This window comes from Parabacteroides sp. D25 (genome assembly GCF_000307475.1).
Taxonomy (GTDB): Bacteria; Bacteroidota; Bacteroidia; order Bacteroidales; family Tannerellaceae; genus Parabacteroides; species Parabacteroides distasonis.
Map to the genome: position 1 here is coordinate 57,672 of NZ_JH976510.1, position 57,671 is coordinate 115,342.

Genomic DNA, 57,671 nt, shown 5'->3' on the forward strand with positions numbered 1-57,671 from the left:
GGCGATATCTTGGGATGGCAGGCGGAGCCATTATGCTTCTGGGCATCCCATACGGTCTCGATCCGTTGGCCCCATTCTTTGGTATCTTTATGGAAAGATATGCGGCATAGGGAATATTTTAGGCTATGGATGCTATCGGGCAACGGCTGGATGGGAGCGGAGCAATAATAGATCCAGTTCCCATCGGGCGAAAAGGTAGGGAAGGTCTCTAACTCATCCTTCCGGCTAGTCAATGGGGAGGTGATGAGTTGTTTCTTTCTGAAATCGGCGACCACTAGGTCGGAGGTTGTGTCATAGACTTCCAACCGCTTACTTCCTAACGAATGAAAAGCAGGGATGATAATATTCGTGGAAAAAACGGCGAACTGCCCCGATGGATGGAAATCGCCATAGACAGCCCCATTCGGCAGACTGTCGTTGCTCAATTTCAACTTCCTCAAATGTCCGTTACGGTTCAGCAGGGTGCCTCCTTGCTTTCCCCGTAAATGGAACATGGATAAACTTCCTTTCTTATTTCCGTAAATATGGCAGTTCATGCAAGAACCGTCGGTATCTTTGTTGTCGGCAATAACCCGTTCCTCGAAGGTATTGATCTCCCGCTCGCATAATTGGATCTTGTTCCATACCTCGTAGCCGGGTTCTATAAGCCGGTAGCTTATGTAACTATCCAGTTTCTCCGGAACTACTTGCCAGTAGAAAGAGGGGTAACGAAACCATTTACCCTTGATACGGGCGACTACGGTTATTTGCAGGCGGTTGCCCACTTCCTGCTCTAAAAGGCTTTCCCATAGGTTTAAAGGGAAAATAGCTTTCTTTCCGAAAGATAATTGTATCTCTTTTGATTTCCCTTTTAAGGTTACTTGCATAGCGTCCGCATCGTTTCTCAATAAGAAGTTGAGAGGGGCAATATTCGTGGGAATCATGATATCCGTATAATCGGGATACATGGGGATTGGGTCTGTGGTATCCTCTATTTGCTTCGGGGTAGGGGTACATCCTGCCAGCAAGCAGATTATCCAGACGAGGTAATAGGTTATGTTCTCTTTCATGATTCTTGCTTCTTTCATGGCTTACTCTCCTTTCCGGGCTCTGTGGTCGCAAAATGATAATAGAACCAATAGGTCTTGCCGTATTTCTCTTTCAAACTCGTGTCCTTTGCCTCATAAAGCCGGGTATAATCGGCGAATTCTTTCGCTATCTTTACCGGGATTTGGTATTTTATAAGCTCTTCCGCACGGATATTACCTTGGCGGGCGAGATGGATCAGCAGGGCCTCGGCGAAAATGGAACTAGAGACCTTACCCGGTACATAATCTTCTACAAAAGAACGGAGATCTTTAGAGAGTAAATGATAGCAGAGTAAGTATTCGTAAGCACGGAGATTGCCGGCGTTCGAGGCGACTAAGTTCCGTAAGGAAGTCACGGCATCGTTACCGGAACGTAGATGGTCTTGGGTCGGGATGTCTCTGCGTTTCTTCTCCAGCCACTCCTTTACTCGCGGGGTTTGCTGACCGGGTATTCTCTTTTCGGCCCAGCTTTTATGAAGGAGTGTCTTGTCTAATATACGTAGATATTTAAGAGCTGCCTCATCATCCCCATTGACCAGATTGATCTCAGCCAGCCGTTTGATCATACGGCTACCCGAATTGCGGGGAGAGAAGATCATACTTAGCATGGCGCAATGCTCGGCCATGGTCATATCTCCTAACGTAAACCATAACTCGTTAGCGAATAGGATAGAGAGAAAAGAAGCGGATGGGTTCACGGGGAGGATCAACCCATTCGTACCCGGTTGATTCCACGCTAGGAGGTTCCGGGAGAGAGATACGGGTGAGTTGATCTCGGACGGATGCGTGGCATTGTACAGGTTCCGGTAATAGGTCACCCAAAGGATTTGGCGGTCTGTCTCGAGATGTTTCCTCATCTTTTGTATATTTCCGAAATAATGTTCCACATCGAGGCTGAGTACATACTCCCGGTCGAGATCCGGCTTACTCCACCAAGTGGTAGCGGGATATTGGGTCGCTGGAAGAAGTAATATACCTGCCGCAAGCAGGGCACTTAGCTTTTGATGGTGCGCTATGATTCCGGCGGCCAGCATAAGGGCCAGACAGAGCCATGCCCCGTACCCGAAGCACCAATAGCAAAGAAGCATGGCGGGAATGCAGGTAAGAAGACGTTGCCCCTCAGTTTGGCTCCGGCTATATAACAGGAAAACACCTTCTGCTCCGATCAAGGAGAGAGTCGCGGATAACGGATAGGCGAGTCCGCAAGACCTTCCGGCCTCCCATAATACAAGTAGTATCATAAGAGGAAGGGCGTATCTCTTGCTGACGAATTGCCGGAATGTCTGATAGGTAAGCAGGGCAAATAAAGTTAAGACAACGCTTAGGATGAACGGGCCTCCCCCGATATAATAAAAGAATTGCGTGAGGAAATCGCCGGTGAGACAAGCCAGCCACGCTTCCTCCTGAAAATATCCACGGAGAAACTCGCCGCTGTACAAGAACAGCATCATTTGCTCTTTGTGGAACAAATGATAGGGGTACATCCAGAAGAAGAAAGCGAAGATCGCTATCGCCAGTACCGCTAGCGTGATCGACAGATCCTGTTTAATGATTCGCTTCATCCAGTTCCTTTCGTAGCTCTTCGGTCAAGGAGGTTTTTATCATCTTATAGAGGAATTTCCCGACCGTTTGGTTGATATGTTCTTTCATGAACGCATAATTAAAAGCTTGCGTCTCTACTCTCAAGGAATCCCATGTCTGCTTGATGCGGATGGAATCTTCCGGCGAGCAAGTCTTAAGCGCTGTCCATAGGGCATAGGATTCGCTATCGGTCTTTTGCTTCCGGTCTTTCCAATGCTGCAAGGCGTCGTTTTGCGGTGTACCGGAGGCCGAGCTGATGGAGTCTATCCGTACTGAGGTCACACCCGGTTCCGTTACGACCAGTAGCTCTTGGAACTTGAGACGCAAAAGGATGCGCATACGGAGGACTTTCATCTCTTCTCCCGTTCCTTGGAAAGTAAACCGTGCGTTCTCTATTCTCGTAGAATCGATATTTTCGATTGAGGCGTTTTCCATGGGTGCCAGATAAATCCATTCCCCATCCTGCTGTGCGGTGGGTAGGGTGCCTTCTATGATGTATTTGGAATCGTTAGATTGACAGGCAAATAGGCACAATAAAGTGAATACTCCTATAAATAGATATTTCATCGATCGTGTTCATTAGTAATTAGAGACTCAAAGTTTAGACTGCGTAAAGTTAGTATTTTTTCGGAAAAGGGAATGATGTTTTTTTGACAAAGGGTGATACTTAATTTACGTCGCTGTTGGGGAGGAATGGAAAAAAGGAGGACACTAATTCAGACATCCTCCCTTTTTATGAAATAAAGAACAATTAAGCGTTTAGGACTTTCTTGAAGCGACGGATAAATTCCTTGGCCTCATCCATCGTCAAGCAAAGCGGAGGAAGCAGACGGATCGTATGGGTTCCGGCTACACCCGTGAACACTTTCTCCTCAAAGAGAAGTTTGCTACGTACTTCCTTGATAGATTCCTCGAACTCGATACCGATCATCAAACCACGGCCCCGAATTTCCTTGATACCCGGAAGTTTATGAAGCTCATCCAATAAATAGGCACCCACTTTCGCCGCGTTATCAATCAAACGCTCGTCTTCCATAATATCGAGAACGGCGATAGCGGCCGCGCAAGCCAAATGGTTACCGCCGAAAGTAGTGCCGAGCATACCATAAACCGGCTTGAATTTCGGGCTGATCAATAACCCACCCATCGGGAAGCCATTGGCGATACCTTTCGCTACTGAGATCAAATCCGGCTTGATACCGGCATATTGATGCGCGAAGAATTTACCGCTTCTTCCATATCCGGACTGGATCTCATCCAAGATCAGACAGGCATCATAAGCCGTACACAAGTTGCGTAACTTACGCATAAAATCATCCGTTGGTAACTGGATGCCACCTACACCTTGGATACCTTCGATGATCACGGAAGATACATCCCCCTTCTTCAACTCTTCCTCTACGGCGGAAGCGTCGTTCAATGGAAGATAAGTAACCGCTAGATCCTCATTTACCGGAGCGATGATCTTTGGGTTATCCGTGACACGGACGGCGGCGGAGGTACGCCCATGAAAGGCGTGCTTGAATGCGATCACCCGCTTCTTGCCATTATGAAAAGAGGCCAGTTTTAACGCGTTCTCGTTCGCCTCCGCTCCGGAGTTGATCAAGAACAACGAATAATCATCGTAGCCGGAAGCCTTCCCTAGCTTATCCGCTAATTTTTGTTGCAAGCTATTGATAACCGAGTTCGAGTAAAAGCCTAATTTATTTACCTGCTCGGTAATCGCCTTTACGTAAGTAGGGTGGCTGTGACCCACCGAGATCACGGCATGGCCGCCATATAAGTCGAGGTACTCGTTTCCCTCGCTATCCCATACATGGCATCCTTTGCCTTGTACGATCTCTATATTAAATAATGGATATACGTCGAATAAATTCATCTTTATAGTATTTTTTAAAACGCAGAGGGTTTTAAGTGTAAGCCAACCGTCTCCTCCAACCCGAACAATAAGTTCATGTTGTGGACCGCTTGGCCGCTAGCGCCCTTCAATAAGTTATCGATCATAGAGATAATAAGAAGCTTATCATCTATTTTCTGTAAGTGGATCAAGCATTTATTCGTATTTACCACTTGTTTCAAATCCGGGTTCTTATCAGTGATAAACGTGAAGCTGTGATCATCATAATATTCCTCATAAATACGTCGGATCTCTACCAAGTCGATCTTGCAATCGATGTATGTCGTGGCGAATATACCACGGGAGAAATTACCGCGTACGGGGATGAAGTTGATCCGGCTTGAATAGCTCTTCTGCAACTGGCTCAAGCTCTGGTTGATCTCGGCCAAGTGCTGATGCGTAAAAGGCTTATAGATTGATATGTTGTCGTTGCGCCAGCTAAAGTGAGAGGTGGAAGAAGGCTTCACGCCCGCTCCCGTAGAACCCGTGATGGCATTGACATGCAAGTCGGAATTCAGCATCAAGTGCTTCGCCAACGGCAATACGCCCAATTGGATGCAAGTAGCGAAACAACCGGGGTTCGCTATATGCCGGGCGTTGCAAATTCGGCGGCGGTTTAATTCCGGCAGGCCGTACACGAAATCGTGCTCCGGGCCTTCGATCCGGTAGTCCATGCTCAGGTCGATAATCTTCACGTTCTCGGGAACCGTGTGGTTCTCCATGAACTTTTTCGTATCGCCATGAGCGGTACAGAAGAACAGAAGGTCGATGCTATCTAACGGCAACTCGCTGGTGAACACCAAATCCGTCTCGCCATAAAGACCACCATGCACGTCCGTGATCTTGTTACCGGCGTTACTGCTACTGTTTATAAATGTAAGCTCGGCATCAGGGTGGTTTAGGAGCAGGCGGATCAATTCACCCGCCGTGTAACCCGCTCCGCCTATAATTCCGCATTTAATCATATCTCTTCGTCTTTATGGTTCGTATAATAAACACGCAACGGAGTAGAAAGAACCTTGATGAAGCCCTTAGCGTCCTCGGCGGTCCAGCCTTTCTGCATCTCTCCGTACTCACCGAATTTCGTCTTTACCAAGTCGTCCTCAGATTCTACGCCAACGGTAGAGAAGGACAACGGACGAAGCTCCAGAATAGCCGTACCGTTCACGTTGCGCTGAGACTCTTGCAACATCGCCTCGATATCGCGCATCACCGGTTCCAGATATTGGCTCTCGTGCAAGAACATGCCGTACCAGTTCGCTACCTGATCCTTCCAGTATTGTTGCCATTTGCTCAACGTATATTTCTCTAGGAAGCGGTGCGCCCCGATAATCAACATAGGAGCGGCAGCCTCGAAACCGACCCGTCCCTTGATGCCGATGATCGTATCGCCCACGTGCATATCACGGCCGATACCGTAAGCGGCCCCGATCTCCTCGATCTTCTGGATAGCGGCGATCTTATCCTCGAACACCTCACCATTCACGGCATGAACCTCACCGTTCTTGAACTCGATGCGCAATTGCTCGCTGCCAGTCTTCTCCACCTGTTTCAAATATGCGCTCTCGGGCAATCCTTGCGCGGAATCAAGAATCTCGCCGCCGCAGATAGAGGTTCCCCAAAGACCTACGTTATAGGAATATTTCAACTTCGTGAAATCGGCCTCGAAACCGTGCTCCTTCAAGTAGTTGATCTCTTCCTCGCGGCTCAAGGCCATATCGCGGGTCAACGTGATAATCTCCACGTTCGGAGCCAATACCAAGAAAGTCATATCGAAACGGATCTGGTCGTTACCGGCTCCGGTAGAACCATGGGCGATAGCGTCGGCGCCAATCTCGTTTGCGTAGCGGGCGATCGCCAAGGCTTGGAAGATACGCTCGGAGCTTACGGAGATCGGATACGTACCATTACGCAGCACGTTTCCGAAAATCATGTACTTCAAGCTCTTCTCGTAATACTCTTTCGTAACGTCGATCGTCACGTATTTCGTGGCGCCTAGCTTATAGGCGTTCTCCTCGTTTTGTTTCAATTGTTCCTCGCTGAAACCACCTGTGTTAGCGCAAGCGGCGTATACCTCGTATCCTTTCTCTTTAGCCAGATACATGACCGTGAATGAGGTATCCAAACCTCCGCTGAACGCTACTACTACTTTCTTCTTCATCGTTTCTCTATTTTATGTTGTTTTTCTATCGTATTAATTTAGTCCTTTTTAGTCTGATTACGTGCCTCCCGCTCTCGTTGCGCACGATGCGGATCGGCCGGGTCGAACAGCATGGCTGTGCAGATGCAATACTTACGTTCGGTGCGTTCCAAGATATCGTGGTTCACGCAACCGTTGCAACCCCGCCAGAAAGCCTCATCGTCCGTCAAGTCGGAGAACGTAACCGGTACATATCCCAACTCGGTATTCATCTTCATCACGGCAGCGCCGGAGGTAAGGCTGAATATCTTCGCCTTCGGCCAGCGCATGCGGGCAAGCTGGAAGGTCATGTCTTTGATGCGTTTCGCTATACCCAAGCCCCGGAAATCCGGATGCACGATCAAGCCGGAGGTAGTCACGTACTGCTTGTTTCCCCATGACTCGATATAACTAAACCCGGCGAACTCGTTTCCCGCCAAGGCGATCACCGCTTTGCCCTCTTTCATCTTCTGGGCCACATACTCGTGCGTACGTTTGGCGATACCCGTGCCCCGGACTTTAGCGGCAGACTCGATCGTATCTAGGATCGTATCCACATATACCTCGTGAGAGGCATCAGCGATCATAACATCAATTTCTATTTCTTGTTCCATTTTATTGTTTATTCTTAGTTTTTTCCTTTTATATAAAATGTGATAAAGCGGCAATCACCTTCTCTTGGCTCACACCGTTGCGGGGGATTACCAAGATCGTATCGTCTCCGGCTATGGTGGCCAGTATCTCGCTGGGGGCATGGGAGTCTATGTCCGAGGCGATTCCCATGGCGTAACCCGGTCGTGTTTTCACCACCGCTAAGTTTCCGGAAAACTCGATATTCGGCTTTTTCTTGCCTTCAGGCTGTGCTTGTTTGCTTATACTCTCTTCGGGAAGGCGATATACATAATCTCCGTTTCCGTCGTGTACCTTGGCTACTTTCAGTTGCTTGATGTCGCGGGAAAGCGTAGCTTGCGTAACCGAGAATCCGCTATCTTCCAACTCTTTAAGCAGTTCTTCTTGATTACTTATCACCTTCGTTTGTATAATACCGCAAATGGCATCCAATCGTTCCTTCTTTGTACTCATGTTGTATATTTATGCAAAACAGGCTGCAAATATAAAGAGTATTGTTGAATAAATATACAATCAAGGGCTTTTTTTTCTGATATAAGTAGGGGGTAAGGGATTTTCCTGCTTAGCTTAGGTTTAATCACTGTAAGTGTTAGGCATTTCATCTATTTATATTCGTCTTCTATCAGCCATTGGATGATCATGCAACAGCTGTTAGAAGATCATCTACCAATTGGTGGATGATCATGCAACGGATGATAGATGATGAATGTCATTCAAAGGAAAGGCTAATACTTCCTATAGAAAGAACGAAAGGGTGTGGTCGTTTTGAACAAAATGGTAGTATCTTTGCGTTATTAAAAAGAGAGTATCAGGTTTAATTTCAAGTAAAAGGATATGAGAAAAATAGCAAGTTTATTCGTGGCCTTGCTTTTATTGGCAGGCTGTTCCAGCGTACCGTTGACAGGACGTAAGCAAGTGCTGTTGGTTTCGGACCAAGAGGTGTTATCGTCCAGCCTTACCCAGTATAACGATTATATAAAGACGGCGAAAAAATCGACGAACGTGAACAAGAGCGCTATGGTAACCCGGGTCGGAAAGAAGATAGCCGCCGCTACGGAGGACTATTTGCGGGCGAACGGGATGGCGGATGAGGTAAAAAACTTCTCTTGGGAGTTTAATTTGGTGAATGATCCGCAGGTGAACGCCTTCTGTATGCCAGGCGGCAAGATCGTGGTGTACGAGGGATTGCTGCCATTGGTTTCCTCGGACGATGAATTGGCGGTAGTCATCGGGCATGAGGTCGCCCATGCCGTAGCTAAACACAGCAATGAGCGTATGAGCCAGCAACTAATGGCCCAATACGGGGCGGCTATTTTAGGTGCGGCCGTAAGCAATAAGAGTGCGGCGGTACAGCAAGCGGCCAATACGGTATATGGTGTGGGAGCGCAGTATGGCGTAATGCTTCCTTTCTCCCGTAAGCACGAGTCGGAAGCGGATTATATGGGATTGGTATTCATGACTATGGCGGGATACAATCCGGACGTGGCAGTCAACTTCTGGCAAAAGATGTCCGCCGGAAAGAGTGGCTCTACGCCGGAATTTATGAGTACGCACCCCAGTGATGCCACTCGTATAGCGGAAATCCAAAAAGTCCTACCCGCAATCAAAACCAAATACAAAAAGTAGTTGGCAGTTGACAAGTGACAGTTATTTTATCACTTGTCTCAATTTTCAATTAAACAAGATTCCCATCTTGTTCATTAAGAAACAAGCATTCATATTCTGGGCTATTCCTTCTCTTAGTTGATAAGAGAAGGATAGCTCCTCGTCTTTTATATCCGCTTCGAAGCGGTAATTCTTTATTTGTTCCGGGAACTCTTCCTCCAAAGTACCCAACACTAAATCGTGGGTGGCGATGATGCCGCAAGCCTTATAAGCGACCAGCTGTTTCATAAGGGCAAGAGAGCCTTTCTGCTTGTCGATAGAATTTGTTCCCTTCAAGATCTCGTCCAAGATGATAAATAGCTTCTCCCCGTTTTGCAGCCTGTCGATAATCATTTTCAGCCGTTTCAACTCCGCGAAGAAATAAGACTCGTTGCTAGCCAAGGAATCCGAGGTACGTAAGCTGGTAACCATGTGGGCGGGATAAACCGTCAAGGAGGCGGCGCAGACCGGAGCGCCTACGCAAGCCAATAAGTAATTGACACCGATCGTCCGGAGGTATGTACTTTTTCCGGCCATATTCGCTCCGGTGATAATCAGGAACCAAGGACTTTTGCGGATATCGATATCGTTCTTTACGCAGACTTCCCGGTTCAAAAGAGGATGTCCCAAAGCCTTGCCTTCCATCTGGAAATAAGTGTCGGCAATCTCCGGATAGATGTATTCCGGATGGTTGAAAGCGAAACCACCCAACGAGTTCAGCGCGTCGAAACGAGCCAGCGCGTCGAACCAAAGCGGAAGTTTATCGGAGTAAGTCTGAATCCAGCGTTCCAAAAGGATGGCATGGCGTGTATCCCGCAAGTAGAAGAGATTGAAAATGATACCCGCCAAACTGAATCGTTGGTCTAATCCTCCGATATACGACGACAAGCGTTTGATAGCATGCGAGGCCAATTCCTTCTCATTCGCTAATTGCCCGCTGATCTCTTTCAGCTCTTCCGACTGGAAATTATCTTCTTCCACACATTGCATCAGCTTTGAGTACCGATTGAAAATAGACTCCATCTTATTGACGGTCGCGTAAAGCGCATTGATTTCCTTGGCTCGTCCGTAAGCGATCACTAACGTGATTAAGAAATAAATATTCAATAAACTCCCGCTGATCCAATCCAGCGAGTAAGCGATACCCAATACGATCCACAACACTGGGACCGCCCAGATCAATAGTTTCCACGGTAGGCTATCAACGAATTTATGCTTACGCTGAGTGAGTCGGTCCATAAAGTTGATATCGTTGTCTCTCGTATCTTGCGTGTCCTGCCGGATGATTCCCGTCACATAGAAATGCTGCCGTAAGGCGGATAAAGTCGCTAATTCCTTGACAGCCTCTTGCCGTTTGACGATCTCCTTCTTATCCGTCAAGGGATTCGAGAGCCAACCGGCCAGTCGTTCCCGCCCGAACCCGGTTACGGTACGATTGAGCGATTGAAACAAGGAGCGGTCTCCAAACACATCCAGATCCAAGCAGAAAGAGTGCTCGCCCGAGATCTTATCGGCCGCCCCGTCGAACGCACTGAAATCATAGTCCAGTCCTTTTAGCTCATCCTCGTTCAGTTTGATCAAGGTCTCGGCGTATACTTTTCGTGCGTACATTTTATTATGGTACCACATCAGGAGCGCGAACGGGATGATATAAGCGAAGGTGATCCCTGTCAGCCATTGCCAACTCTCATCCCTGAATATCCATAAGGAGAGGATCGCTCCCACCACTAAAGCCAACCGGATACTCCCCATCAAATGGATCTTCTTTTTCAAATTACCCAAGCGCCGTGTATAAGCGTCGATATTTTCTTTGTAATAACTATAGATTTCTTCCATAGCCGCGAATATAGGAAAAATGAACTAACCTCTTGAATTTTGGTTTATATATTATATTCATAGGTGAAATGACCATTATTCATGTAATTTGGGCGATAAAGCCAACTGCCGTTTCCCCTATATTCGCGGACACATTTATAATTTAAGATCATTTATGAAAAAAACGATTATATCCTTTCTCTTCCTTTTTGTTTGCGGTATGGCACATTCGCAAGTTTTAGCGAAAGGGCCGGAAGAGAGTTATAACGCGGATAGTATTCGTGCGATTTTGGATAAGTCACCTTATTTTACCTTATTCAAGGACAATTATTTTATTGGCGGTATCCCTATCGGCAACAAGCCTACGGCGAGAAACTCCGACGTTAAATTCCAGTTGAGCATCGCCCAACGTCTTACGAAAAGTAAACTCCCCTTCGATACCTATCTTTTCTTGCAATACACGCAAAAGGCTTTTTGGAATGTCTTTCAAGAGTCCTTGCCGATGCGCGACTTGAATTTTAATCCGGGTATCGGTTTGGGGCACCTTATCGTGCATAAGAATAAATATATCGGGAAAGGCTATTTGATGGTCGAGCACGAGTCGAACGGTAAAGATAGCATCTTCTCCCGAAGTTGGAACAAGATCACCCTAGCGGCGGCTGTCCTGTTGAATAAGAACTGGGAAGTTCAATTCAAGGGCTGGATACCGATCGTGGATGGCAAGGAAAATAAAGACATCCTTAAATATAATGGTATATTCCAAGTAGCCGCTAATTACCGGACAGACAACAGGCGCTTTAACTGCGGGGTTATCTTGACCAAACGAAAGACTTGGTTCAGCTTTAACACTCAGATCGAGTTGAGCTATAAGTTTAATAATAACGAGAACCAATATTTCTTCCTGCAATATTATAATGGTTACGGTGAGAACCTTTTGGAATACAATCAATACAAAAGCATGCTGCGGATCGGTTTCGTGATCAAGCCGCAAGATTTCAGTATTTACTAAAAAATATCCTTCTTGATAGATCTCATTGATCGGGCGATAGATGTAATATATGATACATTTCGTTTCTTTAGGAAACAATACATTTACAGACTTTGTTTTCTAATATATTGAACGTTTCCCGGATAATTAAAGAGATACGCCATGAAGGAAAAAATTGAACAATTAAAAGCTCTCAACCACAAAGCTGAGTTAGGGGGCGGAGAAGACCGCATCGCGAAGCAACATGCGGCAGGTAAACTAACCGCTAGAGAAAGAATCGAACTACTATTGGAAAAAGGTAGTTTCGTGGAAATCGACAAGTTCGTGACACATACGTGCCATGAGTTCGGTTTAGAAAAACAGCGTCCATTAGGGGATGGCGTGGTCACCGGTTACGGAATGATCGGGCAACGCACGGTATTTGTTTTCGCTCAGGACTTCACGGTATTCGGTGGAGCCTTGTCTGAGACGTATGCCCGTAAGATCTGTAAGATCATGGACATGGCAACGGAACTAGGCGCTCCGGTGATCGGGTTGAACGATTCGGGAGGCGCACGTATTCAAGAAGGAGTTCGTTCCTTGGCGGGATACGCCGAGATATTCCTCCGGAACTCGTTGGCTTCGGGCGTGATCCCGCAGATTAGCGCCATTATGGGCCCGTGTGCGGGTGGAGCGGTTTACTCGCCGGCGTTGACGGACTTTATCTTTATGGTAAAACAAACGAGCTATATGTTTATCACCGGCCCGGAGGTCGTGAAAAGCGTGACGCAAGAAGAGGTTACGATGGAGAATCTGGGAGGCTCGGAAGTGCATAGCACCCGTTCCGGAGTGGCTCATTGCACGGCGGATAACGATATGGATTGTATCTTGAAGATACGTGAGTTGATGTCGTTCTTGCCGAATAATAATATGGAAGAGCCGCCATTCGTCCCTACCACCGATAGCCCGAACCGCATCGATCCGCAATTGGATCTGCTGGTTCCTACCAATCCCAACCAGCCGTACGACATGAAAGAGTTGATCCTTTCCGTGGCTGATGATCAAAACTTCTTCGAGATACAAGAGGAATATGCCAAGAATATCATTATCGGTTATATCCGTTTGAATGGAAAGACGATCGGTGTCGTGGCGAATCAACCTGCTGCGTTGGCCGGTACGCTGGATATCAACGCGTCCGTAAAGGCCGCCCGTTTCGTCCGTTTCTGCGATGCGTTTAATATACCGTTGTTGACGCTGGTGGATGTACCGGGTTTCTTGCCGGGCGTGAACCAAGAGTACGAGGGAATTATCCGTCATGGCGCTAAGTTATTGTATGCGTATTGCGAGGCTACCGTGCCGAAAGTGACCGTCATTACCCGAAAGGCTTACGGTGGCGCTTACGACGTGATGAGCTCCAAGCATATCCGGGGCGATATCAACTTCGCTTATCCAACCGCCGAGATCGCTGTCATGGGACCGGATGGTGCCGTGAATATCTTGTTCCGTAAGGATTTGAAGACCGCGGAAGATCCCGAAGGCAAACGGAAGGAATTGCAAGCCGATTACCGGGAGAAGTTCGCTAACCCGTACCGGGCCGCTGAGTTAGGCTATGTAGACGAGATCATCGAGCCGTCTATCACACGCAGCCGCTTGATCCGTAGTTTTGAGTTGCTGGCCAACAAACGGCAATCCAATCCTCCGAAGAAGCATTCCAATATTCCTCTTTAAAAACGAATCCTTATGATAAAGAAAGTATTAGTAGCCAATCGTGGCGAGATAGCGATGCGGATATTCCGCACCTGCCGGGTGATGAACATCCCGACCGTAGCGATCTATACGCATGTGGATCGCGGAGCATTACATGTACGTTATGCGGAGGAAGCCTACTGCATCTCGGAAGATGAAGCGGATACCTCTTACTTGAAGCCGGACTTGATCCTTGAGATCGCCAAGAAGACAGGAGCCGCCATTCATCCGGGTTACGGCTTTTTGTCGGAGAACGCCGACTTCGCCCGTCGTTGCGAGGAGGAGGGCGTGATCTTTATCGGCCCGAGCGCCGACGTGATCGCGAAGATGGGTATCAAGACCGAGGCCCGTAAGATCATGAAAGAAGCCGGTGTGCCGGTTGTACCCGGAACGGAAAAGCCGGTGACGGACATAGAGGATGCCAAGAAAGTAGCCGCCGAGGTGGGTTATCCGATTATGCTAAAGGCGCTTGCCGGAGGCGGTGGAAAGGGTATGCGTTTGGTACATAGCGAGGATGAGATAGAAGCGGCTTTCCGTATGTCTCGTTCCGAGGCTGCCAACTCATTCGGAAACGACGCCATCTATATCGAGAAGTATATCGAGAACCCCCATCATATCGAGGTGCAGGTACTCGGGGATAAATATGGGAACGTGATCCATCTGTATGAGCGTGAGTGCTCCATCCAGCGCCGTAACCAGAAAGTGATCGAGGAAGCGCCCTCTCCATTCGTGAAGGAGGCCGCTCGCCAGAAGATGTTGGCCGTAGCGGTGGAGGCTTGCAAGAAAATCGGTTACTACAGTGCCGGGACGTTGGAGTTCATGATGGATAAGGACCAGAACTTCTATTTCCTCGAGATGAATACCCGCCTTCAAGTGGAGCATCTGGTGACGGAGGAGACAACGGGCGTGGACTTGGTTCGCGATATGATCTTGGTGGCCGCAGGAAATCGTCTGCCTTATAAGCAGGAAGATGTGGCTTGCCGGGGGCATGCCTTGGAATGCCGTATCTATGCGGAGGACCCGGAAAATAACTTTATGCCCTCTCCGGGCGTGATCAAGGTGCGTGAGGCTCCCGAGGGACGTAACGTACGTCTGGATAGCGCCGCTTACGCCGGTTTCGAGGTGTCCTTGCATTACGATCCGATGATCGCCAAGCTTTGCACATGGGGCCGGACCCGTGAGTCCGCCATCTCGAATATGATACGTGCCTTGCGGGAATACAAGATCTTGGGAATCAAGACAACGATTCCCTTCCACCTGCGTGTGTTGCATAATGCGACTTTCTTGAAGGGGAATTACGATACGACCTTTATCGACACTAAGTTCGATAAGGAAGACTTGAAGCGTCGCCAGAACAGCGACCCGACCGTCGCCGTGATCGCCGCCGCCTTGAAGCATTACGAGGAGGAGAAAGAGGCGGCCGCCCGTGCGACGACCGTTCCGCTGGTAGGGGAGTCCCTGTGGAAACACTACGGGAAGTTACAAATGTTGGCCAATAACTTTTAATGAGAGGAGGAATGATTATGTCAAAGGCTTTAGCGACTTATTTTGCCACGGTTAACGATATTCCCGACACAGAGTTCAAGGTAGAGATTCTGGAAGACGGGCCTATCAAGAAAGTATCCGTAAACGGTACCGTTTATGATGTAGATTACAATCTGGGCGGAGATACGATCCACTCGATCATCATGAACCATAAATCTCATGGCGTACAAATATCCAGTGTTGGAGATTCCACCTATGAGGTAAAGAATAAAGGTGATTATTTCCAAGTACAGGTGATTGACGAGTTGAAGAAATTACGCCTGTCGAGAACCAGTTCCAAGACGGTCGGCCGTCAGGTCATACAGGCCCAGATGCCGGGCGTGATCCAGAAGGTATATGTCAAGGTAGGCGATGAGGTCAAGGCGGGAGACCCGCTTTGCGTATTGGTTGCCATGAAGATGGAGAACGAGATTCGTACGCCGATCGATGGGGTGGTGAAAGAGGTGTATGTCAATGAGACGGACAAGGTCTCCGTGGGTGATAAGATGTTGGTTGTAGAGTGAGTTGTCTCGGGGTTATAGTTTTCCCTCGAGAGAATAGGAAAGGAATCGGAGCAGTCCGGTTCCTTTCGCATGTTTGGTAAAATTATCTTAAAAAACATTCCGTCTTTCTATCGTGTTACAGAGTTATTATTTCTACATTTGTAGCGTTTAAACCTAAATCATGAAGTTATGTTGACAGCAATGGTCATTGTGTTCCTTGTCGGTTATTTGATGATCGCATTGGAACATCCTCTAAAGATAAACAAGGCGGGAACGGCTTTGCTTATCGGTACGGTCTTATGGGTTATGTACACGTACGCGGCCCCGTTTTTCATCCCGAGGGCCTCGGCAGAGGAATTCAGCTTGTTCTTGGAATCGTTCCCCTCTTTGGGTTCTTTAACGTTTAAGGAACAATGTACCCGGTTCGTCGTGGAGCATCAGGTTCTGGATAGTATCGGAGAGATCGCCGAGACACTTATATTCCTGATCGGGGCGATGATAACCGTGGAGCTGATCGATGCCCATGGCGGTTTCATGTTTATCACGAATCATATTACCACGAAGAAAAAGAAGAAACTGCTGGCGTTGATCGCCGTGATCACGTTCTTTATGTCGGCCGTGTTGGACAACCTTACCACCTCGATCGTCATGATCATGTTGATCCGTAAGTTGCTCGGGAATTATAAAGAGCGGTGGGTGTTCGGCAGTATCATTATTATAGCGGCGAATAGCGGTGGCGCTTGGTCACCGATCGGCGACGTGACTACGATCATGCTTTGGGTAAGGGGAAATATCTCCACCTCATCCACGATCCCCCATTTGATCCTGCCGAGTATCGTATCGGCGTTGATCCCGGTCTTGATCGCCATGCGTTTCTTGCATGGCAACGTGACGCCCCCTAACGCATTCTCGCAAATGGAGGCGGACAATGAGTTGCTGAAGAAATTGAAGGATAAGGAGAAGTTATCGATCTTGATCATCGGTGTGTTGTGTTTATTGTTCGTGCCTGTATTCAAGACGGTTACTCATCTTCCCCCGTTTATGGGTATCTTGATGGGAGTGGGTATTCTTTGGTTCTATACGGAGATGCTATACGCCCGTAAACCGATCGACGAGGACTTGAAATTGCGCTTGTCCAAGGTGGTTCACCGTATAGACGGGGCGACCTTGTTATTCTTCCTCGGAATCCTTTTGGCGGTGGATGCCTTGCGTTGCAGCGGCGTATTGTCGGATTTCGCTTTCTGGCTGGACGATACGGTAGGCAATGTGTATGCGGTGAACCTGATTATCGGCGCCTTATCGTCTATCGTGGATAATGTTCCGTTGGTAGCGGGTGCTATCGGTATGTACCCGGTGGCTACGGACGCTATGGTGGCTGCGGCGACTGATCCGGCTTATCTGGCGAACTTCATGCAAGACGGCGTGTTCTGGCAGTTCTTGGCTTATTGCGCAGGAGTAGGTGGAAGTATGTTGATCATCGGTTCCGCCGCCGGAGTCGTCGTGATGGGCCTGGAGCGGATCAATTTCATTTGGTACTTGAAGAATATCTCGCTGCTGGCCTTGGCGGGATATTTGTCTGGTGCGGTGGTATATATTCTCCAGAATTTGATATTATAATAAGTGTATGATATTAATTGCGGATAGCGGATCTACAAAGACGGAGTGGTGCCTGGCGGATCAAGGCAGACCGGTGCGTACGGTCGTGACGGCGGGTATCAATCCCTTCTTCCAGACACGGGAGGAGATCGCCGGAGAAATCCGGGATGCCTTATTGCCCGCCTTGAAGGGTGAGCGGATCGATGCCATTTACTTCTATGGCGCCGGTTGCGCCTTCCCGGAGAAGAACCGGATCGTGGAAGAGGCGATTACGCCTTATATCCCGGCTCCCATAGAGGTGTATAGTGACTTGATGGCGGCTGCTCGTGCCTTATGCGGGAGCCGTCCGGGAATCGCCTGTATATTGGGGACGGGATCGAATTCTTGTCTGTATGACGGGACGGAGATAACGGAGCATATCTCTCCCTTGGGATTCATTCTGGGGGATGAGGGTAGTGGCGCCGTGCTCGGGAAGTTATTGGTAGGGGATTGCTTGAAGCGTCAGTTACCGGCGCCTTTGGTTCGGAAGTTTATGGATCAATATGAGTTGACGCCCGCCTTATTGTTGGAGCGGGTATACAAACAACCTTTCCCGAATCGTTTCTTGGCTACCTTGTCCCGTTTCTTGTTGGAGAATATCACCGAGCAACCGATTTATAATTTGGTCTATACGAGTTTCCGTAGCTTTTTCCTCCGTAACGTGGCGTTATATCCGGGAGCTGATACGTACCCGATTCATTTTGTAGGCTCTATCGCCTATTATTATCAGGAGGTATTGAAAGCGGCGGCCTTATCCTTAGGCTTGAAGGTCGGTACGGTCGTACAGGCTCCCATGGACGGATTGATCCGGTATCATTTTACGAACGAAGAAAAAAATGAATGAGTTATGGCATTTCAAAAGATAACCGAGTCGGAATCGTTGTATGATAATCTGGATCAGATGTCTGTCCGGGAGTTGCTGGAAGGCATCAATAACGAGGACCGGAAAGTGGCGATCGCCGTTGGCCGGGAGATCCCGAAGATCGAGAAACTGGTAACCCGTATCGTAGAGCGGATGCGGAGAGGCGGTAGGCTCTTCTATATCGGGGCGGGTACGAGTGGTCGCTTGGGTGTCTTGGACGCCTCCGAGATCCCTCCCACGTACGGTATGCCGAATACCTTGGTGATCGGTTTGATCGCCGGCGGCGACCGGGCGCTCCGGAATCCCGTGGAGTCGGCGGAAGACGATCTGGATAAGGCTTGGGAGGAACTTCAACAATATCATATCAATACGAACGACACCTTGGTGGGGATAGCCGCCTCGGGTACGACTCCTTACGTGATTGGCGCCCTGCGTAAGGCACGCTCCGAGGGAATCCTGACGGCCTCTATCTCCTGCAACCCGGACTCCCCGATGGCGGCGGAGGCGGAGATCGCCATCGAGCCGGTAGTAGGTCCGGAGTTCGTCACCGGAAGTACGCGGATGAAGAGCGGTACGGCCCAGAAGATGGTGCTGAATATGATCACGACCTCCACGATGATCAAGCTTGGCCGGGTGAAGGGGAACCGGATGGTGAACATGCAACTGACCAACCAAAAATTGGTGGACCGTGGCACCCGTATGATCATGGAAGAGCTTCGTCTGGATTACGAGCAGAGCAAGAATCTCCTGCTCCTACATGGCTCCGTCCGGGAGGCGATCGATTCTTATCACCGTGAATGGCGGCTGAATCAATAAATAATTCCTATCTTTCGGGGTAAAACCTAAAAGATCGTTGATTATGATGTGGGATTTCATACTAAGACTTTTCGTGGCAGGTATTCTGGGCGCCGTTGTCGGGCTAGACCGTGAGTACCGTGCGAAGGAGGCGGGTTACCGGACTCACTTCCTTGTTTCGTTGGGTAGCGCGTTGATCATGGTTGTCTCCCAATATGGCTTCCAAGATGTCATCCTAGAGAATAGCGTAAGTCTCGATCCGAGCCGTGTGGCCGCCCAAGTGGTGAGTGGCATCGGTTTCATCGGGGCGGGTACGATCATCATCCAGAAACAATTCGTGCGGGGATTGACTACCGCCGCCGGTATCTGGGCGACCGCCGGTATCGGTCTGGCCGTCGGCTCAGGCATGTACGGGCTCGGTATCGCCGCCACTTTGTTGACGCTCGCCGGGCTGGAGCTGTTGAGCGTTATTTTTAAAAGCATTGGGATGCGAAGTTCCTTGGTGGTATTCTCTACCTCCGACAAGGAGGCGATCAACCGGATCGCCCGTGTTATCTACGAGAAAGGTTTCCTGCTGGTAAGCTATGACATGAAAAGACTGGGGCATCAGGAGAAGGACGAGTACGTCGTCAGCATCGTGTTGAAGGCCCGTAAAAACACGGAGGAAAGTCCACTGTTGCTATTGATGGAGCAATTTCCGGAGGTTACGGTGGAGAGAATTGAATAGTTATTCTGCATTGGCGGTAAGTTTTCGTATATTTGCGGCTCGAAACTATTTAATAATCGTACGATGAATTTTATTTCTAAGCTATTCAAGAAGAACGTATCTGAGGCGGAAGAGGCCGGCAAAGGTTCCGTGGAGGAGTTCGTATCTTTAATCCGTGTATATTATCAAGCCGTTATGGCCGTGAACTTGGGTATCACCAACTTGAACATGCTCGCCGATATGGCTTTGTTCAAACGCATGTTGAAGATACCGACCCAGAATAACAAATTGGGTGTCGCCGAGAAATCCCGTGTGCGCAAGGTGTTGATGGAGGATTACGGCCTAAGCGAGGCTTTCTTCAAGGAGATCGACAGCTCGGTGAAGAAGAACTGCAAGAACCAGAACGATATCAAGACGTATTTCTTCATGTTCCAAGGTTTCTGCAATGACTTGTTCAACTTGCTTGGTAATCTGATGCAGTGGAAGTTCCGCTTTTCCATGCTGGTGAAGAAGTTGCTGTATAATATGACGACGAAGACGGTTCACGATATCTTGACCAAGTCCGAGTGGAAGGATATCAGCGTGCAGAAGGCTGCGTGGAGCGTGCGTAAGTATGCCGAGAAACTAGGCTACTCCGAGCAATGGATCACGGACTTCGTGTATAACGTCGTGCTTCTGGCGAAAGAGGATCAGAAGAAGGAATTCAAAAAGAACAAGGAAGCATGACCACCGAGCTGCATCCGCTAGGTTTCTTCCTCCCGGAGAATACGAGATTGCTGATGCTGGGGAGTTTCCCGCCTCCAAGAGCTCGTTGGAGCATGGATTTTTATTACCCGAATATTCAGAATGATATGTGGCGTATCCTTGGCTTGATTTTCTATGGGAACAAGGATGCGTTCCTGCGAGACAAGAAGGCGTTCAGCGAGGAGAAGGCGAAGGCTTTCTGCCGGGAGAAGGGGATCGGGATCGGTGATACCGCCATGGAGGTGATCCGCTTGAAAGCGAACGCCTCCGATAAGTTCCTTGAGGTGGTACGGCCGATCGATCCGGAAAAGGTCTTGTCCCAGATACCGGAATGCGTGGCGATCGTGGTAACCGGGCAGAAAGCGATGGATACCCTCCTCTCCGTATTGCCCGGCACGGAGGAGCCTAAAGTGGGCTTCTCGTCGGAATTTTCTTGTATGGGAAGGACGATGAGGCTGTTCCGTATGCCTTCATCCTCTAGAGCTTATCCGAGGCCGTTGGAGGAGAAGGCCGCCGTTTACCGGGGGATGTTTGAGACGTTGGGGATGGTGTGAGGCAAGTCTGCCATACAGCATTCCTCGTTTACGCCCCACCTCTTCAAGGAGTGCGGTAAGCTCGGAAACGTCCTATCTGAATGATGTCCAATTATCTCTTTCGTGTATATACATATTTTAAGTACTTGATGCGACATTAGAACAGGAGAAACGCTGCGATATTTGCGACGTTATTCAGTTTAAAACGTTCGATTATGGAGTTTAATGCACGAACTTATTTTCAGTAAGGTACAGTTGTAGCATCTTATCGCCGTAAGATGTATGATCTTACTGTTGTAGGATGTATGATCTTACCGTTGTAAGATGTATCATCTTTCACGGATACTTGACATCTCCTTGTCTTGCGTCTTTTAGCAAAGTGACAGTTTGTAAATTTAAGTCATGGAGAATCGATTCTTTCGGGTAAAGGTAAGGTATGCTCCCGAAAACGAAAGAAAAAAACGACAATCGATTGGTTGATAGGCTAATGTTGAATAACGGCCTTTTATTCTAGCGGAATTTATTCATCGTATTTCATGTTTTGGGGGCAGGAAGGGAAGAAAAACGGTGCTACAATAGGGTTATAACAGGGTAAGAATGCCCATTCGCGACTACTCATAACCCTATTCTTGACTACTTACGATGCCCAACGGCAGTATCGGCGTTGCCTAATACGACTAGTTACGCAGGCTTCCGGCACCTATTGTGTGTGGAAAACGCTGTATTTTAACAAAAAGGGGTGCTTATTGCTACTGCTTTCTCGCTATTTCGCTAGGTTCGGAAAATAGGTGTGTCAAGGTAAATGCTCTATGGAAATCAAAAAGATGGCCGGAGAGCGGTTTGGTTGACGGAAGGATATTTGCAGGGCGAGTACCGTGTAAGATAAAAAGAGAGGAGACGGAACGATAAACGCTCCGCCCCTCTTATATAACAAGAATGAATGAATTATTGGGATAATCTCATCATAAAATATTGCTAGTGAGATACATCTTCTTCATTTATCCGATCAGAGATACTCAATGTCACGGAGAACATTGAGTATCGTGATATTCATTTTTAGATCAATTATTTACGTAAAATCCAATATGCCCAGTTGCGCCGCTAAAAGTTATGACAGATCCTACTTGAACTGTAGATCCATTACAAGAGACTCTATATCCCTTATCTATGGAAACAACTTTATACTTTCCATGTTCAACAAAGTAAACCCATGGACCTCCACTATAAAAACCACTGGTGATAGTATATTCCATGAAATTTTGATCTTCAATAACCATTGATATATGGGCGTCCTGATTTTGAGCTGTAACGTACATTTTTGAATACCCTTCTCTTTCTGCGGCATAGGAAGGTGATGGACCATTTACGTCAGCATTGATATTAATAACAGTTGTTGTTAATAGTGCAATATAGAATGAATAATACTTTCTTCATGATATATTTTCTTTATTTTCTTGTTTTAAAATTCCAGAACCAAGCCTCTCCCCAATCACCTGCGCCGGGTTTCGGAGCCGCTAGTTTAAGATGCTCACCATCCGCTTCCAAGATGTGATATTCATATTGAGGAGCGAAGGTATCATCAGTGTCTCCCATTTTCACCAGTCCTAATAAAGGAATGGTTCCGGTGAACGTTAATGTACCTTGATCCCAACCTTCTTTGGCTACAGCGGATAAGTCCCATGCGATTGTTCCGGATTGACCGCGGCTGGTTTCTACTTTCTTGCCAGCCAAGGTAAAAGTCATCCAACCTTCTAACCCATCTTTGGCATATCCTTTCTCAGTACATTGTTGGTCGATGTCTGTGGCTTGAACTTGCCACCATTCCGGACCTGTGCTTTCCATATAAGCACCATTTCCCCAAAGGCCGTTGCTGGCATCTGTATCCCAAACCCAAGTTACAGAATTATACTCCGGTCCGAATAATCCTTCATAAATAGAAGGCACATCCACATACTCGGAGATCGTCACATCGTTAGAGAAAGAGGTGATGGAGCCGTCTTGGTTCATAGCCCGGACGGTCAAGCTCGTGAGGGGAGGAGTGCCAATGATGGAACCCTCGGTTCCGGTGGCTAGGATGGCCCCGTCTTGATCCAATACCTGTACCGTCAGTGTGGGATTGGTGGAGAAGGTGAACTTGTTTTGTCCGGCCGTCGTTTGCGTAAGCGCTACACGGGCTTGCAGATCCGCCTCGGTTAAGTTGGCGGATATGCCCGGATCACTTTCTGTGATTGGGTCGCAGGAAACCATCATTCCTGCGATCAATGCCATTGCTATATAATATATATTCTTTATCATGATTGTATATTCTGAATTAAAAGGTTATTAATTAGTCCAGCCATTGTACTCGGCGTCCGCTCCCCAACCTTCGTTCTGCTGGAGTTCACTGGAGAGTGAGATCTGGCTCTCAGGTATCTTCATGAAACCGGCGGAGGTGTTGTAGCGGGAGGCGTAACCACCATTTTGCGCCTTGTTCGTGGCAGGATTACCTGCGATGTAGATAGGCGTACCTATCTGTTTCTGCAAGGCAGCGGCGGCAATGTGCCAGCGGCGGATGTCGTTCCAACGGGTACCCTCCAAAGCTAATTCCCAACGGCGCTCGTTTTGCAGAGCTTGGAGCGAGTAGCCGATAGCCGGAAGGCCGGCACGCTCCCGCACCTTATTCATACCGGTGGCATCTCCCTTGAGCTCGGATTGCATCAAGAGAACGTCAGCGAAGCGGATCAATACCAAGTCGTGGATGTTGTCCAAGGCTTGGTTATTCGCGCCTTGCGTCCAGCCATCGATTCCGTACATCTCGTTCTCGAAGGTCTTGAAGTAGCCACTCTCGTCATTGGATGTCTTGCATGCGACAGGAGACCATTTCATGGCATAGTAGTCCGTTTCCTGTACGAAGTCCGCCCAACCGCCTTTGTTATAAGCGGGTAATTTGTCTGTACGATATACGGAAGCGTCGCGACGCATGTCATTTGGTTCTGCGCTTGCCCAATCGTTCACGAAATTCGGTGCTACAGGCCCGGCTCCCCAACCTTGTCCGAAGGGGAAGGTATTTGCTACGTCTTGATCTCCGCGAAGACCGAAATGAAGCGCGTAACCATTGGCGAAAGCGATGGTAGTATTCCAACTGGCCAGCTTATTGAACTTGATGGCGAACATAGATTCCGGGTTGACGGCGTTATCATCCTCTACCCATTTCAATCCTTTTCCGGCGGTGTATTCGAAATCGTTCACCGTGCAACGGTTCGTGTAAGCCCAAAGGCTACGGAAGTCGGATGCTAAGGAATATCCGGAATTGTTCACGCAATCATCGATATAAGAGATCACTTGATCCTTCGTTAGGGTAGAGCCGTCGGCCAAGGTGACGGAGGTCAGCGGGTTGTAAGTGGCGCTGGTCAAGGCGGCTATATCTTCGCCATTCCCGTACATGCCGGTGTAGAACAACCAAGCACGGCCTAACATGGCCTCGGCGGTGTACTTGTCGACGTGTCCTGCCTCAAGGGATGACGTACCTCCACGCCATGCGGGCATGATGTCGGCGGCTGTCTTAAGGTCTAGCAAGATCTGTCCCCAGATCTCGGCGGGGCTTGCCTGTGGCACGTCGCTTGTCTGGGATGTAGTGATTAGGGGTACACGATTGTACATCGAGGCTAGCTCGTAGTAGAAATAGGCACGCATGAAGAGAGCCTCGCCCATCAATTGGTTACGTGCTTCCGTGGAAGGAAAGTCCGGACAGTTATCTAAGGTCTCTATGGCGCTGTTGGCACGGAATACGCCGGCATAACGGTCTTTCCAGAACTGGCGGGTCATGTCGGACTGATAGTTGCAGAGCAGGTCCATGGCCTGCATCAGCTTGTCGTTCGAGCCGCCCCCGCCTAGTGCGTCATCGCTGGCTAGTTGGGCGTAATAAAGGAACGATCTCTCGGGGTTGGCGCAAACGGATGCCATGCTGGCGTAAACGCCTGCTATCATTTGCTGGGCATCGTCGTACGACTCCGGGAATGTAGCGGTTGTCTTCTCTGTGTAATTGGTCGTGTCGAGCATGTCCTCACAACTTGAGAAGGCTACGGCAGCGCCCATACATATTGCATATATTAACTTTTTCATGTTGCTTTTCTCTTAAAATTTAATGTTAACACCTACCATATAAGTTCTGGGTGAAGGATAAGAACCTAAGTCGATACCTCTTGCCCAAGGATTGTCCTCGCGATAACTATCGTTCGTACCGATTTCGGGGTCCATACCCTTGTATCCCGTGAAGGTGAAGAGGTTCTGGGCGCTTACGTACAGACGTAATTGCGGCAGTGGGCAGTTCTTCCATAGGTTCTTGAAGTCGTAGCCCAAAGTAACGTTCTGGATGCGGAAATAGCTAGCGTCTTCCACGAAGATATCGGATATCTGTTGGAAGTTGACACCTGTGTTACCCGGAACCAGACGAGGATAACGATTGGAGGTTCCCTCACCGTGCCAGTACTCAAATACCTCGGAGGTGTAATTCTCCACGTTGCCGTCGGTAAACTTACGATAAGAGCGCATATTTTGTTGTCCGAAGGCCCCATAGGTGGTTACCGCTAAATCGAATCCTTTGTAACCAACGTTGAAGCTTAGACCCATCGTGATATCCGGGTGCGGGTTGCCGACTTCGGTCTTGTCGTCCTCGTTGATCACGCCGTCGCCATTCACGTCTACGAATTTCAAGTCACCCGGTTGGATGGAGCTACCTTGCAGGGAGTTGGCTGCGTTGCCTTTACAGTTCTTATCCAGATAAGCCTGCACGTCGTCGGCGTTTTGCATGACACCTTCCGTTTTATAGGCCCAGAAATAACCGATCGGGTGTCCTACTTCCATACGGGATACAGGACGTGTGTTCTCGGCCAGTACCTTGTCCGGACCTAGGATGTAACCGTCTTTGTTGTTGATCTGCGTAACCTCGTTCTTGTTATGGGCAAGGTTTAGGTTCACGCCATACGTCCAGTCGCCCTTCTGGTCGTTCCAGCCTAAGCCGATCTCGACACCTTTATTTTCCACGGTACCGCCGTTGATATAGGGAGCGTTCGTTCCGTAAGAGTCTAGGATCGGGGCAACGATCAACAGGTCCTTGGTTTTCTTGTTGTACCAATCGAAGTTCAAGCTCAATCGGCCGCTTAGGAAACGGGCATCCAGACCAAGGTCTAACTGCTCGGAAGTCTCCCATGTCACGTCCTCGTTCGGCATGATGCTGGCATAACCGCCTTGCGTGGCCGTACCCTTGTTGTTGCCGAAGGAATATTGTCCGAGGTGGTCGAACGCTACGGTCGAGAAATATTGGAAGTTATCGATATTACAGTTACCGTTCTGACCCCAGCTGGCACGGATCTTCAAGAAGTCCATCCAGTCGTGCGTGCTTTCCATGAAATCTTCATTGCTCACGACCCAACCAGCCGATACGGAAGGGAATGTACCCCAGCGTTTACCACGGGCGAAGTTCGAGGAACCATCCGTACGTAAGATCACGCTAGCCATGTATTTCTCGTTGAAGTTATAGTTGATACGTCCGAAGAATGACGCTAAGGCGTTATCCCCTGTCGGATATCCTTTGGCTGAGGTAGGCTGAGAAGCCATGCTATTGCTGATATAAGCCCGGTCCCAGTCGGAGAACAGAAGGTCGTTCGCCGTTGCCTCCAGATACTCACCCATACCGAAACCGCTCTTCTTGAAGGATTGACCGACTAATACATCGAAGTTGTGTTTCTCGATGTTGAAGGTGTAGCTAAGCGTATTCTCGATCTGCCAGTCCCAACCAGTCGTCATGTTCTGGGTAACCTCATTGGTTAGTTTTTGATCGGTAGAGGTTAGTTTATAAGCCGGACTGTAGCCACGGTAAGAGCTGGAGTTCTGTTTGTAGCTGACCTGTCCTTTATAGACGAGTCCCTTGATTGGTTGTACCTTCAAGTAGCCAACCATAGTTAATCCGTAGTTTTTGCTCTTGTTGTTTCCACGGGAGGAGTTGACCATTGCGGCGATCGGGTTACTCGTATAAGAGTTGTAGTTGAACCAACCGGCCTTGTTCAAGTCGTCATACATATAGTAATCCCCGTTCTCGTTATAGATAGGAACCAGCGGGTTGGCACGTAACATCCAAGAGATGTCGTTACCGTATTGATTACCCTCGGAGATACCGGAAGATTCATTATGATTATAGTACAGGTTTTCTCCGAATGTGATGATATCCAAGTCACCCTCTTTCCACAAAATATGTTCAGAGTTCATACGAACCGTGAAACGTTGGTAGTCGGAAGCGACCGGCTTGCCTAGCGTACCTTCCTGTTTCGTGTAGGATACACCCGTGGAGAATTTGGAGCGTTCCGTACCACCGGCCAAGTTCAAGGAGTGGCTGGTAGTAATGGCGTTCTTGTTGCGGATTGCGTCAAGCCAGTTGGTACCCTCATCCTCGCCGCTCATGTAACGGTTGTACTGTTCTTGTGACATGTAATTCGTCCACGTGTAAGGTTGGTTACCCGTGTTGAAGTTCAGTTGGTCCATGACTGCCATGTATTCCTTTGCATTCAGCAAGTCCGGCATCTTATATACGTTCTGGAAACCTACATAGCCGTCGTAACTAACCTGTAATTTACCCTGTTTGCCCTGCTTTGTCGTGATCAATACAACACCGTTGGCCGCACGTGAACCGTAGATCGCGGCGGAAGCGGCATCTTTCAATACGTCCAAGCTCTCGATATCGGCGGGACTTAAGGAATTGATGTCGCCTTCGACGCCATCAATAATGTATAGCGGAGTCGTGCTGCCGTTCGTTCCGGCACCACGAATGTTGATATCGAAACTCTTACCCGGCTGGCCGGAGTTCGCTACGATATTGACGCCCGGGCTTTGGCTCTGCAAGGCACCTAGCGGGTTTGTCGTGTTTAATTTTTGGATATTCTCTCCCTTTACTTGAAGGGTAGCACCTGTCACCAACTTTTTCTTTTGTACACCATAACCTACTACCACTACCTCGTCCAAACTCTGTGAGTCCTCTTTCAAGGTGATCTGTAAGTCGGATGTTTGGGCGGTTACGGGAATCTCTTGGGTCATATAACCGATGTAGGAGATCTCTATGATAGAGCCGGGGGCGGCCTCTAAGCTGAACTTACCATCCAAATCGGTTATCACTCCGTTTGTCGTTCCCTTTACGATAACATTGGCACCGATGACTTCCATTCCTGTTGCGTCTTTCACGGTACCAGTGATTCTTTTTGTTTGTTGCATGACTTCCATCGAAGTACTAGGGGCGGCTAACATTTGTGGTATGCCACCTAGCTGGAAGGCCATACATGCGCCTAAAAACAGCGTCGTTTTCTTAATTGTTGAATTCATTATTTTTTACATTAAATCATATAAGGCTAAACTAAAATTCATTTACTCAATAGGGTCATTAGCGGTTAACTGCTAAAAACATTAGATTTTCGGTCCTTCCTCATAGGCAATTGTTTTTTGTTGTTAATATGTATTGTTAATTTCTGTCGCAAAATTACGTCGGATCCCAAGTGCGTTCAAATACTATTTTATCCAAGAATAATACTTTTTTGCCGGAGTGTATTTTTAACACATCGATGGGGTAGCCGTAGGCATGAAAGCCTTTGTGACTGGTCGCAAAGATAGATGTGTGAAGGAAAAGAGAAGGGGGGATTTTGTATAGAAATAGGGGGGATATGTATTTATCCCTGTTAAAAAGGTCTCTTATACAATGATTTTTGTCTTTTTGTAGTTATCCCGGAACTCTTTGGGAGAGCAGTTTTTCTTTTTCTTAAAGATACGGTTGAAGTTCGAGAGGTTATTGAAGCCGCAGTCATAACAAATCTCCGCGATGGATCGTTGCGTGTCCACCAGCATGCGGGCGGCGTAACCGATACGGATATCGGTGATATAGTCGGAGAGGGTCTTCCCGGTCCTCAACTTGAAGAAACGGCTGAAAGCGGAAGGGGCCATACCTACGAGTTCCGCCAGTTGGTTTAGGCGGATATCCTGTTGGTATCGTTCGTTAATGTAATTTTGTACTTTCTGGATACGACGGCTCTCGGAATGGATATCTGTTATTTTAGCGAATGAGGAGCTGGCCAATACTTTGTAGTTCTCCTCGACAGAAAGCTCATATAAGATGGTTAAGAAGTTGATGACCGCATAAAAGCTTTGCTCCTCGGAAACCAGCTTTTCCAGTAAATGGTAAACCTTCAGGATGGAAGACATCGGGAAACTGATGCCGCATTGGGCTTTCTCCAACATTTTCCGGATACTGTTGAATTGGTTTTTCTCCAATAGATTCTTCCCGAAGAGATCGGGAGAGAACTGGATCGTGATCTCATGGATCAAAGGCGATTTACATGCGTTCTGCTCCCAGACATGCTCCAGTTCTTTCCCGGTTATCAATACTAACTCGTATTCTCCGATCACTTCCGCAGAGTCACCGACCACACGCCTTACCCCCGGAGCGTGCTCAATGAAATTGAGCTCGTACTCCGAGTGGCAATGGATCGGATAGGTAAATTCTGTCTTACGCCGGTCTACGATGTAAAAGCAGTCCTTTTCCGATAGTGGGGTTATCTCGCGGATAATGTCCATTCTCTGTTGACAATTTAGTTAGTGAGCCTCGGTCAGCTCTATGACCTTGCTATGGGCATGAGCCGTAGAGAACACGTTCATTCCTATTTTCATCAAGAAATCTCCGCTGAAGGTACCTCCGTCGGTAACCAAGGTCGATTTCTGGCCCGGCATGAGGTTTATCTCTTGTACCTTATATTTCTTATTCGGGTCCAATCCTTGTAGCTTTACGGGGAAAGTCTTTTCTCCGAAGCGAGGGTGGATATCATAAGCGAATAGGACGGATTTGCTTTTTGCCTTATCCACGTACATCACGGATGAATGGTTGGTATCGTAAGGGGAGACTAGACGGTACAGATCGCCGTCGAGGATCGTGCCCTTTAGACGTTTGTAGTTGGCAACTGCTTCTTGGCAGTATTTCATCTCGTCATCGTTCATTTCCTTCAAGCTGATATCGAAGCCCATCTTACACATCATGGCCACGTCGGTACGGAACTTGATGGAGGTATTCTTGTTCCAGCTAGTCACGTGGGCGCACATTGCCTTTGCCGGGAAGAACTGGGAGAATCCCCATTGGATATACAAACGCTCGATCGGATCGGTGTTGTCGCTGCACCAGAATTCCGTGAAATATTTCAATGCCTCGTAATCACAGCGGGCACCCCCACCGGAGCAAAGCATGATCGGTAGGTGAGGGTATTTCTCGGCTACCCGTTTGAATACGTTATAGACACCTCGTACATGGTCGATATACAATTGATTCTGCTTCTCTTTAAGATAGGGGGAATAGACATTGGTAATCGGGCTGTTGCAATCCCATTTGAAGAAAGCCAGATCCGGATTCTCGATCATGATATTATCCACCACGCTGAATACATAATCCTGTACTTTCGGGTTGCTTAAGTCTAAGACAAGTTGATTGCGATAGTAATAGGTCTCACGATTCGGTAGATGGATCGCCCAGTCCGGGTGTTTCTCGAAAAGTTCGCTCTTGGGGTTTACCATCTCCGGCTCGATCCAGATACCGAATTTCACGCCGGCATCTTTAGCGACCTGCACCAGATGAGGAATGCCGTTTGGCAACTTATCGTGTGTAACCTCCCAATCGCCCAATCCGGCCTTATCGTTTTGACGAGGGTATTTATTAGCGAACCAACCATCATCCAGCAAAAACATATCTACACCTAGATGCTTGGCTTCTTTCATTAGTTCCTCCAATTTCTTCTCGTTGAAATTGAAACCGGTCGATTCCCAGTTGTTCAGTAGGGTAAGGCGATCGCCTTTACCATCCTTGATCTGGTAATTACGTGCCCAATCATGGATATCACGACTGGCTTTTCCGGTTCCTTGATTACTCAATGTAAAGATAAACTCAGGAGTGACGAACCATTCGTTCGGTTTCAATTCATAGGCGGACGCATAGGGATTGATGCCGGAGATGACACGAAGGTTACCGGCGTTGTCCACCTCGAACGTAAAGCGGTAGTTTCCAGTCCAACCGATCGTTCCCATTAAAACATCTCCTGTATTCTCGCTGGCCGGGGCACCTAACCCAATCTCAAAAAACGGGTAAGCGTGCATGGCGGCACGGGAGCCTAGTTTCGTATCGATAATCTTTTTCCCGAATTTCAAGTCTTGGCTGCTCATCTGTACTTCCTTGGCCCAGTCACCGCTAAACTCGGTCAATACATAGCGAGGACTCTCGAAATAAAGCATATTGGAAGCGTATTGGGTAATCGTGACCGGTTTTTTCTCCATATGACGAATCTCAGTCCAAGCCTTGATCACGTTTTCTTTAGCGAAGGTTACATAATGTAATTTAGCCTCCACTGGGTATACATCGTCTTTCAGGGAGATAATTGTCTCCGTAACGTTATTGTCTAGTTTCTTAGATTCGCTGGAAACATACTTGAATATGCTAGTCATGTTTCCGTCGTTATGCTGGATGGCGAAAGCCGGTTCGAAATAATCTTCCGCTCCTGAGCAAGGATATACTTCCCATCCACGGGTTGATACGCTGCCATCCGTTCCGGCTTGGATATTCCATGAGAGGTTCTCAAATTCGGATTCGTTTACTAATTTATTCCCTAGATAAGTTTGGTAGAGCCGTCCGTTGGGGGCTACTTGTAAAATCAAGTCCGTCTCATTGGTTGAGATTAAGATCATCTTTTGATCGGCGGCTTTTACGAATGGCAAACAAAAACACAAAAGGATAACTGTAAGTAATAGATTTTTCATGGTAAATTATTTGAATGTGTAAATAGTAGAGACGTAGCGTGCCACGCCTCTACTAGAATACATATTGTAATTAATTCTGCTCTTTCAGGATCACGTCGTGAGCGCCACCCTCAACGATACTCGTAGAGGAGACAAGCGTGATCTTGGCATGCTGCTGCAACTCTTGGATAGAGATGGAACCGCAGCTACACATCGTAGCGATCATCTTACCCAATGTTACGTTTAAATTATCTTTCAATTTTCCGGCATACGGTACATAGCTGTCCACGCCTTCCTCGAATTTCAAGGACTCGTTTCCACCCATGTCATAGCGCTGCCAGTTCTTCGCACGGTTAGATCCCTCACCCCAATACTCCTTCACGAAGTTGTTTCCGATTTTCATCTTCTTCGTAGGAGACTCGTCGAAGCGGGCGAAATAACGGCCCATCATCAGGAAGTCGGCACCCATAGCCAACGCTAATACCATATGGTAATCGTGTACCAAGCCACCATCGCTACAGATAGGGATATAAACGCCGTGTCTCTTGAAATACTCGTCACGAGCTTTCGCTACGTCGATCAAGGCGGTAGCCTGTCCGCGACCGATACCTTTCTGCTCACGGGTGATACAGATGGAACCACCACCGATACCTACCTTGATGAAATCCGCTCCGGCGTCAGCCAAGTAGTTGAAACCATCTTGGTCAACCACGTTTCCGGCACCAACCAGTACCTTGTCTCCGTAGGTATCCTTGATCCAGTGCAAGGTCTCGTACTGCCATTCGGAATAGCCGTCGGAAGAGTCGATACACAATACGTCAACGCCAGCCTCTACCAATGCCGGAACACGTTCCTTATAGTCGCGGGTGTTGATACCGGCACCTACTAATAATTTCTTATCTCCGCCGGATAACTCTTTCGGATTCTCACGGTGGCTATCGTAGTCCTTGCGGAATACGAAGTATTGAAGCTTCTGATCCTTGTCGATGATTGGCAATGTATTCAACTTATGATCCCAGATAATCTGGTTCGCCTCTTTCAAGGTCATGCCTAGCTCGCCAACGATTAGTTTAGCGAACGGGGTCATGAAATCTTTCACCTTCATGTCGATCGGGTCTTTGCCTTCACGGTAATCGCGACTGGTTACCATACCTAGCAATTTGCCGTTAGGCGTACCATCATCTGTCACACCAATCGTAGAATGTTCTGTCCGGCGGACTAGCTCAAGCACGTCGGCCAAGGTATTCTCGGGCGTAAGGTTAGAGTCGCTGATAACGAATCCGGCCTTGAATTTCTTTACTTTGCGAACCATATCCGCTTGGCTCTCGATCGGTTGCGAGCCGAAGATGAAGGAAAGTCCTCCGTTGCGAGCCAACTCGATCGCCAGTTTAGGGCCGGAAACCGATTGCATGATCGCTGAAACGAAAGGAATATTTAATTCAATAGCGGATTTCTCGCCAGACTTGAATTTCACAAGTGGCGTTTTCAATGAAACGTTTGCGGGAATACATTCTTTGGTGGTTAAACCGGGAATAAGTAAATACTCACCAAATGTTCTCGATACATCGTTTAAGTAGATTGCCATAAGATTTTATATTTACAGGATGAGTTTTTTTAATTGTGCAAAAGTAGCGATTTCTGTTCATATATGAATCACATGTTTACATGAAATGTTCGAAATATGCGTCCCGCAACATTTATAGTTATGGATTTGTTATTAATGTAGATTTAAAAAGGAGGAAAATATGAGAGTTGTAGTTGATAAGGCTCAATCCAGAGGGTATGCGAATCACGGTTGGTTGAAAACACATCACACGTTTAGCTTTGCTAATTATTACAATCCGGAAAGGGTTCATTTCGGGATGCTACGTGTATTGAATGATGATTCCGTGGCGCCGGGTGAGGGATTCGATATGCATCCACATAAGAATATGGAGGTTATCTCCATCCCGTTAAAGGGATATTTACGCCATGGGGATAGCATAAAGAATAGCGAGGTGATTACGCCGGGAGATATTCAGGTGATGAGCGCCGGTACCGGTATCGTGCATAGCGAGTTCAACGACAGCGGTAATGAACAATTGGAGTTCTTGCAAATATGGGTATTTCCCCGTGAGGAGAATACCAAGCCTCATTATGCCAGTTATGACGTGCGTCCGGTTACTTCGGAAAAGAATAAGTTGTCCTTGATCATCGCTCCGGACGGTAGCGCTCCTGCGTCGATCAACCAAGACGCTTGGTTCTCTTTAGGAAACCTAGATGCCGGTCAAGTAAAGGAGTATAAGCTACATAGTAAAAATAATGGGGTTTATTTATTCGTGATCGACGGAGAGGTGGAGGTAAGTAATACGATCCTGTCTAAGCGTGACGGGGCCGGATTCTGGGAAACCGATGGCATTACGATAGAAGTCTTGAAGCACGCTAAAGTTCTTTTGATAGAAGTTCCGATGATGAAATAAATGTTGATAGGTTAGTGCTGGCGGGTATCTTAATAGTTGATGTAACAAAGCTATTAGGGTACCCGCTCTTTCCTTGTTAATGTTTTATCGGTTTATCCGTGAAGTAATCGATCATCTTTAAGATCGCCCGGCTACAAGCTGGACAGAATGGAGCGTAATCACGCATCATACAGTGATCCATCGGGCGATAAATGCCTTTAGCGATGTAACCGCCTCCCTCGAATACGCCTGCCTTATCCTTATGGGCGTCATCTAATGGGGTAGGTATCGGTGTATTAGTCGGTAGAAGATCTTTCCATTTAGCATCGAAGTTAACCAAGGTCGTGATGTTCGGTTCCCAAGGCTCGTACTTCAAATTATAAAAATCTTGATAAGCGACCTCGGAACTGAAATATTCATCGGCTAGACCAGCGAAACTATGTCCGAACTCGTGAACGAATACGACCGGGGTACGTGGGTTATCGGCGGTTCCCATGGCATAAAAATTATACATACCGCCACCACCGTAAGCGTCCGTGTTTACCAAGATGAAGATTGCGTCGCAAGGAGCGTTCCATACGGCGTCACGTATAGACTTCATATCCGGGGTGGTTAAATAGCGATCTACACCGAATGTATAATAACCGGAATTCAACGCGGTATTCTTGAATATACCTTTACCGGATACATCTGTTCCCGATTCTTCCGAAACGGCATCTACCGCCCAGACATTGAAATCTTCCCGGCGAGTGTCATAAGGCGGGGTTTTAAACAATGCCTCCGTAAAACGTTTGGCATCAGCTACGAATTTCTCTTGCTCATCCGCCGTATAACCTTCCGCTAAGAATACGAGGTCTACTTTCCCGGAGGAATCCCCGTTATATCGGATTTTTGTGATCCGGTTTTCCTTGAGTTTCCCCCGGTCAATAAAAATACTGGCCGGATCAATCTCTTGTTTCAATAAAGGATGGAACTGCATGTCGGCCTTGTCTCTTGCCGTAATCTCAATGATGACAGGAGCTTTCGGATAGGGGATAGAGATGCTATTTGTCCAAGATTGTGTCTCGGTCTTCGCTTGCTCCGTACTTCTCCATTCTTCGAATAACGTATTGAATCCTCGTGAGTAGATCAACTCTTTACCGGCTTTATCATATACATTAATATAATACCCTCCATAACCAAACGGATCGATCAAGTTTTTGACCGGCCCCGCCCAGACAGGTTCTTCCCGGAGTTGTTGTATAGCGGCGGCTTGGAAATCCCAATTTCCACTCAATGCGAAATCAATCCGGAGACTTTTCTTCGTGAAGTGTTTTTCAAAATTAGTTTGTGCCAGACAAGTGAAACTGTAAAGAATGGCGAATAATAATAAGGTTATTCTTGCTCTCATAGATCTATAATATTTATCATGTGTCAACTTTATGACGCAAATGTATATTATTTTTTTTTAGATTTGCCACGATTAGTGTATTATACTCGTTTATAAATAAATTAGACCTATGTTTAGAGAGATCAGACGAAAAGACCGGATTTTGGATAATGAGTTGGCAATTCGTTTATTGGAGGAGGCGGAATATGGTTTTTTGGCCATGTCGGGGATAAATGGGTATGGGTATGGAATCCCGATCAATTATGTAAAGGAAGGGGATTCTATTTATTTCCATTGCGCTCCGGAAGGGTATAAGCTGGAATGTCTACGAGAAAACCCGAAAGTGAGTTTCACGGTAGTTGGCGCTACACAAATCGTTCCGGGAAAATTCACGACAGGTTACGAGAGCACTATCGCTTTTGGAGAGATGCATTTGGATTTGCCGGAAGAAGAGCGTCGGTATGCCTTGCGGCTACTCGTGAATAAATATTCATCGGCGTTTAAGGAGATCGGCGAAAAGTATATTGAGAAATCTTTTTACCGGACTAATATCTTACGTCTAGATATCTCGCATATCTCGGGAAAGTGTAAACGATTGTCTCAATAGTATAAAAAAGGGGGCCTAGCCCCCTTTCTTGCAATATATCAATGATGGCTTAAATAATTAGAGACTCCTGCGTTTGTCGCTTTCATGGCGTCTTTTCCTTTGGACCAATTTGCCGGGCAAACCTCGCCATATTCTTCGAAGTGCTGTAAGGCGTCGACCATACGGAGAGCCTCGTCTACGTTACGGCCTAATGGTAAATCGTTGATTACATAATGACGGATCAAGCCCTCTTTGTCAATCAGGAACAGACCCCGGTAAGCGACCGGATTTCCTCTGGAGATAAGTTCTCCACTTTCGTTCGTAATATAATCAGCGGCCAATACGCCAAAGTTTTCAGAGATGGTTTTGGAAAAATCGGATACGAGTGGATAAGTCACCCCATGGATACCTCCTTTATTCTTATCTTGGTTTAACCATGCGAAATGAGAAAATTGAGAATCGACGGAGCAACCAACCACCGCTACGTTACGTCTTTCGAATTCCTGTAACTTTTGTTGGAAGGCATGTAATTCTGTCGGGCAAACGAATGTAAAGTCCATCGGATAGAAAAACATGACTACATACTTCTTGCCTACATATTGTTCCAAAGAGAAATCCTCGATGATCTCATTGCCATTCACTACTGCCGGAGCGTGGAATTCCGGTGCCTTTTTACCTATTAATGCTTTCATATTATAATTAATTTGTTTGTTAAGTAACAAGCGTAAGTGAAGGTTTGTTGTTGCTTTTTAGTAAAGAGACTGATTTTCTTGTGAAATAGACCTAAAGTTTATGCTTTAAAATTTCTCTGATTTTCAAAGATTTTATTTCTTTGTAACTTATTGATGTTAATAAAGAAAGTATATGGAGGTTTCCGAGGTAAAACAGCGTTTGCTGACAGATTTTTTTACATATTATCCCATGGGAGGTGCTCTGTATGATAAAAACGGTGCGCTAATTGATATAAATAAGTCCTTAAACGAGAAATTTCCTTTTACGAATGAAGCGGACTTCTTATTAAATAATCTTTTTCGTACAGATTTGTTGACCGATCTTCAAAAACAATATCTGCGTGGGGGAAGCGTGGTTTCCGGTTCTTTGCCTGTACCGTATTCTATCATCCCCTCAATGAATGAGAATAGAGAGATTCTTGGATATACCTTATTATTAACGGGTAATCCGGCGGTCGGGCAGGAGGCAGCCGGTTATGACCGGGAATTGAAGGAATTGACGGACATGTCGCAAAAGATGGCGGAAGCGGTTCCTGATACGATCCTTTTGGTAAACAAGCAACTGGTTGTAGAGAGGATTATCGCTTATGCTATGGAGACTTGTATAACACCAGAGTCGATCAATCGGCGTATCGATGATCTTCCGGGTTTCATTTATCCGGATGAGACTAAGCGTCGTGTGGCTGCGATCGTGCAAAGTTGCTTGAATAAGTCGGAGATCATGAATTTAGATTTATCGATTCCGGGACATAACGCTCCGATCGTTTATTTTAAACTACGGTTGGTACCTGTACATGACCGGTATGTGATTATTTATATACGGAATGTATCGGAGCTCGTTGAGCAGGAGAAAGCGAATGAGGCGTTAAGCAGTAAGTTGTCCGAAAGTCGGATGATGATGGAGCTTGCTTTGCAGAATAGCAAGATTACGACTTATTCTTTTAATTTCAGCCGATTTAAGTCTTGCGATAAAGTACATTGTAACCGTTGTTTCCAGTTTTATGGCACGACCAATAGTTTATTGAAACGTAATCAGTTCATCTGTCAGGCTTTGCCGCAACTTCGTCACCCGGACGATTCTGGCGACTTTTTCTATCTATTCAATACGATCCGTACGAATAAATTGGATGAATATAAAATAGATTTTCGTCTAAAGAACGATGATAACACCTATCGGATCTATGAGGTGATCGGTAAGACGCATGAGAAAGATGAGAATGGTTTCCCGAATTTGATTGTTGGTTGTATGATCGATGATCAAGAACGATTGGAGTTTGAGGAGGACTTGATCCGTGCCAAGGAAAAAGCGGAGGAGGCGGATATGCTTAAGTCAACTTTCTTAGCAAATATGACCCATGAGATCCGTACGCCATTGAACGCTATTGTCGGTTTCTCTGATTTGTTAGGAGTGGAGGAGGATTTGGAATTGCGTCAAAATTATATTAGCTTGATCAAGATGAACAATGATTTACTTTTAAGTATAGTCAATGATGTTTTGGATATTTCCAGAATCGAGTCTGATATGATGACATTTACTTATATGGATGTTTATTTACCTTCCTTTATGAAAGATCTATATAACTCCATACAATTACGTAAGCCGGAAGGGGTGGAAATAACCTTGGATGCATGTCCCGATATCATATTTAATATAGATCGAAATCGATTATGGCAAATCTGCATGAATTTATTGACGAATGCGGTTAAGCATACCAAGAAAGGTAGTATCTGGTTTGGATATACGCTTGAGGATGAGGGGAAAATGGTTAAGTTTTATGTCTCGGATACAGGTTGTGGCATTCCCAAGGATGAATTGGATAATATCTTTGCCCGATTCGTGCAATTAAGCGATTTTGAGCAAGGAGTCGGATTGGGATTAGCAATTTGTAAAGGTCTGGTATTAAAAATGGGCGGTAATATTTCAGTGATTTCCGAAGAAGGATTTGGTTCTACATTTATTTTCACTTTACCTATGAAAAGACCCAATAGTTGGAAAAACTAGTGAACAAAACTCTTTGAAATTCGGTTGTCTATATAAGAGATGATTTAGGTTGTAGTCAATTTCCATAATAAGCATTAACTTATACATGCTTTTGGTTTATGTTTTGCCATAAGAAATTCTGGACTTATGGCCTAATCTTTTTGTATCATACCTGTAATCAAGGATTTTATATGACGAAAATAGAAATAAAGAATTTATCTATTCTTTTCGGCCCGGAGAAAATGCGTGCGAAAAGAATGCTAGTAGCGGGAAAAAGTAAACAAAACATTTTGAAAGAAACGGGTTGCACGGTAGCTGTACGTAATGCGAACCTAAAGATTGAGGAAGGGGAGTTATTTGTGATAATGGGACTTTCCGGAAGTGGAAAATCTACGCTGTTACGTTGTATTAACCGATTGAACGAACCCTCTTTGGGAGAAGTCTTTATCAACGGAAAAAACATAACGACTTCCTCGGATAAAGAATTATTGGATATACGGCGTAAGGAAATGGCTATGGTTTTCCAGCATTTTGGATTGCTGCCCCATCGCACGGTATTGAGTAATATCGCTTTTGGCTTGGAGTTACAAGGGGTTCCTAAAAAAGAAAGAGACCAGAAAGCTGTGGAAAGTGTAGCCCTAGTAGGGTTAAAAGGATACGAGAACCAGAAGGTTAGCGAGTTGTCTGGAGGTATGCAGCAACGTGTCGGATTGGCCCGTGCGATCGCGAATGATCCCGAGGTGCTCTTGATGGATGAGGCTTTTTCTGCCTTAGACCCATTGATCCGTGTACAGATGCAGGATGAGCTATTGAAACTACAAGAGAAGATGCAAAAAACGATCATCTTTATTACGCATGATCTTGACGAGGCGATTAAGTTGGGGGATCGTATCGCCATTATGAAAGACGGGGAGGTCGTGCAAGTAGGTACCCCTGAGGAGATCTTGACAGACCCGGCCAATCATTACGTCTCTAGATTTACGGAAAATGTAGATCGTGGACGTATCGTTACGGCCTCATCGATTATGATAACCCAGCCGGTTGTCGCTCGTATCCGTAAAGATGGCCCGGAGACCGTGTTGAGGAAAATGAAAGAGAAAAACTTATATGTATTGCCGGTCGTGGATGGGAATAGGCAATTTCTGGGCGAGGTTCGTTTGAAAGATGTCTTGGCTCTTCGGAAAGCGGGGAATCATGATCTCTCGTCGATTGTGATGAAAGAGGTGCCTTCGGTTCTGGAAAACACGACGGTTGAGGATATGCTTCCTTTGTTACCGGAGATCCGGCAGGCCTTACCGGTCGTTAATGAGGCCAACCAATTGGCTGGCTTGGTTTCTACTTCATCGATTATAATCGAGATGACGGGGAAGGATAAAGAGGAAATAGATCAAATTGTTCAAAATGCGATAGAATTATGATAAATATAGGAAAATATATAGAGATTGCCATTAATTGGCTGACTGAGCATTTCGCTCGTTTTTTTGATGTGATAAATGATGGGGTCGGAGGATTTATCGATACTTTTCAAGATGGGCTGACTTGGATTCCGTTTTATGTGATGATTTTGGGCTTGGCATTGTTGGCTTGGTTCAAGGCAGGAAAAGGAGTCGGCGTGTTCACGGCATTGGGTCTATTGTTAATTTACGGAATGGGTTTCTGGGTGGAAACGATGCAGACTTTGGCCTTGGTACTGTCTTCTACCATTATCGCCTTGATGATCGGAGTTCCGTTAGGAATTTGGACCGCACGTAGTGACCGGGCGGATAAGATCATCCATCCGGTCTTGGATTTGATGCAAACGATGCCCGCTTTCGTCTACTTGATACCTGCCGTTTTGTTTTTTGGTTTAGGTCCGGTACCCGGCGCCTTTGCAACGGTGATTTTTGCCATGCCTCCGGTTGTGCGGTTGACCGATCTGGGAATCCGTCAAGTCCCGGCCGATATTGTGGAGGCTACCCGCTCATTTGGCGCTACTTCCACTCAGTTGCTCTATAAGGTGCAATTGCCATTGGCTTTGCCAACGATCATGACGGGAGTGAATCAAACGATCATGCTTTCACTTTCTATGGTAGTTATAGCGGCCATGATCTCGGCAGGAGGATTGGGTGAGATTGTCTTGCGAGGAATTACCCAAATGAAAATAGGTTTAGGTTTCGAAGGAGGTATAGCGGTCGTTATCTTGGCTATTATCTTGGATCGTATTACGCAGGGCTGGGCGAAAGGTAAAGTGAATAAACAAAAGAAATAAGAAACATAGAAAAGAAAGAAATAGATATATGAGACGATTTACGATTATTATTGGATGCTGTATGCTTTTGGTGACCTTACAATTTATTTTCAGTTGTGTGGATAGCAAGGATCGAAAGAAAATATCGATAGCGTACGCTAATTGGGCGGAGGGCATTGCTATGACCAACTTAGCCAAAGTGATATTAGAGGATCAAGGATATCGGGTAACATTAAAAAATGCGGATATCGCCCCGATCTTTACTTCTGTCGCTTCGGGAAAAGCGGATGTGTTCATGGATGCATGGTTACCGGTGACCCATGCGGATTATATGGAACAATACGGTGACCGGCTTGAGACACTCGGAACGGTTTATGAGCATGCGAAATTGGGCTTGGTAGTTCCGGAGTACGTTACCATTCGTTCCATCGAGGATTTGAATGCCCATAAAGATCAGTTTAAAGGTGAGATTATAGGGATCGATGCCGGCGCCGGTTTGATGAACTCGGCGGATAAGGCGGTTCAAGATTATTCTTTGGATTTTGATTTGAAATCTTCCAGTGGGGCTACGATGGTTGCTTTCTTGAAGAAATCGATTGATGCGAACGAATGGATCGTGGTTACCGGATGGACCCCTCATTGGATGTTCTCACGTTATCCGTTAAAATTCTTGGAAGACCCGAAAGAGGAATTTGGAGACTCGGAGCATATCGAGGTTATCGCTACGAAAGGATTCTCTAAGAAAGATCCATATGCAGCCTCTTTTTTCAAGAACTTTAAGTTAACCGATGAACAACTGAGCGAATTGATGTATTATATGGAAGACGGGACACGTACGGAATCGCGATCAGCCCGTGTTTGGCTTGAAAAACATCCCGAGATAATCAAATTATTCTTACCTTCGCAGGAGAATCAATTGAATGGGAGCCATGAGACAAATTAAGGGAGTCATATGTATTTTAATAAGTATCGTTATGTGTTGGTCTGCTTCAGCCGCAAACAATAAACGTTATGTGAATATCGTATTTATCGGGAATAGTATCACGTTTGGCGCCGGGTTACCGAAGCCTGTCCATGATGCGCCTCCTGTAAAGGCTGCGTTGTTTTTAAGCAAGTGCCCGGAGGTGGCTTCAGTCAAGTATACCAATAGAGGACAGAGCGGATGCACTACCGTTGATTATTTGCCGGATACGAATACGCTTTTCCCGTGGGCCGTACGTGCTGCCGATAAATTTAAGGATGAGACTTGGGCGGATTTGGTATTCTCTATTATGCTGGGGACGAACGATAGCGCGATAGAAGGCACGAACGGCTGCCCGGTAGCGCCCGAGCGGTATTATGAGAATATGAAGACAATTATCAATCGCTTATTAGCTTTATACCCGAATTGCCGTATTGTGGTACATCGTCCTTTATGGTATAGCCCGAATACGTATAATGGGGCTAAATATTTGGAAGAAGGCTTACGAAGGCTCCAAGATTATTATCCGCAAATACAACGATTAGTCGATTATTATGCGTCTCATTTTCCCGGACAAGTCTTTCTGGGAGATACGAAGGGATTTGATTACTTTAAGGAAAACCATTTGACAGATTTCCAAGCGGAGAAGGGTAACGCCGGAGTGTTCTATCTTCATCCGAATGAGAAAGGAGCGGTCCGGTTAGGCGAATTGTGGAGTGAGGCGATTCGTCAGGCTTTAGGGCTTTGACCTCTATAAAAAAGCCATGCCATCCCAAGAAGACGACATGGCTTTTTAGGCCCATTTATAGGCATGACAAGCAGGTATTCGTTTATCTTTTTCCTAATCGATGATCCATTAATACGGCATGATGTTCTCCGTATAATTTAAGTTTCTCGACAATATTTTTCGCTGTAGCCTCTTCCTCTACCTGTTCCCGAACGAAGCCCCATAGGAAATCTTGTGTCGCCTTGTCTTTCTCTTCGGAAGCGATATCGACAATCTTGTCGATTGATCCGGATACATGCACCTCATGCTCGTAGATATGCTGGAAAATCTCCAACGGCTCTCCCCATGCTGTAGGAACGGAATTAACTACTCCGATCGTCACTTGTCCGCCACGCTTGATTGAGTAATCGATCATTTTATAGGCGTGCTCAAGTTCTTCTTGCGATTGTTTTAACGTCCAATGCGCAAAACCATCCAGTCCTATCTGAGTGAAATGTACCGACATGGATAAATATAGGTTGGATGACCACATCTCCATGTTGATTTGCTCGTTTAGAGCATCTGATAATTTTCTGCTTAAAATCATAATGGCTTATTCTATTTTATGTTGTTTATAAATAGAACAAGCCATTATCGGTTTTGTTGAGTTTTTACGAAGGAAAGTGTATCGAGGTTATTTGATCTCGATTACTTTCTCGGCCATTTTAGCCTCTTCCTCAGTTCTTTTCGGTATGCTGATACTCAAGACGCCGTTCTCAACCTTCGCCTCAATCTTGTCTTTCTCTACATTGTCAGGCAAAACCATGGTTTGTTGGAACTTGCTATAAGAGAATTCGCGTCTCAGATAGCGTCCGTCTTTCTTATCCTCATTCTTTTCTTCTTTTTTCTCCATAGATACGACCAAGTTGTTGTTCTCATCGATCTTGATGTTGAAATCGTTCTTCGTCATACCGGGAGCGGCTACCTCAACTCGATAATCCTTATCGGATTCTATCACGTTGATGGCTGGAGCTGTAGAGTTTGCTTTTATCATCCAGTCGTTGTCAAATAAATCATTGAATACATACGGTAACCAATTTTGACTTCTTCTCATCGGTGTCATAATACAGTCCTCCAATTATTAGTTAAACATTCTATTTACTATTCTTATTTCTGAACTCGTCCTTTTTAATCTCGAATTCGCTATAGATACTTCAAATGGCATGCCAATCTGATAATGTGTGTGTTAACTCGGATGAAAGAGATTGAATAAGGTTTAACCCACGCATGGGGAACTTATGTTTCGGGGGATGCGGGTGCAGGGAATAATATCTTTTAGAAACTGGAATAAGATACAATGAAACGGGAATCTGTAATATTGGCATAATATACGTTATTTTGGCACGATAGAATGACGGACTGGATAATAACTTTTATCTTTAGACGTTCTATTCATGAATCATATGGGATCATGTTATCTAAAACAGTAAAGCTATTATGTCTAGAAGTAAGGAATTGATTTTATTGGGCCAGCGTATCCGGGCCTTGTCTCAGACGGGGTTGGTTTATTCATTAAGCGAGTACGATACGGAACGTTATGAAGAGTTGAGCCGCCTAAGTGATGAGATAACGGCTCTGGCTACCGGATTGAAGCCCGATGATGTGGCGAGTGGTTACCGCCCGGCCCAAGAGTATGTAACCCCGAAAGTCGATATCCGTGCGGTTGTCTTTAACGAGAAAGACGAGATTTTGCTGGTCCGTGAGAAAATGGACGGATGTTGGTCGTTGCCCGGCGGATGGAGCGATGTGGGGTATTCCCCGAAAGAGGTAGCGGCGAAAGAGGTGAAAGAGGAGACGGGCTTGGATGTGCTTCCGGTCCGCTTGCTGGCCGTGATGGATATGAGCAAGCATCCGCATCCCGCTATACCTTATTATGTATATAAGTTTTTTATCCTTTGCGAGTTGAAGGGCGGGTCGTTTACCGAGACCTTCGATATCTTGGGGAAAGGCTTCTTTCGATTGGAGGAGTTGCCCCCGTTGTCCTTGGAGCGTGTGCTGCCGGAGCAGATCCAACGGATGTACGCCTATTATAAGCATCCGGGCGAAGATGTTTATCTGGATTAAGGATACTTTTGTACCTTCGCGACTTCATTTTAAAAACAATGTTATGAAAAGATATTGTCAGACCTTGGATCTGAAAGAGGACGAGCAGTTGATAAAAGAGTATTGCTATTGGCATTCGCCGGAACATATCTGGCCGGAGATACCGGAAGGAATCCGTGCGGTAGGGATCTTGAATATGGAGATTTACCGTTTGGGAACCCGGTTGTTCATGATCGTGGAGACGCCCGATGATTTTGATTGGGATGCGGCGTTCGCCCGTTTGGCGACGATGGATAAGCAAGCGGAATGGGAGGACTTCGTGGCGAAGTATCAGAAAGCCGTTCCGGGAAGCTCCTCGTCGGAGAAATGGCAGTTAATGGAATGTATGTTTAAATTGCCGGGCGCGAGTAAATAGACGGAAGGATGGAAAAACAAAAGAAACAGTCGCTGGTGGCCGCCCCGGGAGGGAAATCTTATTTGGTCCCATTTATCTTGATCACGAGTTTGTTCTTGCTTTGGGGATTCGCCCACGGACTCTTGGATGTGCTGAACAAGCATTTCCAAGGAGTCTTCACGATGACCAAAGCAGAGAGCGGCTTGGTGCAATTCTCTACGTATATCGCTTATTTCTTGATGGCGTTGCCGGCGGGAGCGTTCATGAAACGTTACGGATATAGGAAAGGGATTATCATGGGTTTGCTATTGTTCGCTATCGGAGCTTTCGGGTTTATCCCGGCAGCTTTTTTGCATTCGGCTACGCCTTTCTTGATCGCCTTGTTTGTGATCGCTTGCGGGCTTTGTATCTTGGAGACGGCGGCGAATCCTTATTCTACGATATTGGGGCCGCCCGCTTCCGCCGCCCAACGGCTGAACTTATCCCAGTCTTTTAATGGATTAGGTTGGATATTGGGGCCATTGGTAGGTGGTTTGTTGATATTCGGGGCACCGGAGGGAGATTCGATGGCGTTGACTAAACCTTATATCTTGGTAGGTGGTATCGTCTTGTTCGTAGCGTTGCTTTTCTTTTTCACGAAGTTGCCGGAGATTAAGCCGGAAGAAGAGGAGGAGGTGACCGCTATTGTCGAGGAGAAACCCGCTGCCTCCCTATGGAAACGTAGGCAGTTTGTACGTTCCGTGGTCGCCCAATTCTGTTATTGCGCCGCGCAGACGGGAATCTTCGGGTTCTTTATTAATTACGTGACGGAGATGGACCCGGGTATCAGTAATTTGCGAGCGTCTCGTATTTTGGCATTCGGTGGAATGGCCTTGTTTATGATCGGGCGTTTGAGCGGTAGTTTTACGATGAAGTGGTTGGCTCCGGGCCGCTTGCTGACTTGGTATTCTTTGTTGAGTGCCGTTTGTATGGCTTTGGTGGTGGCTTCCGTAGGTACGCTTTCGCTATACGCTCTTTATTTATCCTTTTTCTTCATGTCCATCATGTTCCCTACGATTTTCGCGTTGGGGCTGGAAGGTATGGGCGTTTATACCAAGAAAGCCTCTTCTTATATCGTGATGGGAGTCGCCGGCGGCGCTTTCAGTCCGATGCTGATGGGATATATCGGCGAGGAGAATATGGCGCTGGGCTTCATCGTCCCGTTGATCGCTTTCTTGTATATCTTGTATTTCGCTATCAAATGCAAGCGGTAAATTTGGAATGCTGTTTTTTACTTATGGAATCCGGATAATAAACCAGTATGGCTTGTGTATGAAGGCTTGGGTTTCATGGGATAAATGTTACGCTCAAGCAATATCTGTTTATCTATATCGTTTTCATTTTAAATAAAATAAAAGAGAGTGGATATGAATAAAGGTTTGTTTTTGTGTGGGCTATTTATAGCTCTATTTCTGGCTGCTTGTGGGGATGATGAGGTTAAAATCGCTAATCAGATGACTTTATATTCAAGGCCGGATACGATTCATCTGGGGGGTGACTTAGGGATGGATTCCATATTGGTGAAGGGCTTCACGGCTTGTGAGGCGTATGACGCGAAATGGGGAACATTGCCCGGGGATGTTGCGCAAGAGTTTGATATGAATGCCTCTTATCTCTATTTCTCGTATGAGGCAAGGGTGGTTTCTTTAGAGGATAGTATTTATGATATAGGGCAGAACTCGTATGCGGAAGAGAAAGCGGGTTTTTTGAAGGATTTTAGTTCGCAAGGCTTCGTTATCAGTTCACAGCATATGCGAGATGATAAGAGGCAAGTGATAGCATGTACCTATTTAATATATGTAGAGAAGAACTCAGATGGAGAGAAGATCGATCGCTGGCTTCCTGTACGGCCGGAGGAGTTGCGATGGCGTTATCTTCGTGTAAACTTTGATCAATTAAAAAATATAGAATGATATGAGACATTTAATCGTTGTATGTTTAGCTTTTATGATGGGCCTTAATGTGGCTTGCTCACGGGTGGAAGATCTTGGTAAGGATGATTTGCATTCTGAACCGACGATAGAGATCGTAAGTGGTGATACCTTGGATATTGTAGGGTTCACTCTTGCGCATGAGCTGGCTACTAGTGAAGGACGTTTGCCTTATAACGTAGGGGATGAGTTTGGTTATACGGGTTCTTACACCTATAAGTCCTATGTGGTAAGGACGGAATATACGTATCAGGATGATGGAAATAGTATTTGGGTTTGGGAGGATACATTGAGTTCAATAATAGGTTTTTATCCTTATCTTAGATCTGAGGTATATGATCTTGCGGATGTTCAGTTCCATATCCGGTCGTGCGCTCAAGGGGGATCGGTCTCTGTCGGGGAAAGGACGGATAGGTATGATACGGCTCTCCTCCATATCATTCGTTCCGCGAATGGAGAGGATATGGATGTATGGATTCCTTGTAAACCATCGGAATTGAGGTATCGGTGTGTTGTCTATCATTTGGAAGAGTGAACGTTCTAGCCAAGCTTCGGCAGTAGATAATACCCGGAGCTTGACAATATCATTATCACTGCAACATCTGCATCAACTTATCCAACTTCGGAGCCATGATGATCTCCGTACGGCGGTTCTTGCTACGTCCATCGGCGGTCTCGTTATCAGCGACCGGCATAAACTCCCCACGACCACAAGGCTGTATCTGTAACGGATTCACCCCGTAATCCTTGGTAAGGATCCGTACTACGGAGGTCGCACGGATCACGCTTAGATCCCAATTATCCTTGAATTGGGCGGTATTGATCGGCTTGCTGTCCGTATGGCCCTCTATATAAACGTCTATATCGTTTTGCTTATTCAACACTTCGGCCAACTTAGCCAACGCTTCCTTGCCTCGTTTATCGACCCTTGCGCTACCCGATTGGAACAGAAGCTTATCCGACATGGCTACATATACTTTACCATTCTTCTCGGTTACGGTCAGCTCATCACTGTTGAAACCCAGCAAAGCGTCTTTCACGCTACTCAACAAATTCTGTACCTTTTCGTTCTGTGCGTTCATCATATCCTGTAGCTCGTTGATGGTACGCTCACGCTCGTCCAGCTCACTCATCTTTTGCTGTAACAAGGCATTCAGCTTGTCCTGCTCACCCATATTGGTATTCAACATGGTCTGGTAATTACGGATATCACGCCCCATTGTGGTCGTATCCCTTATCAAGGCGGCGATCCGGTTGTTGAGCGCATCGTTATCGTCCTTGCATTTAATCAATTCCTCCTTCAAGGCGTCGCCACGTCCGATCGCCTCCAACCGGCCGTTCTCGGCAAGGAGGTATTTCTTTTTACTCACGCACGAAGAACATAAAAGGAGTGCGGAGACCGAGATAAATAACAATCTTTTCATTTTACGCATAAAATTTCGTGCAATGTAATATTTATTACAATTTCCTACACGCAAGTTTAGGATATTTGTGTCTCATAAACCAATATTAAAGAATCAGCGGTATGAAAATAAGAGAAATAATACAAACGCTGTTCCCGACAAGAACTTGGAAACTAGCCGCTATCATAGCCGGAGGTGTCCTTTGCGGGCTGGGGTCTTATACCTTATATGCTTCCCGGGCGTGGACTTATTTGTCCGACGACCCGGCTACTTGCGTGAATTGCCACATTATGGGCCCTTATTATGCTACATGGAATCATAGCTCGCACAGCCGTAACGCCACTTGCAACGACTGCCATGTGCCGCACGAGAACGCCGTGAAGAAGTGGTTCTTCAAAGGTATGGACGGAATGCGCCACGCCTCGGTATTCATGATGCGAGGGGAACCGCAAGTGATACAGGCGATCGACGAGAGCGCGGAGGTAATCATGAATAACTGTATCCGTTGCCATACGCAATTGAATACGGAATTCGTGAATACCGGAAGGATCGATCATGAGATGGCAATGGCGGGAGAAGGGAAAGCTTGCTGGGATTGCCATCGCGAGGTGCCGCACGGAGGTACGAACAGCCTGTCTTCTACACCGAATGCGTTGGTGCCTTATCCGAAGTCCGTATCGCCGGACTGGTTAAAAGATATGCTAAGTAAATAATAATAAATCAGTATAGTTATGGAAAAGAAATTAAAATCATGGCAAGGTTGGTTGCTGTTTGGAGGAACCATGGTCGTTGTTTTTGTTTTGGGTATGATCGCTGCTTCCGTGAACGAGAGACATGCGGAGGTCACTAGCGTAATGAATAATAAGAAGACGGAGATCACAGGAATCGAGGCTCGCAATGATAAGTTCGAATCGAATTATCCACGTGAGTACCAGACTTGGGAGGCTACGGCGGATACGAGTTTCAAGAGTTTATACAATGGAAATCAGGCGGTCGATGTTCTGGAGGCTCGTCCGGAAATGGTGATCCTTTGGGCTGGTTACGCTTTCTCTAAGGATTATTCTACCCCGAGAGGGCATATGCATGCGATCGAGGATATGCGTAACACGTTGCGTGTAGGCGCTCCGATGACAGAGAACGAGGGGCCGCAACCGGCTACTTGCTGGACTTGCAAAAGCCCGGATGTTCCCCGCATGATGCAAGCGATGGGCGTGGATAATTTCTATAAGGGCAAATGGGCTTCTCTGGGTAAAGAGATTATGAATCCGATCGGTTGCGCCGATTGCCATGAGCCGGAGAATATGAACCTGCATATCAGTCGCCCGGCTTTGATCGAGGCTTTCCAGCGTCAAGGCAAGGACATCACGAAAGCGACCCAGCAAGAGATGCGTTCCTTGGTTTGCGCGCAATGCCACGTGGAATATTATTTCAAGGGCGATGGCAAATACTTGACTTTCCCTTGGGATAAAGGTTCTACGGTTGAGGATATGGAGGCTTATTATGATGAGGCCGGTTTCTCCGATTATACGCATAAGCTAAGCCGTGCTCCTATTTTAAAGGCACAGCATCCGGATTATGAGATCTCCCAAATGGGTATCCATGCGCAGCGGGGTGTATCTTGCGCCGATTGCCATATGCCGTATAAGAGCGAGGGGGGCGTGAAATATAGTGACCACCATATCCAAAGCCCGTTGGCTATGATCGACCGTACGTGTCAGGTTTGCCACCGTGAGAGCGAGGAGACCTTACGCAATAATGTGTACGAGCGTCAGAATAAGGCGAACGAGATGCGTTACCGTTTGGAGACCGAGTTGGCGAAAGCGCATATCGAGGCGAAGTTCGCGTGGGATAAGGGGGCTACCGAGGATCAGATGAAAGATGTATTGAAACTGATCCGTCAGGCACAATGGCGTTGGGATTTCGGCGTGGCTTCTCATGGTGGTGCGTTCCACGCTCCGCAAGAGATTCAAAGGATATTAGGCAATGGATTGGATAAGGCGATGCAGGCTCGTCTGGCTACTGCGAAAGTGTTAGCGAAATTAGGTTATACGGATGATGTTCCGATGCCGGACTTCTCTACGAAAGAAAAGGCTCAGCAATATATCGGTTTGGATATGGCCGCTGAACGTACCGCCAAGGAAAAATTCCTGAATACGATCGTTCCTCAATGGGTGAAAGAGGCGCAAGAAAATAATCGTTTAGCGAAGAACATTTGATTATGTGGAAACAACCTTGGGGATCTGCTGAAGGCTGGGCCATCTGTGCCGGTTTACTGATTACGGGATTTGGCTTGCAACTGATCACTGGCCCGGTTCAGGCAGGGTTGTTCCAATATCCGGTGAATGTGGCCGGAGGATTGATTTTTCTGCTGGTTCTATGTATAGGGTTTGTTGTTAGCCGGAAAATCACGGTTGTCCAGTGGTTTTCCGGGTTAACGGCGAGCATTACCTCTTTGTCGGCTCTTTTGTCAGTTGTGTTGGTTATGGGATTTGTGGGTCCGGGTATCGAGCGGATTACGATGTCGTGGCCTTTTGTCCTGCTGTTTCTCTATTTCTTGTTTGTCTTGGGCTTTGTCACATTGAAGCGTATCGTATCGTTTCGCTGGCGGGATGTTCCGTTTATGCTGAACCATGCCGGCTTATTTATCACGCTGCTGGCGGCGATCTTGGGAAACGGGGATTTACGCCGTTTACGGATGACGGTTCCGTTGGAGAATCCCGAGTGGAGGGCTTCGGACGAGAAGAATGAGATGATAGAGCTACCGCTCGCCATCGAGCTTCGTTCGTTTACGATCGATGAATATCCTCCTAAGTTAATGCTGATCGACAATACGACCGGAAAAGCGCTTCCCGAAAAACAACCCGAGAATCTATTGGTAGAGGAAACTCCCTTGGCCGGGAACCTGCAAGGCTGGAAGGTTGAGGTTACCCGTTCACTACCGATGGCAGCTTGCGTGATGGGGCAGGATACGGTAAACTTCGTGGAATTTCACTCCGAGGGGGCGACCACCGCTTTATACGTAAAAGCACGTAACGAACTTACCGGACGGCAGAAGGAAGGCTGGGTGAGTTGTGGCAGCTATATCTTCCCATATATATCGCTCCAGCTGGATGATGCGGTTAGCATGGTGATGCCGGAACGGGAACCGAGACGCTTTGCCTCGGACGTTATGGTCTATACGAAAGATAAACAGACCAAGGAGGCGTGTATCGAGGTGAATAAGCCGCTCTCTATCGCCGGATGGAAAATCTACCAGTTGAGTTACGACGAGACGAAAGGTAAATGGAGCCGGATGAGTGTATTTGAGTTGGTAAGAGATCCATGGTTGCCGATCGTTTATACAGGGATCTTAATGATGATAGCCGGGGCGATCGGATTATTCCTGTCCGCTCCCGTAAAAAAAGAATAGTATGGATTGGAGTTACTTTATTTATTTCGCCGCTCCGGCGTTACTTTGCTGGATAGGTGGGGCATGGTTGGCTTATCGTCCTTCTTTTTCCAAGGGGGCTGTCGCTTGGACCGTGTTTGGCTTGGTTATATTTTCCGCTTTTATCGTAGGGATGTGGATCTCGTTGGAGAGGCCGCCCTTGCGCACGATGGGCGAGACTCGTTTATGGTATTCTTTCTTCTTGCCGGTGGCGGGCGTGATCACTTATGTCCGTTGGCGGTATAAATGGATACTTTCCTTTAGTACATTGTTGGCCTTTGTCTTTATCTGTGTCAATCTGTTTAAGCCGGAGATACATAACAAGACCTTGATGCCCGCTTTGCAAAGCCCGTGGTTCGCTCCGCACGTGATAGTCTATATGTTCTCTTACGCCATGCTGGGCGCCGCTGCCCTTATCGCCATTTACCTGCTGATCCGTGCGAGGAAGAAGGGGATTGACGAGGGGATGATGAGTTTATGCGATAACTTGGTATATGTCGGTATGGCCTTCCTCACGATTGGGATGCTGTTCGGCGCTTTATGGGCCAAGGAGGCGTGGGGGCATTATTGGAATTGGGACCCGAAGGAGACATGGGCGGCTGCCACTTGGTTGGGGTACTTGATTTATATCCATTATCGCCTTCGTCATCACTTGCGTTATTCGGCGGCGTTGGGGCTTTTGGTTTTCTCTTTTCTTTTGCTACAGGTGTGTTGGATTGGCGTGAATTATCTACCCTCCGCACGAGGATATAGTGTACATACTTATAATATGGAATAATTAAAATCAGAGGTATATGAAAAAACTAGTTGTTTTAGTAGCGGGCTTGCTCTCTGTGGCCCTTTTCGCGCAAGCGGAAGAAACACAAAATACGAAAGAGAATACGTTTTCGATGAAAGTGCAGATACGTCCGAGAGCCGAGTACCGGAACGGGGTCTTATTCCCCCGGCCTAAAGATGCCGAGTCCACCGGGTTTATCAATAACCGTGCCCGCTTTTCTTTGGGGTATGAGCGGGATCGTTTGTCTATCGGTTTGTCCGCGCAACATGTTGGCGTATGGGGGCAGGATCCTCAAATCGATAAGAATGGTCGTTTTATCTTGAATGAGGCGTGGGCGAAACTGGATTTCGGATCGGGTTTCTTCGCTAAGTTAGGTCGCCAGTCGTTGGTATACGATGACGAGCGTATCATGGGTGCGTTGGATTGGAACGTGGCCGGTCGTTATCACGACGCTTTGAAACTGGGCTATGAGAACACGAATAACCAACTGCATTTAATTCTTGCGTTCAACCAGAATGATGAGAAAACGATCGGAGGAACGTATTACGCTCCGGGCGCGCAACCCTATAAAACAATGCAAACCCTTTGGTATAAGCATCTCTTCGACAAGAGTTTTAACGCATCCTTCTTGTTTATGAACTTAGGGATGGAAGGCGGTGATGCCGAGAAACAAAACTCGGATACAAAATACCTGCAAACGTTGGGAACGAACCTGATCTATACGCCTAGCCACTGGATGGTAGGCGGTATGTTCTATTATCAATTCGGCAAGACGAAAAGCGGACGGGATGTTTCCGCTTTTTTATGGGCGGTAAACGCCGCTTATCAAATCGATCCGCAATGGAAGATCGGTGTAGGTAGTGATTATCTGAGTGGCTCGGATGGGGCCGACGGGAAATATAAGGCGTTTGATCCTCTGTACGGAACCCATCATAAGTTTTATGGTGCCATGGATTATTTCTACGCCTCCTCTTTTGTCAACGGATTGAATCCGGGCTTATGGGATAATCAGGTAAATGTCGCCTATAAACCTTCTTCCAAGGTAAACCTGTCTTTAGCCTATCATTATTTCTCCATCACGGGCGACGTATACGAAGGTAATGATAAATTGAGTAAAGGTTTAGGTTCGGAATTGGATTTCCAAGTGGATTGGGTAATCATGAAAGACGTGAAATTATCCGCGGGATATTCTACGATGTTGGGTACGAATACCATGAAGGCCGTGAAGGGTGGAAATCCGTCTCATTGGCAAGATTGGGGTTGGTTATCAATAAATATTAATCCGACTATATTCACGACGAAATGGTAACAGTTCTCAAGGAAAAGGGTATATTTGCAGGAGTAAACCTTTTTTCAAAACAAGATACGATGGATATAACCGATATGTTTAAAATTCCGCTTTTTAAGAATTTTACGCTTAAGATGCGGGAAGAGTTTTTGGATAAACTTGAATATACAGTAGAGGAGCATCCAAAAGGAAAAACCATAATTCATCAAGGGACGACTTGTAACGCCCTTCATGTCTTATTGAAGGGAAAATTGAACGTGGATGTTTTGGACGTATCAGGTAACATCGTGCGCGTGGAGACGATACAGGCTCCACGCACGTTCGCTACGCCTCATATCTTTTCCGAGAAAAACCAATTCCCCGCTACTTTTACCGTCGACGAGGATGTGGTATTGCTTAAGGGTTCCAAGGAGTCTGTATTTACCTTAATGCATTCTATGCCGTTATTCCTGCATAATTTCCTTTGTGTCAGTACAAGCTGTAATAAATGTACGATGACTCGTTTGAAGGTGCTTTCGTTTCGTGGCATCCGGAACCGCTTTATTTATTACTTATTCGAACATCAGCAAAAGGATTCGAATGTCGTGGAACTAGAACATACCCAAGAGCAGTTAGCGGAGTATTTTGGTGTTACCCGCCCGGCTTTATCGAAGGAAATCGGGAGATTGGTGGATGAGGGATTTATCAGCATTACAAGGAGAAAGGTGACGATTTTAAATAAGACGGCGTTAACATGTATGCTTTAATGCTTTTGGGAAAAAGGTAAAAAGCGTACATTTGTGCCCAAATAAATAACTCCGGTGTATGGGCAAAGTTTTAATTATCGACGACGAGAAGCAGATTTTAGGTTTACTTTCACGCATTATCGGTTTGGAGGGATACGAGGTCTTACAGGCTGCTACTTGTAAGGCGGGGCTGAGGCAGATGGAGCAACATTCGCCAGAGGTGGTATTGTGCGATGTGTTCTTGCCGGATGGTAATGGTGTGGATTTGGTGTCGGACTTAAAGAAACTTCGCCCTCTATCCGAGATCATCCTACTTACCGCGCATGGTAATATTCCGGATGGCGTACAGGCAATCAAGAATGGAGCCTTCGATTATATCACGAAAGGGGATGATAATAATAAGATCATTCCTCTGGTAGCCAAAGCGATGGAGAGAGCTTCTGCCGCTTATCAACAGCAAAAGAAGGAAGCTACGTCCGTCGGGAGGCAATATTCGTTTGATACGATTGTCGGTAAATCACCCGCTATCCAAGCGGCGATAGCGTTGGCTCAGAAAGTCTCGGCTACGGAGGTTCCGGTTCTGTTGACTGGTGAGACCGGTACGGGAAAAGAGGTCTTTGCTCAATCCATCCATCAACATAGTTCCCGGAAAGGGAAGTCTTTTGTCGCTATCAATTGTTCCTCTTTTAGTCGGGATTTATTGGAAAGCGAGATGTTCGGTCATAAAGCGGGGGCTTTTACCGGTGCTTTGAAAGAGACAAAAGGCTTGTTTGAGGAAGCTTCCGGAGGTACGATCTTCTTGGATGAGATCGGGGAAATGGCTTTCGACTTGCAAGCGAAATTGCTCCGTATCCTTGAGACCGGGGAGTTTATCAAGATCGGCGATACGAAACCTACGAAAGTGGATGTACGCATTATTGCCGCTACCAATCGTGACTTAGAGAAAGAGATCGAGCTAGGACATTTCCGGGAAGATCTATTTTATCGGCTTTCCGTTTTCCAGATCCATCTTCCTGCGCTTCGTGAACGGGTCGAGGATATCCCTCTCCATATAAAAGCCTTTGTTTCCGCTTTTTCCTCCAAGATGGGAAAGAATATCCGAACAATTTCGCCCGAATATATAGATGCCCTGAAAAAACGAGCTTGGAAAGGTAACGTACGTGAGTTGCGTAATGCAATTGAGCGTAGCCTAATTATTGCCGATGGAGATACCTTAACCTTGGATGCCCTCCCTTTGAATATGCAAACCTCCTCTGCGGCGAGTACGGAATCTTATAGCGGTTTTGACCTGAGTGGCGTAGAGAAAATGCATATCCAAAAAGTGCTCAAATACACAAAAGGCAATAAAACCGAAACTTCCCGCCTTCTAGGTATAGGCCTCACTACTCTTTATCGGAAGATTGAGGAGTATGGGCTTTAGTCTCATATTCTGCATTTATGTATACCCGAAAGCATTTTGAAGATATGCAAGGAGAAACGGACATTGCTAAATATTTTATCTTTGCTGAACGTAAACTTAATAATAATCGCTTAAAATACATCACCTATGAGTCTGAAGATTAAAACAAAACTAAGATACGGAATCGGGCTGCTGTTTGCCATGATCGTTTTGCTGGGAGGTCTATCGGTAAAGAACATCTCCGATATGTCTGCCGACACAAGGAACATATTGGCCGATAATTATAATTCTTTGCTCTATTCACGCCGGATGCTGGATGCGCTGGAACGAATTGATAGCGATCCTTCGGCTCAAGCAGATTTCGAGAAAAACCTAGGGCTACAGAAAAAGAATATCACGGAGGTCGATGAGAATGTGGCCACCTCACATCTAGTCGCTCAATACGAGCAATTGGCGAAAGAGCGTAATGAGGAGAATATCCGTCGTGTACGTCTCGCCTTAAATCAAGTCATGAGTTTGAATATGGCTTCTATCTACAGGAAAAGCCAAGTGGCGGAGTCTACGTCTCAAAAGGCTTTATTTTGGATTTGGGGGATTGGCCTCTCTTGTATGGTGGTCGCTTTCGCTTTTTTAATACGTTTCCCCCGTTCGATAAATACCCCTATCCGTATGTTGATGGACGGTATCATGGAGATCGCTAACCATAATTACGAGAAACGCTTGGATCTCGCTAAATATGATGAATTCGAGGGGGTCGCGAAATCCTTTAACCGGATGGCGGAACGGCTTACGGAATACCGGAAAAGTACGTTGGCGGATATTATCCAAGGAAAGAAATATATAGAGGCTATCGTGAATAGTATCACGGAGCCAATCATAGGCTTGGATCGGGATCGTAAGATTCTTTTCGCCAATAACGAGGCTTTGACGATCTTGAATCTCAAGCGGGAAAACGTGATCGGAAAGTCTGCCTCGGAATTATCCTTACGGAACGATTTGCTTCGCAGGTTAGTTCGGGAACTGATCCAGCCGAGCGAGAAAAAAGAGCCGCTTAAAATTTACGCAGATAATAAGGAAAGTTATTTTCAAGTGCAATATATACCGATCCGTGTGTTGGAGAATGGCGAGGCGGAGGTGTATGTGGGCGACGTGATCTTATTGAAGAACATCACGGAGTTTAAGGAGTTGGATTCCGCTAAGACCACTTTTATCTCGACGATCTCCCATGAATTGAAAACTCCGATATCGGCGATCATGATGAGCCTGAAATTGTTGGAGGATGCCCGTGTGGGAGCCATGAACGACGAGCAAAAAGCACTGGCGGAAAGTATCAAGGAAAGTAGTAATCGATTACTGGAAATAACCAGTGAGCTATTGAAAATGACGCAGGTGGAGGCTGGCAAGCTACAATTGAATCCGAAAATAACCAAACCGATCGAATTGATCGAGTATGCGATAAAGGCGAACCAAGTGCAAGCTGATCGCTTCAATTGCCATATAGAGGTGGAATACCCGGAGAAGATTTCCAAGCTTTTCGTGGATAGCGAGAAAATCGCATGGGTCTTGACGAAT

51 protein-coding genes (2 of these 51 cut by a window edge) are annotated in these 57,671 nt (G+C 46.6%); 31 read left to right on the plus strand and 20 right to left on the minus strand.

Features of this window, described 5'->3' with window-relative positions:
• The 8 genes from HMPREF0999_RS20465 to HMPREF0999_RS20500 form a co-directional block, all read right to left on the minus strand.
• Positions 1–1,067 carry the 5' portion of a TolB family protein gene (locus HMPREF0999_RS20465; protein WP_009276798.1) on the minus strand. 406 nt of this gene lie to the left of the window's left edge, so only the first 1,067 of its 1,473 coding nucleotides appear in the window; its start codon is at positions 1,065–1,067; the stop codon falls past the left edge of the window.
• Positions 1,064–2,629: a DUF6057 family protein gene (locus tag HMPREF0999_RS20470; protein WP_009276799.1), complete on the minus strand. Its 1,566-nt coding sequence runs from the start codon at positions 2,627–2,629 to the stop codon at positions 1,064–1,066. Before HMPREF0999_RS20470 ends, HMPREF0999_RS20465 begins: the two co-directional genes overlap by 4 nt.
• Complete coding sequence (locus tag HMPREF0999_RS20475; protein ID WP_005855217.1) at positions 2,613–3,215, minus strand: DUF4369 domain-containing protein; 603 nt, start codon at positions 3,213–3,215, stop codon at positions 2,613–2,615. Before HMPREF0999_RS20475 ends, HMPREF0999_RS20470 begins: the two co-directional genes overlap by 17 nt.
• Positions 3,216–3,399: 184 nt before the next feature.
• Positions 3,400–4,527, minus strand: a complete 1,128-nt coding sequence (locus HMPREF0999_RS20480) for an aspartate aminotransferase family protein (protein WP_009276800.1) — start codon at positions 4,525–4,527, stop codon at positions 3,400–3,402.
• 14 nt (positions 4,528–4,541) lie between these two features.
• The gene (gene argC, locus HMPREF0999_RS20485; protein WP_009276801.1) at positions 4,542–5,510 is read right to left on the minus strand and encodes an N-acetyl-gamma-glutamyl-phosphate reductase; all 969 of its coding nucleotides are present in this window, start codon (positions 5,508–5,510) and stop codon (positions 4,542–4,544) included.
• Positions 5,507–6,706 carry an argininosuccinate synthase gene (locus HMPREF0999_RS20490; RefSeq protein ID WP_005855223.1) on the minus strand — a complete coding sequence of 400 codons (1,200 nt, stop codon included), beginning with the start codon at positions 6,704–6,706 and terminating at the stop codon, positions 5,507–5,509. The genes argC and HMPREF0999_RS20490 overlap by 4 nt, the downstream gene beginning before the upstream one ends.
• A gap of 38 nt (positions 6,707–6,744) precedes the next feature.
• Positions 6,745–7,338, minus strand: coding sequence for a GNAT family N-acetyltransferase (locus HMPREF0999_RS20495; RefSeq protein WP_009276802.1), 594 nt, complete (start codon positions 7,336–7,338; stop codon positions 6,745–6,747).
• A 28-nt stretch (positions 7,339–7,366) separates the two neighbouring features.
• On the minus strand, positions 7,367–7,807 hold the full coding sequence (locus HMPREF0999_RS20500; protein WP_005855227.1) for an arginine repressor: 441 nt from the start codon (positions 7,805–7,807) through the stop codon (positions 7,367–7,369).
• 381 nt (positions 7,808–8,188) lie between these two features.
• Between HMPREF0999_RS20500 and HMPREF0999_RS20505 the strand changes: the two genes are divergently transcribed.
• On the plus strand, positions 8,189–8,980 hold the full coding sequence (locus HMPREF0999_RS20505) for a M48 family metallopeptidase (RefSeq protein ID WP_009276803.1): 792 nt from the start codon (positions 8,189–8,191) through the stop codon (positions 8,978–8,980).
• Between the two features lie 45 nt (positions 8,981–9,025).
• Here the strand turns inward: HMPREF0999_RS20505 and HMPREF0999_RS20510 are convergent, their stop codons facing one another.
• On the minus strand, positions 9,026–10,834 hold the full coding sequence (locus HMPREF0999_RS20510) for a MutS family DNA mismatch repair protein (protein ID WP_009276804.1): 1,809 nt from the start codon (positions 10,832–10,834) through the stop codon (positions 9,026–9,028).
• Between the two features lie 154 nt (positions 10,835–10,988).
• Here HMPREF0999_RS20510 and HMPREF0999_RS20515 point away from each other — a divergent pair, with 154 nt between their 5' ends.
• The 10 genes from HMPREF0999_RS20515 to HMPREF0999_RS20560 all read left to right on the plus strand — a co-directional run bounded on the left by HMPREF0999_RS20515 (position 10,989) and on the right by HMPREF0999_RS20560 (position 20,849).
• Positions 10,989–11,822: a phospholipase A gene (locus HMPREF0999_RS20515; protein ID WP_009276805.1), complete on the plus strand. Its 834-nt coding sequence runs from the start codon at positions 10,989–10,991 to the stop codon at positions 11,820–11,822.
• A 141-nt stretch (positions 11,823–11,963) separates the two neighbouring features.
• The gene (locus HMPREF0999_RS20520; protein ID WP_005855235.1) at positions 11,964–13,508 is read left to right on the plus strand and encodes an acyl-CoA carboxylase subunit beta; all 1,545 of its coding nucleotides are present in this window, start codon (positions 11,964–11,966) and stop codon (positions 13,506–13,508) included.
• 12 nt (positions 13,509–13,520) lie between these two features.
• Positions 13,521–15,032, plus strand: coding sequence for an acetyl-CoA carboxylase biotin carboxylase subunit (gene accC, locus HMPREF0999_RS20525; protein WP_009276806.1), 1,512 nt, complete (start codon positions 13,521–13,523; stop codon positions 15,030–15,032).
• 17 nt (positions 15,033–15,049) lie between these two features.
• Positions 15,050–15,574 (plus strand): biotin/lipoyl-containing protein, encoded by a 525-nt coding sequence (locus tag HMPREF0999_RS20530; RefSeq protein ID WP_029257277.1) that lies wholly within the window; start codon positions 15,050–15,052, stop codon positions 15,572–15,574.
• 168 nt (positions 15,575–15,742) lie between these two features.
• Complete coding sequence (gene nhaD / locus HMPREF0999_RS20535; protein WP_005855241.1) at positions 15,743–17,170, plus strand: sodium:proton antiporter NhaD; 1,428 nt, start codon at positions 15,743–15,745, stop codon at positions 17,168–17,170.
• A gap of 7 nt (positions 17,171–17,177) precedes the next feature.
• Positions 17,178–18,032, plus strand: coding sequence for an ATPase (locus tag HMPREF0999_RS20540; protein ID WP_008780992.1), 855 nt, complete (start codon positions 17,178–17,180; stop codon positions 18,030–18,032).
• Between the two features lie 3 nt (positions 18,033–18,035).
• Complete coding sequence (gene murQ / locus HMPREF0999_RS20545) at positions 18,036–18,866, plus strand: N-acetylmuramic acid 6-phosphate etherase (protein ID WP_005855245.1); 831 nt, start codon at positions 18,036–18,038, stop codon at positions 18,864–18,866.
• 43 nt (positions 18,867–18,909) lie between these two features.
• Positions 18,910–19,572 (plus strand): MgtC/SapB family protein, encoded by a 663-nt coding sequence (locus HMPREF0999_RS20550; protein ID WP_005855247.1) that lies wholly within the window; start codon positions 18,910–18,912, stop codon positions 19,570–19,572.
• A gap of 63 nt (positions 19,573–19,635) precedes the next feature.
• Positions 19,636–20,277 carry a hypothetical protein gene (locus tag HMPREF0999_RS20555; protein WP_009276807.1) on the plus strand — a complete coding sequence of 214 codons (642 nt, stop codon included), beginning with the start codon at positions 19,636–19,638 and terminating at the stop codon, positions 20,275–20,277.
• Entirely contained in the window at positions 20,274–20,849 is a 576-nt protein-coding gene (locus HMPREF0999_RS20560; RefSeq protein ID WP_009276808.1) for a uracil-DNA glycosylase family protein, read from the plus strand. Before HMPREF0999_RS20555 ends, HMPREF0999_RS20560 begins: the two co-directional genes overlap by 4 nt.
• Before the next feature lie 1,425 nt (positions 20,850–22,274).
• On the opposite strand, the gene HMPREF0999_RS20570 is transcribed toward HMPREF0999_RS20560, so the two are convergent.
• The 6 genes from HMPREF0999_RS20570 to HMPREF0999_RS20595 all read right to left on the minus strand — a co-directional run bounded on the left by HMPREF0999_RS20570 (position 22,275) and on the right by HMPREF0999_RS20595 (position 33,198).
• Positions 22,275–23,123 carry a hypothetical protein gene (locus tag HMPREF0999_RS20570; protein WP_008774445.1) on the minus strand — a complete coding sequence of 283 codons (849 nt, stop codon included), beginning with the start codon at positions 23,121–23,123 and terminating at the stop codon, positions 22,275–22,277.
• Between the two features lie 27 nt (positions 23,124–23,150).
• On the minus strand, positions 23,151–24,929 hold the full coding sequence (locus tag HMPREF0999_RS20575; protein ID WP_009276809.1) for a RagB/SusD family nutrient uptake outer membrane protein: 1,779 nt from the start codon (positions 24,927–24,929) through the stop codon (positions 23,151–23,153).
• Positions 24,930–24,941: 12 nt separating this feature from the next.
• On the minus strand, positions 24,942–28,175 hold the full coding sequence (locus HMPREF0999_RS20580) for a SusC/RagA family TonB-linked outer membrane protein (protein ID WP_009276810.1): 3,234 nt from the start codon (positions 28,173–28,175) through the stop codon (positions 24,942–24,944).
• 363 nt (positions 28,176–28,538) lie between these two features.
• The gene (locus tag HMPREF0999_RS20585) at positions 28,539–29,417 is read right to left on the minus strand and encodes an AraC family transcriptional regulator (protein WP_009276811.1); all 879 of its coding nucleotides are present in this window, start codon (positions 29,415–29,417) and stop codon (positions 28,539–28,541) included.
• Positions 29,418–29,435: 18 nt separating this feature from the next.
• Positions 29,436–31,634 carry an alpha-galactosidase gene (locus HMPREF0999_RS20590; RefSeq protein WP_005855262.1) on the minus strand — a complete coding sequence of 733 codons (2,199 nt, stop codon included), beginning with the start codon at positions 31,632–31,634 and terminating at the stop codon, positions 29,436–29,438.
• A 70-nt stretch (positions 31,635–31,704) separates the two neighbouring features.
• A complete protein-coding gene (locus HMPREF0999_RS20595; protein WP_005855263.1) occupies positions 31,705–33,198 on the minus strand; it encodes an IMP dehydrogenase in 1,494 nt (497 codons plus the stop codon).
• A 160-nt stretch (positions 33,199–33,358) separates the two neighbouring features.
• Here HMPREF0999_RS20595 and HMPREF0999_RS20600 point away from each other — a divergent pair, with 160 nt between their 5' ends.
• Positions 33,359–34,072, plus strand: coding sequence for a pirin family protein (locus tag HMPREF0999_RS20600; RefSeq protein WP_009276812.1), 714 nt, complete (start codon positions 33,359–33,361; stop codon positions 34,070–34,072).
• 76 nt (positions 34,073–34,148) lie between these two features.
• On the opposite strand, the gene HMPREF0999_RS20605 is transcribed toward HMPREF0999_RS20600, so the two are convergent.
• A complete protein-coding gene (locus HMPREF0999_RS20605; protein ID WP_009276813.1) occupies positions 34,149–35,441 on the minus strand; it encodes a M64 family metallopeptidase in 1,293 nt (430 codons plus the stop codon).
• A 109-nt stretch (positions 35,442–35,550) separates the two neighbouring features.
• Here HMPREF0999_RS20605 and HMPREF0999_RS20610 point away from each other — a divergent pair, with 109 nt between their 5' ends.
• A complete protein-coding gene (locus HMPREF0999_RS20610) occupies positions 35,551–36,027 on the plus strand; it encodes a pyridoxamine 5'-phosphate oxidase family protein (protein ID WP_009018635.1) in 477 nt (158 codons plus the stop codon).
• A 38-nt stretch (positions 36,028–36,065) separates the two neighbouring features.
• Here the strand turns inward: HMPREF0999_RS20610 and HMPREF0999_RS20615 are convergent, their stop codons facing one another.
• Positions 36,066–36,698 carry a peroxiredoxin gene (locus HMPREF0999_RS20615; RefSeq protein WP_008774437.1) on the minus strand — a complete coding sequence of 211 codons (633 nt, stop codon included), beginning with the start codon at positions 36,696–36,698 and terminating at the stop codon, positions 36,066–36,068.
• A gap of 172 nt (positions 36,699–36,870) precedes the next feature.
• Between HMPREF0999_RS20615 and HMPREF0999_RS20620 the strand changes: the two genes are divergently transcribed.
• The 5 genes from HMPREF0999_RS20620 (at position 36,871) to HMPREF0999_RS20640 (ending at position 42,654) form a co-directional block, all read left to right on the plus strand.
• Entirely contained in the window at positions 36,871–38,739 is a 1,869-nt protein-coding gene (locus HMPREF0999_RS20620) for a sensor histidine kinase (protein WP_009276814.1), read from the plus strand.
• Positions 38,740–38,909: 170 nt separating this feature from the next.
• On the plus strand, positions 38,910–40,136 hold the full coding sequence (locus tag HMPREF0999_RS20625; RefSeq protein ID WP_008781005.1) for a glycine betaine/L-proline ABC transporter ATP-binding protein: 1,227 nt from the start codon (positions 38,910–38,912) through the stop codon (positions 40,134–40,136).
• The gene (locus HMPREF0999_RS20630) at positions 40,133–40,966 is read left to right on the plus strand and encodes an ABC transporter permease (protein WP_009276815.1); all 834 of its coding nucleotides are present in this window, start codon (positions 40,133–40,135) and stop codon (positions 40,964–40,966) included. The genes HMPREF0999_RS20625 and HMPREF0999_RS20630 overlap by 4 nt, the downstream gene beginning before the upstream one ends.
• A gap of 28 nt (positions 40,967–40,994) precedes the next feature.
• Entirely contained in the window at positions 40,995–41,888 is an 894-nt protein-coding gene (locus HMPREF0999_RS20635; protein WP_009276816.1) for a glycine betaine ABC transporter substrate-binding protein, read from the plus strand.
• The gene (locus HMPREF0999_RS20640) at positions 41,875–42,654 is read left to right on the plus strand and encodes an SGNH/GDSL hydrolase family protein (protein WP_029257275.1); all 780 of its coding nucleotides are present in this window, start codon (positions 41,875–41,877) and stop codon (positions 42,652–42,654) included. Before HMPREF0999_RS20635 ends, HMPREF0999_RS20640 begins: the two co-directional genes overlap by 14 nt.
• Positions 42,655–42,736: 82 nt before the next feature.
• Here HMPREF0999_RS20640 and HMPREF0999_RS20645 read toward each other — a convergent pair whose 3' ends face one another.
• Complete coding sequence (locus HMPREF0999_RS20645) at positions 42,737–43,219, minus strand: ferritin (protein WP_005865648.1); 483 nt, start codon at positions 43,217–43,219, stop codon at positions 42,737–42,739.
• Positions 43,220–43,306: 87 nt separating this feature from the next.
• The gene (locus HMPREF0999_RS20650) at positions 43,307–43,735 is read right to left on the minus strand and encodes an Hsp20/alpha crystallin family protein (RefSeq protein WP_005855288.1); all 429 of its coding nucleotides are present in this window, start codon (positions 43,733–43,735) and stop codon (positions 43,307–43,309) included.
• 374 nt (positions 43,736–44,109) lie between these two features.
• Here HMPREF0999_RS20650 and HMPREF0999_RS20655 point away from each other — a divergent pair, with 374 nt between their 5' ends.
• The 5 genes from HMPREF0999_RS20655 to HMPREF0999_RS20675 all read left to right on the plus strand — a co-directional run bounded on the left by HMPREF0999_RS20655 (position 44,110) and on the right by HMPREF0999_RS20675 (position 47,614).
• Positions 44,110–44,736 (plus strand): NUDIX hydrolase N-terminal domain-containing protein, encoded by a 627-nt coding sequence (locus tag HMPREF0999_RS20655; protein ID WP_009276818.1) that lies wholly within the window; start codon positions 44,110–44,112, stop codon positions 44,734–44,736.
• Positions 44,737–44,779: 43 nt separating this feature from the next.
• Entirely contained in the window at positions 44,780–45,130 is a 351-nt protein-coding gene (locus tag HMPREF0999_RS20660) for an L-rhamnose mutarotase (protein WP_009276819.1), read from the plus strand.
• Between the two features lie 8 nt (positions 45,131–45,138).
• Positions 45,139–46,362, plus strand: coding sequence for a sugar MFS transporter (locus HMPREF0999_RS20665; RefSeq protein WP_008774430.1), 1,224 nt, complete (start codon positions 45,139–45,141; stop codon positions 46,360–46,362).
• Between the two features lie 153 nt (positions 46,363–46,515).
• On the plus strand, positions 46,516–47,061 hold the full coding sequence (locus tag HMPREF0999_RS20670) for a hypothetical protein (RefSeq protein WP_005855300.1): 546 nt from the start codon (positions 46,516–46,518) through the stop codon (positions 47,059–47,061).
• A gap of 1 nt (position 47,062) precedes the next feature.
• Positions 47,063–47,614: a hypothetical protein gene (locus HMPREF0999_RS20675; protein ID WP_005855303.1), complete on the plus strand. Its 552-nt coding sequence runs from the start codon at positions 47,063–47,065 to the stop codon at positions 47,612–47,614.
• 55 nt (positions 47,615–47,669) lie between these two features.
• Here HMPREF0999_RS20675 and HMPREF0999_RS20680 read toward each other — a convergent pair whose 3' ends face one another.
• Positions 47,670–48,503, minus strand: coding sequence for an OmpA family protein (locus HMPREF0999_RS20680; protein WP_009276820.1), 834 nt, complete (start codon positions 48,501–48,503; stop codon positions 47,670–47,672).
• A gap of 101 nt (positions 48,504–48,604) precedes the next feature.
• Here HMPREF0999_RS20680 and nrfH point away from each other — a divergent pair, with 101 nt between their 5' ends.
• The 8 genes from nrfH to HMPREF0999_RS20720 all read left to right on the plus strand — a co-directional run.
• Positions 48,605–49,195 carry a cytochrome c nitrite reductase small subunit gene (gene nrfH, locus HMPREF0999_RS20685; RefSeq protein ID WP_008781009.1) on the plus strand — a complete coding sequence of 197 codons (591 nt, stop codon included), beginning with the start codon at positions 48,605–48,607 and terminating at the stop codon, positions 49,193–49,195.
• Between the two features lie 18 nt (positions 49,196–49,213).
• Entirely contained in the window at positions 49,214–50,698 is a 1,485-nt protein-coding gene (nrfA, locus tag HMPREF0999_RS20690) for an ammonia-forming cytochrome c nitrite reductase (protein WP_009276821.1), read from the plus strand.
• A 2-nt stretch (positions 50,699–50,700) separates the two neighbouring features.
• Positions 50,701–51,891 carry a cytochrome c biogenesis protein ResB gene (locus tag HMPREF0999_RS20695; protein WP_005855314.1) on the plus strand — a complete coding sequence of 397 codons (1,191 nt, stop codon included), beginning with the start codon at positions 50,701–50,703 and terminating at the stop codon, positions 51,889–51,891.
• A 1-nt stretch (position 51,892) separates the two neighbouring features.
• The gene (gene ccsA / locus HMPREF0999_RS20700; RefSeq protein ID WP_005855316.1) at positions 51,893–52,687 is read left to right on the plus strand and encodes a cytochrome c biogenesis protein CcsA; all 795 of its coding nucleotides are present in this window, start codon (positions 51,893–51,895) and stop codon (positions 52,685–52,687) included.
• A gap of 16 nt (positions 52,688–52,703) precedes the next feature.
• Positions 52,704–53,996 carry an alginate export family protein gene (locus HMPREF0999_RS20705; RefSeq protein WP_009276822.1) on the plus strand — a complete coding sequence of 431 codons (1,293 nt, stop codon included), beginning with the start codon at positions 52,704–52,706 and terminating at the stop codon, positions 53,994–53,996.
• Positions 53,997–54,055: 59 nt separating this feature from the next.
• Positions 54,056–54,721, plus strand: a complete 666-nt coding sequence (locus HMPREF0999_RS20710) for a Crp/Fnr family transcriptional regulator (RefSeq protein ID WP_005855320.1) — start codon at positions 54,056–54,058, stop codon at positions 54,719–54,721.
• 58 nt (positions 54,722–54,779) lie between these two features.
• Positions 54,780–56,120 (plus strand): sigma-54-dependent transcriptional regulator, encoded by a 1,341-nt coding sequence (locus HMPREF0999_RS20715; protein ID WP_005855322.1) that lies wholly within the window; start codon positions 54,780–54,782, stop codon positions 56,118–56,120.
• A 126-nt stretch (positions 56,121–56,246) separates the two neighbouring features.
• Positions 56,247–57,671: the 5' portion of an ATP-binding protein gene (locus HMPREF0999_RS20720; protein WP_005855323.1), read on the plus strand. It continues 291 nt past the right edge of the window; only the first 1,425 of its 1,716 coding nucleotides appear in the window; it begins with the start codon at positions 56,247–56,249; its stop codon lies beyond the right edge, outside the window.

Bases quoted from the DNA above. Each gene is read 5' to 3' on its own strand.
- HMPREF0999_RS20470 (WP_009276799.1), bottom strand. From the start codon at position 2,629: ATGAAGCGAATCATTAAACAGGATCTGTCGATCACGCTAGCGGTACTG.
- HMPREF0999_RS20475 (WP_005855217.1), bottom strand. From the start codon at position 3,215: ATGAAATATCTATTTATAGGAGTATTCACTTTATTGTGCCTATTTGCC.
- HMPREF0999_RS20480 (WP_009276800.1), bottom strand. From the start codon at position 4,527: ATGAATTTATTCGACGTATATCCATTATTTAATATAGAGATCGTACAA.
- argC (WP_009276801.1), bottom strand. From the start codon at position 5,510: ATGATTAAATGCGGAATTATAGGCGGAGCGGGTTACACGGCGGGTGAA.
- HMPREF0999_RS20490 (WP_005855223.1), bottom strand. From the start codon at position 6,706: ATGAAGAAGAAAGTAGTAGTAGCGTTCAGCGGAGGTTTGGATACCTCA.
- HMPREF0999_RS20495 (WP_009276802.1), bottom strand. From the start codon at position 7,338: ATGGAACAAGAAATAGAAATTGATGTTATGATCGCTGATGCCTCTCAC.
- HMPREF0999_RS20500 (WP_005855227.1), bottom strand. From the start codon at position 7,807: ATGAGTACAAAGAAGGAACGATTGGATGCCATTTGCGGTATTATACAA.
- HMPREF0999_RS20505 (WP_009276803.1), top strand. From the start codon at position 8,189: ATGAGAAAAATAGCAAGTTTATTCGTGGCCTTGCTTTTATTGGCAGGC.
- HMPREF0999_RS20510 (WP_009276804.1), bottom strand. From the start codon at position 10,834: ATGGAAGAAATCTATAGTTATTACAAAGAAAATATCGACGCTTATACA.
- HMPREF0999_RS20515 (WP_009276805.1), top strand. From the start codon at position 10,989: ATGAAAAAAACGATTATATCCTTTCTCTTCCTTTTTGTTTGCGGTATG.
- HMPREF0999_RS20520 (WP_005855235.1), top strand. From the start codon at position 11,964: ATGAAGGAAAAAATTGAACAATTAAAAGCTCTCAACCACAAAGCTGAG.
- accC (WP_009276806.1), top strand. From the start codon at position 13,521: ATGATAAAGAAAGTATTAGTAGCCAATCGTGGCGAGATAGCGATGCGG.
- HMPREF0999_RS20530 (WP_029257277.1), top strand. From the start codon at position 15,050: ATGTCAAAGGCTTTAGCGACTTATTTTGCCACGGTTAACGATATTCCC.
- nhaD (WP_005855241.1), top strand. From the start codon at position 15,743: ATGTTGACAGCAATGGTCATTGTGTTCCTTGTCGGTTATTTGATGATC.
- HMPREF0999_RS20540 (WP_008780992.1), top strand. From the start codon at position 17,178: ATGATATTAATTGCGGATAGCGGATCTACAAAGACGGAGTGGTGCCTG.
- murQ (WP_005855245.1), top strand. From the start codon at position 18,036: ATGGCATTTCAAAAGATAACCGAGTCGGAATCGTTGTATGATAATCTG.
- HMPREF0999_RS20550 (WP_005855247.1), top strand. From the start codon at position 18,910: ATGATGTGGGATTTCATACTAAGACTTTTCGTGGCAGGTATTCTGGGC.
- HMPREF0999_RS20555 (WP_009276807.1), top strand. From the start codon at position 19,636: ATGAATTTTATTTCTAAGCTATTCAAGAAGAACGTATCTGAGGCGGAA.
- HMPREF0999_RS20560 (WP_009276808.1), top strand. From the start codon at position 20,274: ATGACCACCGAGCTGCATCCGCTAGGTTTCTTCCTCCCGGAGAATACG.
- HMPREF0999_RS20570 (WP_008774445.1), bottom strand. From the start codon at position 23,123: ATGATAAAGAATATATATTATATAGCAATGGCATTGATCGCAGGAATG.
- HMPREF0999_RS20575 (WP_009276809.1), bottom strand. From the start codon at position 24,929: ATGAAAAAGTTAATATATGCAATATGTATGGGCGCTGCCGTAGCCTTC.
- HMPREF0999_RS20580 (WP_009276810.1), bottom strand. From the start codon at position 28,175: ATGAATTCAACAATTAAGAAAACGACGCTGTTTTTAGGCGCATGTATG.
- HMPREF0999_RS20585 (WP_009276811.1), bottom strand. From the start codon at position 29,417: ATGGACATTATCCGCGAGATAACCCCACTATCGGAAAAGGACTGCTTT.
- HMPREF0999_RS20590 (WP_005855262.1), bottom strand. From the start codon at position 31,634: ATGAAAAATCTATTACTTACAGTTATCCTTTTGTGTTTTTGTTTGCCA.
- HMPREF0999_RS20595 (WP_005855263.1), bottom strand. From the start codon at position 33,198: ATGGCAATCTACTTAAACGATGTATCGAGAACATTTGGTGAGTATTTA.
- HMPREF0999_RS20600 (WP_009276812.1), top strand. From the start codon at position 33,359: ATGAGAGTTGTAGTTGATAAGGCTCAATCCAGAGGGTATGCGAATCAC.
- HMPREF0999_RS20605 (WP_009276813.1), bottom strand. From the start codon at position 35,441: ATGAGAGCAAGAATAACCTTATTATTATTCGCCATTCTTTACAGTTTC.
- HMPREF0999_RS20610 (WP_009018635.1), top strand. From the start codon at position 35,551: ATGTTTAGAGAGATCAGACGAAAAGACCGGATTTTGGATAATGAGTTG.
- HMPREF0999_RS20615 (WP_008774437.1), bottom strand. From the start codon at position 36,698: ATGAAAGCATTAATAGGTAAAAAGGCACCGGAATTCCACGCTCCGGCA.
- HMPREF0999_RS20620 (WP_009276814.1), top strand. From the start codon at position 36,871: ATGGAGGTTTCCGAGGTAAAACAGCGTTTGCTGACAGATTTTTTTACA.
- HMPREF0999_RS20625 (WP_008781005.1), top strand. From the start codon at position 38,910: ATGACGAAAATAGAAATAAAGAATTTATCTATTCTTTTCGGCCCGGAG.
- HMPREF0999_RS20630 (WP_009276815.1), top strand. From the start codon at position 40,133: ATGATAAATATAGGAAAATATATAGAGATTGCCATTAATTGGCTGACT.
- HMPREF0999_RS20635 (WP_009276816.1), top strand. From the start codon at position 40,995: ATGAGACGATTTACGATTATTATTGGATGCTGTATGCTTTTGGTGACC.
- HMPREF0999_RS20640 (WP_029257275.1), top strand. From the start codon at position 41,875: ATGAGACAAATTAAGGGAGTCATATGTATTTTAATAAGTATCGTTATG.
- HMPREF0999_RS20645 (WP_005865648.1), bottom strand. From the start codon at position 43,219: ATGATTTTAAGCAGAAAATTATCAGATGCTCTAAACGAGCAAATCAAC.
- HMPREF0999_RS20650 (WP_005855288.1), bottom strand. From the start codon at position 43,735: ATGACACCGATGAGAAGAAGTCAAAATTGGTTACCGTATGTATTCAAT.
- HMPREF0999_RS20655 (WP_009276818.1), top strand. From the start codon at position 44,110: ATGTCTAGAAGTAAGGAATTGATTTTATTGGGCCAGCGTATCCGGGCC.
- HMPREF0999_RS20660 (WP_009276819.1), top strand. From the start codon at position 44,780: ATGAAAAGATATTGTCAGACCTTGGATCTGAAAGAGGACGAGCAGTTG.
- HMPREF0999_RS20665 (WP_008774430.1), top strand. From the start codon at position 45,139: ATGGAAAAACAAAAGAAACAGTCGCTGGTGGCCGCCCCGGGAGGGAAA.
- HMPREF0999_RS20670 (WP_005855300.1), top strand. From the start codon at position 46,516: ATGAATAAAGGTTTGTTTTTGTGTGGGCTATTTATAGCTCTATTTCTG.
- HMPREF0999_RS20675 (WP_005855303.1), top strand. From the start codon at position 47,063: ATGAGACATTTAATCGTTGTATGTTTAGCTTTTATGATGGGCCTTAAT.
- HMPREF0999_RS20680 (WP_009276820.1), bottom strand. From the start codon at position 48,503: ATGAAAAGATTGTTATTTATCTCGGTCTCCGCACTCCTTTTATGTTCT.
- nrfH (WP_008781009.1), top strand. From the start codon at position 48,605: ATGAAAATAAGAGAAATAATACAAACGCTGTTCCCGACAAGAACTTGG.
- nrfA (WP_009276821.1), top strand. From the start codon at position 49,214: ATGGAAAAGAAATTAAAATCATGGCAAGGTTGGTTGCTGTTTGGAGGA.
- HMPREF0999_RS20695 (WP_005855314.1), top strand. From the start codon at position 50,701: ATGTGGAAACAACCTTGGGGATCTGCTGAAGGCTGGGCCATCTGTGCC.
- ccsA (WP_005855316.1), top strand. From the start codon at position 51,893: ATGGATTGGAGTTACTTTATTTATTTCGCCGCTCCGGCGTTACTTTGC.
- HMPREF0999_RS20705 (WP_009276822.1), top strand. From the start codon at position 52,704: ATGAAAAAACTAGTTGTTTTAGTAGCGGGCTTGCTCTCTGTGGCCCTT.
- HMPREF0999_RS20710 (WP_005855320.1), top strand. From the start codon at position 54,056: ATGGATATAACCGATATGTTTAAAATTCCGCTTTTTAAGAATTTTACG.
- HMPREF0999_RS20715 (WP_005855322.1), top strand. From the start codon at position 54,780: ATGGGCAAAGTTTTAATTATCGACGACGAGAAGCAGATTTTAGGTTTA.